We start from the raw sequence: 55,954 nt of genomic DNA, 5'->3' as shown, positions 1-55,954 counted from the left end.
GGGCTTGCCCAGGCGGCTGGTGTCGCGGCTGTCGGTCTGCGGGCCGGACTTGCCGATCTGCAGGACGAACTTGCCGTCGGGCGTGAATTTCAGGAGCTGCCCGTCTTGGTCGCCGTTGCCGGCGATCCAGACGAAACCCTGGCCGTCGATCTGGATCCCGTGCTCGTTGGTCGGCCAGTCGTAGCCCGCGCTCGGGCCGCCCCAGCTCCGCAGAAGGTTGCCGGCCTGGTCAAATTCCAGCACCGACGGAGCCGGCTTGCAGCACTTGGTGCGCGGCGGATCGAGGCTCGCGGCCTTCTCGTCATCGGTGAGCGTCCGGGGCCGCTGGACCACCCAGACATGGTCCTGCGCGTCCACGGCGACGCCGGCCGCCTGACCCATGATCCAGTCATTCGGCAGCGGCTTCGGCCAGGATGGGTCGACCTGAAAGCGCGGTGCGTCCGCAGCAGGCGCCGGGCCGGCGAGGGCGAGCAGGCAGGCGAATGCCGGCAGCGCGGCGAAAATCCTCATGGCGTATCCTCAACCGCGCCTGTTTCGGCGCTCGCGGCCAGCATGGCGCCCGGCGCAGGCGGGATCCAGCCACACGGGGGGCGCTCCGATGACAAAGGGCGCCGGATCAGGGGCCTAAAAAGAAAAAAGGCCACTCCCGAAGGAGCGGCCCGAAGTCTAGGGAGGAAACGCCCAAGAAGGGCTGCGGAAGGGCGACGCCATCGCTCTCCCGCGCTGCACAATCTGCGCTGATGGGCGAAAATTACAAGGGGATCAGGACAGCAGGGCTGTCCTTTTGTGCGTCTGCACACGCGTGCGCGGACGGCTGTGTTGAAAATGTCGCATGCGGTGCATCGCGGCCGAAGTCTGAATTTTCGCGGACCAGGGCGACGGAAGATCCCATAAGGTCCTGATCAGGCGCGGTTTTGTCGGATCACGCGGCGCGCCGCCCCACGGTTCGACTGCGTCTTCTCATCTCGGAGCCGCCGAGAGACGAATTCGCCCTGCGCTCTAGCTCTCCGGCCAAGTCTTCCGTGGGACGGCTGAAGCAAGGGTCAGGGTGCGCATGGCGATTCAGGGTGAACGGATCCGGGTCCTCAACGATGTCGAGCCGCGCGGAGACGGGGATTACGTCCTGTACCTCCTGCAGCAGGCCAATCGGGCCCAGTTCAACCCGGCCCTGGAATTTGCCATCAAGGAGGCGAACCGGCTGAACCTGCCGGTTGTCGCCTGCTTCGGTCTGCTCGATGGCGCTAGCGGCTTCCCCGAAGCCAATGCCCGGCACTACGCGTTTCTGCTTCAGGGGCTCGCGGACGCGAAGGCGGGTCTTGAGACGCGCGGGATCGGCTTCGTGATGCGCAAGGCCTCACCCGCAAAGGTGGCGATTGACCTGTCCGCGGACGCGGCGCTGCTCGTTCTCGACCGCGGCTATCTCGCCATCCAGAAGGGCTGGTACCGGGAGATCGCCGCGGCCGTCACGACGCGGATCGTTCAGGTCGAGGGCGACGTGGTCGTGCCCGTCGAGACGGCCTCGAAGAAGCATGAATATGCCGCGCGGACGCTGCGGCCGAAGCTCAACCGGCTCTGGGACCCATTCATCGCGGAGCTGACGCCGCGCAAGCTGAAGCGCAAGGCGGAGGGCCTCAAGCTCGAGACCGAGATCGACGTCTCCGATCCGGAAGCGGTGCTCGCCGGCATGAGCCTCGACCGGGTGGTCGGGCCGGTGAAGCGCTTCACCGGCGGCGAGACGCAGGCCCGCAAGCGGCTCAAGGCGTTCCTGAAGGACGGGTTCGCGGGCTACGGGGCCGGGCGCAACATGCCGGAGGCCGCCGCCGCCTCGCACATGAGTCCGTACCTGCATTTCGGCCAGATCTCGCCGGTGGAGATCGCCCTGGCGGTGCGGGAGGCCAAAATCGGCGATGACGACGACCACAGCGCCTATCTGGAGGAGCTGATCGTCCGGCGCGAGCTCGCCATGAACCACGTCTTCTACACGGAGGGGTACGACGATTACGACAGGGCAGTGCCGGATTGGGCGCGCAAGACCCTAGCGGAACACGCCGAGGATGCCCGCCCGCACACCTATTCGGAGGACCAGCTCGCGGCCGGCGAGACCCATGATCTGTACTGGAACGCGGCGATGCGCGAGATGCGCGAGACCGGCTACATGCACAACCAGTTGCGGATGTACTGGGGCAAGAAGATCCTCGACTGGTCGCCTTCGCCCAAGGAGGCCTTCGCGCGCACGCTCCGGCTCAACAACCGCTACTTCCTCGACGGACGCGATCCGAACTCCTTCACCAACGTCGCCTGGGTGTTCGGCCTCCACGATCGCCCGTGGCAGACGCGCAAGGTCTTCGGCACCGTCCGCTATCAGAGCGAGAACTCGCTCAAGAAGTTCGACGCCAAGGCCTATGTGAAGGCCGTCGAGGCGCTCTGTGCGGCGGAGGCGGACGGGTAGGGCGGGCCTGGCGCCGATCGGGCCCGAGGCTCCGACTTTCGGCGCGCCGGGTCAGGCTGCAGCGGTCGGCGCCACAGCCGATCTGAACATGCGCGCAGCCCGGATCGGTGCGGTGTCGCGCGGCCTATGCGCCGTCGCGCGCCCGTCCGTGCCGGACCTCGCGGATCCGGACGGGGCCAATCCTTGCCGATTGCGGTATAGCGTTCGCTCCGGCAGTGCGGGTGCAGAGCTCAGACAGGATCGAGATGCGGGACGAGGCGCAGGAGACGATGGACGCCCCGCTCCCGAAGCGTTCGCGCTACCGCCGCTCGATCATGCGGCTGCGCTCAGCCTCGATGGAGGCCTATCCGCTCTGGCGCGGCCGGCTGCTGTTCCTGGCCGGCGGCATCGGCGTCGGCCTCGCCGCCGTGCTGATGGCCAAGGGCGCGGATCTCGCGCAGGACGGATCCCGGCGTCTGATTGCGATCTCGCCGCTGATCGCCCTGGTGCTCACGCCGGCGGGGTTCGCGCTCGCGGCGCTGCTCGCCCGTACGGTCTTCCCAAACTCGCAGGGCTCAGGCATCCCGCAGGTGATCGCCGCCCGCCACGCTCGCGATGCGGGCTTCCGCTACGCCCTGATCTCGCCGCGGGTCGCCTTCGGCAAGGTGATGGTCCTATTCCTGGGACTGCTCTGCGGCGCCTCGGCCGGCCGCGAGGGGCCGACCGTGCAGGTCGGCGCCGCGATCATGGCCGCCTTCGGGCGCCTGACGCCGGAGCGGCTGCCGGGGCTGCTGCTCGCCGGCGGCGCGGCGGGCGTGGCGGCGGCCTTCAACACGCCGCTCGCCGGAATCGTGTTCGGGATCGAGGAACTGGGCCGGGCCTACGAGGCGCGCTCGTCCGGGCTGATCGTCGCCGGGATCGTGGCCGCGGGCCTGACCTCCCTCTGGCTCCTGGGGAACTACACCTATTTCGGAACGACCCAGGCGGAGCTGCCGCTGGCCGCGGGCTGGATCGTGCCTCTGATCGCCGCCTTGGGGGGCCTCGCGGGCGGCGTGTTCAGCCGCCTCGTGATCCTGTTCGCCCGCGGGCTGCCCGGCGCCGCCGGGCGGCTGGTCCGGGGCCGGCCGGTCCTGTTCGCGGCGGCCTGCGGCCTGTGCGTCGCCCTGTGCGGGCTCGCCTCGGGCGGTACCGCCTACGGCACCGGCTACGAGGAGGCCCGGGCGATCCTCCACGGCGACGCCGCGGCCGGCTGGAGCTACGCGCCGCTGAAATTCGCCGCCACCGTGCTCAGCTCGATCAGCGGCATCCCAGGCGGCCTGTTCGCGCCGTCCCTGGCGGTCGGGGCCGGGATCGGCGGCACGGTCCACGGCCTGCTGCCGGACATGCCGGTGGGGGCGCTCGTGCTGATCGGGATGGTGGCTTACCTCACCGGGGTGCTCCAGGCGCCGATCACGAGCTTCGTCATCGTCACCGAGATGACCCAGAACCACTCGATGATGATCCCCCTGATGGTGGCGGCGCTGATCGCCGACGCCGCCTCCAAGGCGGTCTGCCGCGGCGGGCTCTATCACACCCTGGCGGAGATCATGCTGGAGCGCGCCGACGTCCCAGCGCAGCCGGTGACCAAGACCGCCTGACCGATCTTGAGAATAAAAGCGGACCGGGCCAGATTCGGCGGAACGGTCTCGCTTGGCGCCGGTTGAGGCAGGAATTGTCAGCCCGCCCTGCGGGCCAAGCCGGAGTGACGCCATGACCCTTCTGAAGTGGGCCCTCATCTGCTTCGTGATCTCGCTGATCGCGGGCGGTCTCGGATTCACCGGCATCGCCTCGGGCGCGGGCTCGCTGGCGCGGATCCTGTTCGGGCTGTTCCTGCTGATCGCCATCGTGATCGTCGTGATCGCCTTCGCGGTCGGCCAGGCGGTGTTCTGAGGCCGGCGCGATGCGCGACCAGGTCTGCCTCGTCACCGGGGCGACCAACGGCATCGGCTACGAGACCGCCCTCGGGCTCGCGCGCCACGGCGCGCGGGTCGCGATCGTCGGCCGGGATGCGGAGAAGGCGCAGGCCTGCGCCGCGCGGATCCGCGCCGTCGCGCCCGGCGCGGCGGTCGACGCGCATGTCGCGGACCTGTCCGCCCAGGCCGAGATCCGGCGCCTCGCCGGCGTGCTACGGGGCGCCTATCCGCGCCTCGACGTGCTGGTGAACAATGCCGGTGCGATCTTCGACCGGCGCACGCTCACCGTCGACGGCATCGAGCGCACCTGGGCCCTGGATCACCTGGGCTACGTGCTGCTGACCCTCGAACTGCTCGACACCCTCAAGGCCTCGGTGGCGGCCGGCGGGAAGCCGCGGATCGTCAACGTCGCCTCGGCGGCCCATTACCGGGGCCATATCGACTTCGACGACATCGAGGGCGCCCGGCGCTACGGGGCGATGCGGGCCTACGCCCAGGCGAAGCTCGGCAACGTCCTGTTCACCTACGCCCTGGCCCGGCGCCTCGGCGGCAGCGGCATCACCGTCAACGCCCTGCATCCGGGCGTGATCAACACCGGCTTCGCCCGGAACACCGGCGGCCTGTTCGGTACCGCGTGGTCGCTGATGCGCCCGTTCCTGTCGAGCCCCGACAAGGGCGCCGAAACCTCGCTCCACGTCGCGACTGCCCCCGAACTCGACGGCGTCACCGGCCGCTACTTCTCGCATCGGCGGCCGAAGCCATCCTCGGCCGAGAGCCGCGACGAGGCCGTGCAGGAGCGGGTCTGGGCACTTAGCCTCCGACAGGTCGGCCGCAGCGCCTGATCTGACGAACGCGGTTCAGAGATCGGCCGCTTTCAGATCCGTCTCGGAGAAATCGCGCCCCTTGAAGAGCATCGGCGCACCGCTTGCTACAGCGCAGGCATAGGACAGGCAGTCGCCGAAGTTGAGTTGGGCCGGATGGCCGCGGCCCTTTCCGTACGTGGCAAAGGCTTCGACGGCCCGGCGGGCGACGGCATCGGTGATCGGGATGACGGCGATCTCGGCCGCCGCGAGAAAGCCGTCGTACAGGTCGTGCGCCTCAGTGACCTCAAGGCCGAGGATGCGCGCGAGATTGATCGTCGCCTCCAGGCGGACATGCGCCCCGGTCTCACGGGTTCTGGCGTTCTCAAGCTGCGCGAGGAGGGTGCCGGCCTCGGGCTCATCCGCCAGGATTGCCACGATGGCGGATGTCTCGACGAACATCACGCACCCCAGAGGTCGTCGCGTTCGGCCTTGGTCAGCGGAGCTTGCGGCGTCTTCGTCGCCCCCGACAGGGCCTTCGCGCGAAGCGCGCGGACGCGCTCGGCCAAGGGGACAACCGCGTCCGCGCGCCGGATCTCGTTCTGCAATGCGAGCCGGATGGCGGCCGTGAGGTTGGGCGCGCCGCTCCTCCGCATGACCATCTCGGCGAGGGTGCGAACCTCCTCATCCCGGATGCTCAGCATGAGGGCGCCTCCACCATTAGTACGCCTGTATGGACGCCTCTGTATCATCTGTCCATACAGCGTCCGGTAGTAGGACCAAGCCTACCGAGCGCGCGGCGTCTGTTAAGCCGCCGCCCGGACCCCGTGCTCGCCCTGCTGCTGGATCTCGATGAACACTCGGGTGACGTCCGGGCTGCGCTGCTTCAGCGCCCGGTCGAGGCGGGTCACGAGGCTCTCGACCTCGCCGGCGCTCAGGTCGTCGGCCATGTCGATGCTGAGATTGACCAGGATGTCGGATGGACCAAGGTGTTGGGTCAGCACCTCGTTGACGTGGAGCACGCCCGGCTCGGCCCGCGCCAGATCGCCGATCGCCGCCACGATCTCGGGATCGGCCGCCTCGCCGATCAGCAGGCCGTGGGTCTCGATCATCAGGAATCCGGCCATGCCGACGAGCACGAGCCCGATTCCCACCGAGGCCCAGCCGTCGAGGCTCGGCATCTCCAGGATGTGGGACAGGCCGACGCCGGCCAGCGCGATCAGGAGGCCGATCAGCGCGGCGGCGTCCTCGGCCAGCACCGTGAACAGGGTCGGATCCTTGCTGCGCCGGATCGCCCGCACCGCCGAGTGCTTGCCCTTCTCGGCCCAGAACTGGCGCATCGCCACGAAGAACGACGTCCCCTCGGCTGCGATGGAGAAGCCCAGGATCGCGACGTTCACCCAGATCCCCGGCAGCCGGTATCCGAGGATCTCGGCATCCACGTCGGGCTCCGGATGGCGGATCCGCGCGATGCCCTCGTAGATCGCGAACAGGCCGCCGCCGAGGAAGATCATCAGGGCGACCACGAAGGCGTAGAAGTAGATCTCACGCCCGTAGCCGAATGGGTGGCGTTCGTCGGCGGGCCGCTCGGCCCGCTTCATGCCGACGAGCAGCAGCACCTGATTGGCCGTGTCGACCACCGAATGCACACCCTCGGCGATCATCGCGGTCGAGCCGGTCAGCGCCCCGCCGACGAACTTCGCCGCCGCGATGGCGAGGTTGGCGCCGGCCGCCGCGTAGATCGCCCCCGTGCTCTCATGCGCCATCCGGTACCCTCCTGCACTCCATCACGCGCGGCAGCAGCCGCGGCGGTGCAAGCGTTCCCGCGCGCGACCGGTTCCCGTGTGGACGCGGACCGACACCCCGTGCAACCTGCGCCCGTTCAAGAATGCCCGGAGGCAGCATGGCCGACGCCCGCTACGATCCCGACAACATCTTCGCCAAGATCCTGCGGGGCGAGATCCCGTGCCATCGCGTCTATGAGGACGCGCACACGCTGGCCTTCATGGACGTGATGCCCCAGGGCGAGGGCCACACCCTGGTGATCCCGAAGGCCCCGGCCCGGGGCCTGCTCGACGCCGAGCCCGAGTCGCTGAGCGCCCTGATGACGAGCGTCCAGACGGTCGCCCGCGCCGTGAAGGCAGCCTTCCAGGCCGAGGGCCTGACGCTGTTCCAGTTCAACGAGCCGGCCGGCGGCCAGACCGTGTTCCACCTGCACGTCCACATCATCCCGCGGCGCGAGGGTGTGACGTTGAAGCGGCACGAGGGCGGGATGGCCGACAACGCAATCCTGGCCGAGCACGCCGCGCGGATCCGCGCGGCGCTCGAAGGGCAGGGCTGACGCTCAGGCGGCGCTCACCGAGTCACCGGATTGGGCCATGCTGGCGAGCAGCCGACGCAGGGCGGCGTTCTCAGTCTCCAACTCGCTGACGCGCTTCAGCAGCATCGCCAGAGCGGCCTCGGTCGACGCCGGATCGGGCGCGGGCGCCGAACCGGCGGTCCGGGCCGGCTCCTCGAACGTGACGCCGATGCCGTCCTCCCGGCGCCAGCGCAGGGTCGCCCGGTATGTGCGGTCCTTCTGCGGGATGTAGAGGTCGAACGCCTCCGGGAGCGTCGTCGCGTCGCTCATGACGAGGCGCGCGCCGGAGGAGGACATGTCCCGCACGAGGCAGTCGAAGCTCGACGACCCGTTGTTGAAGACGATGCGGCCCTTGAGGAAGACCCTCTGCCGCGTCTCTTTGCGATGCTCGGACATGCGGCCGGCTCCGAAGTGCTGACGATGCTCCGGATCCTGCCTGCCAGCCCTTAAGGAATCTTGGTCAGGATACTGGAGTCGCGGCCCGTTTGAGCGGCCGGATGTTGATGGATCGACCGAGGCCGGGGGTGCATCCCGGCTACGCCCGCAGGCCGTCCGGCTCGATCGCGCGGGTCTGGACGGCGCGCAGCAGCGCGATCACGAGACCGAAAATCGTCAGCACGTCGCAGGTCAGGCCGAAGACCGAGCCGACCAGCAGGTTGTGGCCGCCCCAGCACAGCGAGGCACCGAGGAAAAGGAGGCGCATGGGCTGCGGCGCCGCGTTCAGCCGCGCGGCCGTCGCGAGCAGCGTGCCGACGGCCGCGCAGGCCGACGGCCAGCCGTTCCACGTGGCCACCGTCAGGCAGGCCGCCACGAGGGTGCTCGCCGCGAAGAGCGGCGGGACCCAGCCGCTCCGGCCCGGCATGCCCAAGCACCGCAGGGAGACGAGGCTCTGCATCACCGAGATGGCGCACATCGCCGTGCCCGTCAGCGCGCCGAGCGTCAGGTAATGGGCGCCGAAGCAGGCGGCACAGGCCGCCGACGCCAGGAGGATCCGATCCCGGCGCGGCATGACGCCAGCGATGAAGCCGAGAGATAGACCGAGTGATCCGAACAGATCGAGGTGCGCCGCGGCCGAAGCGTACCAGGAATACAAAACATCGACGGCGTTCATTGTCAGCGCCCAAGCGGCGCGGGGGCGCCGTTTCTGTCGGATGCGCTAGGTTCGCATGGTAATCAGCTGGTTAACGCCAGCCCGCCCCCGCCCGCATGGTCACGCGAGCGTGTCCGCCGCGCCGCAATCGTGAGCGAAGCCGGCTTCACGCCCGGTCTTCCCGGGGCGCCGGAGGCGAGCCCGGGAGCGAGCTCCGCAGATCAAATCATACGTCAAGCTGACAAGTATTAGCCGTGTAATCGGGCTATAAGGTCGGACTTAACATAAATCAATCTGGGAATGCGGTTCGTCGCCTGGGGAACAATGCCTGCCAAGTCCGGTTTTCCGGGCATTGAACTCGGGACGACATCTCGGCCGATCGGGCCGCGATGGGTGCGACCGTGCGCGATACCGGTGGTCTGACCCAGCTCTCACATGCAGCTTCCGACGAATGACGACCATCATCCGGTTGCCGAGCGCTTCCGGGACTTCATCCAGCATGTGCCGTTCCCCTGCGTGGGCGCCAAATCCGCCCTCTCGCGGGGCCAGATGAAGATCGTGGTCGCCCGCGACATCACCTCCGGCTGGGACGACACCCGCATCTATCCGGCGCTCCTGGCCTTCATCTGCCGCTACCGCGCGCAGCCGAACCTGTTCCAGAGCTTCGTGGTGCTGTTCGAGGGCCCCCGCACCCTCTCGGAGGAGGCGTTCGAGGCGGCGCTCTGGCAGCGGGTGCAGTCGCTCTCCGACAAGGACCAGTGCCTCGGCCAGGGCTACGACCCGCGGGTCGCCTCGGACCCGGAGGATCCGCACTTCTCGCTGAGCCTGGGCGGCGAGGGCTTCTTCCTGGTCGGGCTGCATCCGGGGGCGAGCCGCCGCGCCCGGCGCTTCGAGACGCCGGCCCTCGTGTTCAACCTCCACGACCAGTTCGAGCGCCTGCGCGCGGAGGGGCGCTACGAGCGCCTGCGCGCCTCGATCGTCGACCGCGACGCCGCCTGGACCGGTTCGGTCAACCCCATGCTCGCCCAGCATGGCGAGCGCTCGGCGGCCCGGCAGTTCAGCGGGCGCGCGGTCCCCGACGACTGGGCCTGCCCGTTCCGGCGCGGGGCCGCCGCGGCGCCCTGGGACGCGCAGCAGGTGGCCGAGGATCTCTCGAACGGCGCCTTCGTGGCGCGCCAGATGGACAGCTGAAGGGCCGCCCGATGACGCAATCCGAACCGTTTCCCCAGAACGAGGAAGCTGTGCTGGCTCTGGCGCGCGCCGTGCGCGACACCGGCTACACCTTCACGACGGTGACCCCCGCGACCCACGCCCACGTCAACGCCCGGCCGCGCAATGCCGAGGCGAAGAGCCTGCGCGACGTGTTCGGCTGGAGCCGTCCGTTCCGCGCCGACCTGCTGCCCGAGCCGATCCTGCGGCTGATGCGGGAGGCCGGCGCCGTGGTCGAGGACGGCCCGCTTCTGCGGCCCACGATCCGGTTCTCCAGCCTCGACGACGAGCTGTTCGCCCATTCCTCGTACCCGCCCAGCGCCGCCGACGCGGTTTTCTTCGGGCCCGACACGATGCGCTTCGCCGGCGCGGTGATTGCGCATCTCGAAGGTCGTTCGGGGCCGGTGCGCCGCGCGGTCGATCTCGGCTGCGGCTCGGGCGCCGCCGGAATCTGCGTCGCCAAGCGCGCGCCGGGCGCCGAGGTCGTCCTGATCGACATCAACCCGGCCGCCATGCGGGCGGCGCGCGTCAACGCCCGGCTTGCCGGCACGGACGGCGTCGACGTCCGCCGCAGCGACATGCTCCGCGACGTCAAGGGCCAGTTCGACCTGATCGTGTCGAACCCGCCCTTCATGATCGACACCGCGGCACGCGCCTACCGGCACGGCGGCGGTCCGCTCGGCGCTGGGCTGTCGCTCGCTGTGGCCGAGCAGGCGGTCGAGCGGCTGGCGCCCGGCGGCAGCCTCGTCCTGTTCACCGGTGCGGCGATCGTCGAGGGCGAGGATCCGTTCCGCGACGCCGTGACGACGCTGTGCGACCGCGCCGGCCTCGACCGGAGCTATCGCGAGTTCGACCCCGACGAGTATGGTGAGGAACTGGCGAATGCCGTCTACGACGAGGTCGAGCGGCTCGCGCTGGTCATCCTTACGGTCACGCGCCGGTGATGCCGCGATGAACGACGAGTTTCTCCGGGATGCCCTCGTGGGCCTGACGGCCGGGCCGAAGACGCTGCCGGGGAAGTTCCTCTGGGACGAGACCGGTTCCGACCTGTTCGACCGGATCTGCCACAAGGCCGACTACTACCCGACCGCGCAGGAGACGGCGCTCCTGCCCCAGGTCGCGGCCGACGTGGCGCGCGCGGTGGCGCCGGGCGTGACGGTGGTCGAGTTCGGCAGCGGCGCGAGCCGCAAGATCCGCACGCTCCTCGACGCCCTGGACAGCCCGTCCGGCTACGTGGCCATCGACATCTCGGGCGCGTATCTCGAAGCGGCGATCCGGCGGCTGGCGCCGGATTACCCGGGCATCGCCATGGTGCCGGTCTGCGCCGACTACTCGAAGCCGGTGCAGCTCCCGGTCTCGGCAGGGCCGGGCGGGATCCTCGGCTTCTACCCGGGCACCAGCATCGGCAACTTCGACCCGCGCGACGCCGGCCTGTTCCTGGAACGGGCGCGCGCGACACTGGGCCCGAGCCTGTTCCTGGTCGGTGCCGACGGCACGACCGATCCCGCGCGCCTCGAGCGCGCCTATGGCGGCGCCGACGGGCTGATGGCCGCCTTCCACCGCAACATCCTCACCCGTCTCAATCGCGAGTGCGGCGCTGATTTCGACATCGACAATTTCCGGCACGAGGTCCGGCTCCTGCCCGAGCCGTTCCGCGTGGAGGCGCATCTGGTGGCGATCCGGCCAGCCATCTACCGGCTGGGCGACCGGAGCATCGCGTTCGCCGCCTCCGAGAGCATCCGGACGGATACGTCGCACAAATACACGGCGGACGCGTTCCAGGCCGTGGCGAGAGCGAGCGGGTGGCAGCCCCGCGCGCTCTGGCAGGCGGACGGGGGCAGCTTCAACCTGCACCTGCTGCAGGCGGAGGCCTGATCCGGGTTCCGATCAAGGTCCCCGAGTGACGGATCCCTTTGTCATTGCGAGCGCAGCGAAGCGAACCAGGGCAGCGCGACACGCAGCGTCGTCGCGCCGACTCGATTGCGTCGCGTCCCTCGCAAAGACGCCGGCACCGCGATCCGTGGATCAGATCGAGGCGATGGGCTGGTGCTTGCCGTCATGGGCGGCGCCCGAGGCCATGCTCTGGGTCTCGCCGGCCTGCTGCTGGTCGCGCCGCGGAGGCGGATAATCCGTCAGCGGACGCCAAGGCGCCGCCGGGGCGCCGAGGCGAATGCTGCCCGGCTTGAGATACAGCCAGACGGCGAAGGCCATCCACGGAACGACGAAGAGGACGAAGGCGGCGAGCCCCACGGCATTCCTCCGGGCAGTGATGCGGTTCGGTGAGAACGCGGCACCGGCCGATCGGGATCCCGGGCTCCTCCGGCTATGGAGACGGGCGCTGTCCGGCCGCCTGCTCGGGCGCTGCACGGCCGGCCGGGAGGACGAGGTCGCCCAGAGCCATCTGCACCGCAGCCAGGCCTTCCAGCCCGTGCATTAGGGCGATCTCGCCGCGCTGCTCGTGGCGGATGCCCTGCGCCATGATCCGCAGGCGGAGGTCATTCGCCTGGCGCATCGCGTCGTCGGCCATGGCGATCGCGCCGGCATGGTGGAACGTCATGAGCGCCACGAACCGCGCGTCGAAGGCCGGGCCGTCCAGGCCGCGGAGCGCCTCGATCTGGCCGGGATCCAGCATGCCCGGCATGGAATCCCGCTCGGCCGGCGCGCAGATCTGCGACGCGTCGCCGAACCAGCTGCGCCACCATTGGTCGAAGACCGTGTTCTCGCCGGTCTGCGCGGCCGCGATCAGGCGGGCGAGCGACCGGAGATGACTGTCCTGGGCGCGCTCGGCCCCGAGCTTCGCGAGCGCGATCCCCTGCGCGTGGTGGGCCATCATGCGCCGCATGTAGCCCTGGTCGTAAGCCGGATCGTGCCCGGTCCAGGGGATCTCGCGGCCCTGCCAGCCGAGGAGCGCCAGCGTACCGAGGGCGAACACGCCGAGGATGGCCCCGCCGCTCCAGACGGCCGCGAACCGGCCGTGCGCCGAGGGGCGCCGCCCCGCCACCGCGTCCCGCAGATACGGGAACAGCGGATAGAGCGAGGCCGAGGTGAGGTGGACCAGGAAGCCGATCCAGTAGGGCTGCTCCAGCGGGAAGATCGGCTGCCAGAACGGCAGGAGCGGCACCAGGAAGAGCCATTCCGACGCGGAGGTGAAGAGGGCCCAGACCGGCGCGATCAGCAGGATCGTCCAGGGCCGCAGGCCGGCGGTCCAGCGCCCGAACAGGCCGAAGAACACCAAGGCCCAGGAGAAGTCCGCCCATTGGTGGAACAGGATGCCGGTGAGGATCACCGGCCAGGACGGCTCGACCTGGAGGGCCGCGTCGCGCATCGGGATCGCCGCGACCACCATCCAGTCGACCACGGCGTCGCGCCCGATGCGGGTGGCGGTAAACTGGCTGACCAGGGTCGAGAACGTGCTGCTGAACAGGCCGAGCAGGGCCGCGGCGCGCCAGTTGATCCCGGCCTCGCTCGACCAGAGACGCCTCACGATGCCGCTCACGCTTGGGCCCCCGTCCCCGACCGGGTCTGCCATAGGGGGCCGGCTCGGCGCGGGCGACAGCCTATGTTGGAGATTGCCGCGACGTGCGCCTGGAGCCGGGCCCCGGCGGGACCTACACTGCCGCCGCTCGGCCCGATGCCGGCACGCAGCACGCAGCACGCAGCCTGCAGGGAGCACGCGATGGCAGATCTTTCCGGAAAGACCGTCCTGGTCACGGCCGCGGCGCAGGGGATCGGGCGCGCCAGCGCGCTCGCCTTCGCGCGGGCCGGCGCGCGGGTCCACGCCACCGACATCAACGCGGACGCGCTCGCCGCCCTGCAGGCCGACGGCCTTCAGACCGCGATCCTCGACGTGCTCGACGCAGGCGCCGTCACCGCCCTGGTCGAGCGGATCGGCGCGGTCGATGTCCTGTTCAACTGCGCCGGAATCGTCCATGCCGGCAGCATCCTGGAGATGCCCGACGCCGACCTCGACTTCGCCATCGACCTCAACGTCAAGGCGATGATCCGCACGATTTGCGCCGTGCTGCCGGGCATGCTGGAGCGCCGCGACGGCGCCATCGTCAACATGGCCTCGGTCGCGTCCTCGGTGAAGGGCGTCCCGAACCGCTTCGCCTACGGGCTGACCAAGGCGGCGGTGGTCGGCCTGACCAAGTCCGTCGCCGCCGATTACGTCGGCCACAACATCCGCTGCAACGCGATCTGCCCCGGCACGGTGGAGAGCCCGTCGCTGCAGGAGCGGATCCGCCAGCAGGGCGATTACGAGCAGACCCGCGCGGCCTTCGTCGCCCGCCAGCCGATCGGGCGGCTCGGCACGCCGGAGGAGATCGCCGATCTCGCCGTCTATCTCGCGGGCGCGACCTACACGACCGGGCAGGCGGTCGTCATCGACGGCGGCTGGACGATCTGATCCGACGGCAAGCGTCTCAGAACAAGCGTCTCAGAACAAGCGTCTCAGAACAAGCGTCTCAGAACCGGGCCACCAGCGCGACGCCGCCGATCATCAGGGCGCCGCCCAGGATCCGCCAGAGGCCCGCTTCGTGGACCTTGAAGCCGACCAGTCCGAAATGGTCGAGCAGGATCGAGGTGACCACCCCTGCGGTGACGATCAGCCCGAGGAAGGTGGCGGCGCCGATCCGTTTGGAGATGTAGAGCTGCGCCATCGTCAGGCCCGCGCTCATCAGGCCGCCGAGCCACGCCCACCAGGGCACCTGCGCGAGGCGGTCCATCCCCGGCACGCCGTACTGCCCCGTCACCAGCATGGCTGCCCCGATGGTGAGGATGCTGACGACGAGGCTGACCACGCCGGCCAGGAGCGGCCGCGCCAGGGACTTGGCGAGGCCCGCGTTCTGGCCCGGTTCGATCGCGGTGGCGATGCCCGCCAGCAGGGCGAAGCCGTAGAGGAAGATCATGCTGGGATCCTGAAGGAAGCGGAGCGTCGGAGGGTCGGGCGGCGGGTCAGAACACCGCCACGAGGGCGACGCCCGCGACCATCAGGACGCCGCCCAGAATGCGCCAGCGGCTGGCGCAATGGCGCTCGAAGCCGATGAGGCCGTAATGGTCCAAGGCGATCGAGCCGATCACACCCGCCGTGATGACGCAGCCCAGGAACGGCGCGGCGCCGACCTGCTCCGAGATGTAGAGTTGCGCGAGCACGACCGCGGCCCCGAGGATGCCGCCGGGCCAGGCCCACCACGGAACGCGCGTGGCCGCGTCGGTCGGGCTCTGGCCGCGGAGCCGGACGACGATGATGACGCCGAGGAAGCAGACGATCGCCAGGGCGAAGCAGAAGACCCCCGCCAGCATCGGCTGCCCCGTGACCTTCGCCAGCGTGGCGTTCTGGCCGGGCTCGATGGCGTTGGCGACGCCCGCCAGAAGGGCGAAGCCGTAGAGATACCACATGGGCTGTCCGGGATGTCTCGAGGGAGGGCGCCCGGCGCGCCGGGCGGGCAAGCGGGCGTTGGCCTGCTGGGAAACCCTGGAGCGCGCCGGGCGACTCCATCCCCTCGCCGGCATGACCCAGAGACAGATCGCCTCAGGCGACGGGTTGCTGGAATGCGGGCCGCTCATGACGGCGGACCCGGGGAAAGTTTCCGCCTCTCGGGTGGTTTGCGTACGATAGCCCGAGTGGATGATGGACGCCCGCAGCCCGACGACCACGCCGAAATCGCAGGATCGTCAGGCCGAACTGACCTTGCGTGGCATCGCGCTCGGCGCGGGCATCACGGTCATCTTCATGGCCGCCAACCTCTATATGGGCCTGAAGACCGGGATGACGTTCTCGTCCTCCATCCCGGCCGCGATGATCTCGATGGGTGCGTTCCGGCTGATGGGCGGCGCCGGCATCCTCGAGAACAACATCGTGCAGACGCAGGCCTCGGCCGCCGGCACCTTGTGCAACGTCATCCTCGCCCTGCCCGGGCTCGTGCTGATCGGACACTGGCACGGCTTCCCGTTCTGGCAGACCACGGCCGTGTGCATGCTGGGCGGCCTCCTCGGCGTCGCCTTCTCGATCCCGCTCCGCCGGGCCCTCGTCTCGGGCAGCGACCTTCCCTATCCCGAGGGCATCGCCGCCGCGGAGGTGCTGCGCACCGGTCAGGAGGAGGAGGGCGGCCACGGCCTGCGCGACCTGCTCGGGGCCGCCGCGGCCGCCGGGACGATCGGGCTCGCCACCACCGGGCTGAAAATCCTGGGCGACGGGTGGAACGGCGCGATCAGCCTCGGGGGGGCGGTGTTCCGCACCGGAACCGGCTTTTCGCTGGCGCTGGTCGGGGTCGGCTACCTCGTGGGCATCGGCGCCTGCCTGGCGCTGCTGACCGGCGTCGTGATCGCCTGGGGCATCGCGGTGCCGGTGCTGACCGCCCTGTCGGCCGATCCCGCCAAGTCCGCCGGGGAGGCCGCCGAGGCGGTCTGGTCTGGCCAGGTGCGCCTGATGGGCGCCGGCATCATTGCGGTGGGTGGGCTGTGGACCGTGGGGTCGCTGGCGCGCCCGATCCTGGCGAGCATCCGCTCGGCCCTGTCGGGCAGCGGCGGCCTCGGCAAGGATCATCCGCGCGAGGAGCGCGACCTGCCGATCACCTGGGTCGCCGCCGCGACGCTGGGCCTGTGCGTGCCGCTCGCGATCCTGTTCGGCTCTTTCGCCGCGCCCGCCGATCTCGGCAGCCTGATGATCGTGCTGGCGGTCGCCGCGACCCTGTTCACCGTCCTGTTCGGCTTCCTGATGGCGGCGGCCTGCGGCTACCTCGCGGGGCTGCTCGGCTCCTCGTCGAGCCCGATCTCGGGGATCGGCATCCTGACCACGATGGCCACCGCGCTGCTCCTGCCCTTCATCCTCGGGCATTCCGGCGGGCCGGAGGGCGACCGCTTCGTCACCGGAATGGCGCTGCTGCTGACGTCGGTCATCATCACCACCTCCTCGATCGCCAACGACAACCTGCAGGACCTGAAGACCGGGCAGGTGCTGGGCGCCACGCCCTGGCACCAGCAGGTCGCGCTGATCATCGGCGTCGGCGTCGGCGCCGTGGTGATCGCGCCGCTGCTGTCGCTGCTCTACGAGGCCTACGGCTTTGTTGGCGCCCCCGCGCATGACGGACAGGATGCGGGCAGTGCCATGGCGGCGCCTCAGGCCGCCCTGATGACCCAGATCGCGAACGGCATCACGCACAGCGAGCTGCCCTGGCGCATGGTGCTGATCGGCGCCGGGCTCGGCGTGGTCCTGGTCGCCGCGGAGACGTGGCTGAAGCGGCGAAACCTCACCTTTCCGGCCCTGACGGTCGGGATCGGCATGTACCTGCCGCTCTCGGTGGAGATGACGATCGCCATCGGCGGCATCCTCGGCTGGGTCGCCGAGCGTCGGCTGCGTGCCCGGGTCGGCGGCAAAGGCGACAAGAAGGCCGACAAGAAGGCCGACAAGGCGGTAGGAGCCGCCCGCCGCCGCGGCGTGCTCCTCGCCTCCGGGTTCCTCGTCGGGGAGAGCTGCGTCGGCGTGCTGCTCGCCGGCACGGATCTCTTGGCGGGGCACAGCTCGGCGATCGCGATCGCCGGCAAGGGCTTCGCGCCCTACGCCACCGGGCTCGGCCTCGCGGTCTTCCTGGCGGGTCTGGCCGTCTACCTACGGATGGTATCCGCCGCCGAGCCGTCAACCGGTGAGCGGAGGGCCTCCTGATGCCGACCGCCGTCGTCCAGGCCTGAACTGGTCGCGGGGCCTCGACCCCGAAACGGGAGTTGGAGATGGCAGCGGCTGAACCCCGGGAGCGCGTCTTCCCGCTGAGCGCCGGGATCCTGTTCGGGCTCGGTCTCGGCGGCTTCTTCGACGGGATCGTGCTGCACCAAGTCCTGCAATGGCACCACATGCTGAGCAGCTGGTACCCGATCGACACGATCCCGAATCTCGAGCTGAACACCCGCTGGGACGGCATCTTCCACAGCGCAACCTACGTCTTCGTGGTCCTCGGACTGTTCATCCTCTGGCGCGCCGCGCACCGCACGCACCTCTACTGGTCCAGCAAGCTGCTCGCCGGGTCGCTCCTGATCGGCTGGGGCCTGTTCAATCTCGTCGAGGGCGTGATCGACCACGAGATCCTCGGCGTGCATCACGTCAACGAGCTGACGCCGCGGGAGCAGTGGCTCTACTGGGATCTCGGATTCCTGCTCTGGGGCGGCGCCATGCTGGCCGCGGGCCTCGGCCTCGTGCAGGTCGGCCGGGCGGAGGAGGCCTCGGCGGCGCGGGCCGCCGCATGAGGGCCGCTGGTTCGGGCCTCCGGCCGGTCCTTCCCTGGCTCGTCCTGACGGCCGGCCTGATCCTCGCCACCCTGCCGGCGTGGCGGCCCCTGATCTTCGGGACCGTGCTGACCCTCGACGACCTGCTCAGCCTGCGCTGCCTGCCCCGCTGAACGACGGGGAGCCGCGGATCAGGGCTGGTCCGCCGCCTCGCTGAGCAAGGTCCGGATGAAGCGGCGGGTGCGCGGATCGCCCGGGCGTCCGAACAGGTCGGCGGCCGGTCCCTGCTCGACGATCGTGCCGCCTTCGAGGAACACCACCCGGTCGGCGACCCGCCGCGCGAGGCGCAGGTCATGGGTCGCCATCAGCATGGTCATGCCTTCGCCCGCGAGGCTGGCCAGCACGTCGACCACCTCGGCGGCGAGTTCCGGATCCAGCGCCGAGGTCGGCTCGTCGCAGAGCAGCAGGCGCGGGGAGGGGGCCAGCGCCCGGGCAATCGCCACCCGCTGCTGCTGGCCGCCCGACAGGCTGGCGGGCCAGTCCGAGGCCTTTTGGGCGAGGCCGACACGCTCCAGCAGTTCCAGAGCGCGCGCCCGCGCCCTGGCCTGCGGCCACCGGGCGACGGTGACGAGCCCCTCCGTGACGTTCTCCAGCACGGTGCGGTGGGGGAAGAGCTGGAAGTTCTGGAACACCATGCCGGTCTGCCGGCGCACGGCGAGCACCGCGCGCCGCGCCGGCGGGCTGTCCGGCCGGAAGGTGAGGCGGAGATCGCCGAGGGTGAGCGTCCCCGCCTGCGGGATTTCCAGCAGGTTGACGCAGCGCAGGAGCGTCGACTTGCCCGAGCCCGACGGGCCGATCAGCGCCGTGACCCGCCCCTCGGGGATGGCGAGGTCGACGTCGTGCAGGACCGTGGTGGCGCCGAAGCGTTTCTCGATGGCCGACAGGGCGATCACGCGCGCGCCTCCAGGTAGCCGCCGTAGCGGCCGAGGCGCCGCTCCAGGAGCGTCTGGAGCCACGACAGCAGCGAGGACAGGACCAGGTAGATCAGGGCGGCCTCGCTATAGAGGATCAGCGGCTCGTAGGTGACGGCGACGATGCGCTGCGCCGCCTGGAACAGCTCCGGCACCGTGATGGCGGCGGCAAGCGAGGTGTCTTTCACGAGGGCGATGAAGGAATTGCCGAGCGGCGGCACCGCCACCCGCGCGGCTTGCGGCAGGATCGTGCGGCGCAGGGTCTGGCTCGGCGTCATGCCGATCGCGTAGGACGCCTCCCACTGGCCGCGCGGGAGGGACGCGATCGCGGCCCGAATGATCTCCGACGTGTAGGCGCCGACATTGAGCGTGAAGCCGATCACCGCGGCCGGGAAGGCGTCGATCAGGATCCCGGCGCTCGGCAGGCCGTAGAAGATCACGAAGAGCTGCACGAGGAGCGGGGTGCCCCGGAAGATCCACACGTAGAGCCATGCCAGCGCCGCAAGCGGTCGGGGCGCGAACAGGCGCACGAGGGCGGTCCCGAGGCCGAGCCCCAGGCCCAGGACGAAGGCGATGAGCGTCAGCGGAACGGTGAAGCGCAGGCCGGCCGCGAGCAGCGGCCCGAGCGACTGGAGCATGAGGTCGAGCCAGTGCGGCACGGGGTAGCGTTTCCTTCCGGGCGGAAAGTTACGGGCTATACAGGTTTGGCACCGAGACGCGCGCTTCTTCGCGCAGGATGCGGTGCGAAACGCGTCTCCCGTGCGGGAGAGGGCCAGCTTTCGGGTGATGGACCCGCTCCGTCATCACGAGCGAAGCGACGTGACCCAGGGCAGCGCGACCGCGATGAAGGTGGCGCCGACTGGATCGCTTCGCTCCGCTCGCAAGGACGGTGAGGACGCGGCGGCCCATCACGGTAAGTATGGCGGTACGGGTCTCTCCGCAGCGAACCCGGCCTGACCGACCGCCGGGAGCGCATCGCGCTCCGGTATCGGCGGCTTGCTCGGATCTGGGGGCTCTCAGGCAAGCAGGTCCCGCTGCGGCCCCGGCCTATTTCGAGACGTCCGCGTTGAAATACTTCTGCGCGATCGCCGCGTAGCTGCCGTCGGCCTTGATCGCCTCCAGCGCCTTGTCGATCGCGGCCTTCAGCGCGGGATTGTTCTTGCGCAGGATGATCCCGGACGCGTCCGCGTCCTGCTGCTCGGCGGCGATCTTCACCGGCGCGTTCGGCTTCTGCTTGTGGAAGTCGAGGAACGACAGGCTGTCGTTGACGGTCGCGTCGGCGCGCCCGGTGATGACCAGCTGGACCGACTGGTCGAACCCGTCCGTGCCCACGAGCTCGGCCCCGGACTGCTCGGCGAGGCGCGCGAAGTTGCTGGTCAGACTCTGCGCGGCCTTCTTGCCCTTCAGGTCGGCGAAAGACTTGATGTCCGCCCGGTCGGCGCGGGTGATCAGCACGGCGCGCGCCCGGATATAGGGCTCGGAGAAGTCGAACTTCGCCTGCCGCTCCTTGGTGATGCCGACCTGATTGATCACCACGTCGTAGCGCTTGCCGTCGAGCCCGGCGATCAGGCCGTCCCACTTGCCCTCGAGGAATTGCGGCGTGACGCCGAGCTGCTCGGCGACCTTGCGGCCGATCTCCACGTCGAAGCCGACGAGGGCCCCGGAGGCGTCGTGGAACGTGAAGGGCGCGTAGGTCCCCTCGGTACCGATCCGCAGGGTCTTGGCGGCGCGGATCGCGTCGAGATCGTCGGCCCGAGCGGGTGTGCCCAGGAGAACCGCCGAGACCGCCAGCATCGCGGCCACGCCCGTCGAGAAAAGTCGCATTCCTAATTGCTCCTGCTCGATAACAATGTTCTCTCGCCGTCGCTGAAGTCGATCCCGGCTCCGCACGTGCATCGCAGCAATGAATTGAGTCGGGTGGCGCTGGCAAGAGACCGGATCGACGGAGGTGGATTTCTGTCCCGTCGTGACGCTCTACTCCGCGCCCCGCGTTCTTTATCAACCGCTACCCGGAACCCGTCAGACGACCGGCCTCCGACGGGCGAGCTGCACTGTCCCCGCCGATCGGGCCGCGGCACGACTGCGCGCGGCGGGTTCGTGGTAGACGGGACGGATCCCGATCCCCGACCGAGTCCGGCGCCGGGGCGCGGCCCGACCGACGGAAGGATCGCCCATGACCTCGCCCACCCAGACCTACCGGGGCGTCTTCCCGGTCGCCCCCACGGTGTTCGACGCCTCCGGCGCCCTCGATCTCGACGGTCAGCGCCGGGCGATCGACTTCATGATCGCGGCCGGCAGCGAAGGTCTGTGCATCCTCGCCAACTTCTCGGAGCAGTTCGTCCTCACCGACGACGAGCGCGAGACCGTGATGCACGCCGTGCTGGAGCACGTCGCCGGGCGCGTGCCGGTGATCGTGACGACGACCCACTTCGCCACGCAGGTCTGCGCCGAGCGCGCGCGCCGGGCGCAGGCCGCCGGAGCCGCGATGGTGATGATCATGCCGCCCTATCACGGCGCCACGATCCGGGTGCCGGAACTCGGCGTCTACGAGTTCTTCCGCGCGGTGTCGGACGCGATCTCCATCCCGATCATGATCCAGGACGCGCCGGTGGCGGGCACGCCGCTCTCGGCGGCGTTCCTCGCGCGTATGGCCCGGGAGATCGAAAACGTCGCGTATTTCAAGATCGAGACCGCGGGCGCCGCGGCCAAGCTCCGCGAGCTGATCGCGCTGGGCGGCGACGCGGTGGTCGGCCCCTGGGACGGCGAGGAGGCGATCACCCTGATGGCCGACCTCGATGCCGGCGCCACGGGGGCGATGACCGGCGGCGGCTATCCGGACGGGATCCGGCAGATCACCGACGCCTACGCGGCCGGCCGGCGGGAGGCGGCCATGGACGCCTACGCACGCTGGCTGCCGCTGATCAATTACGAGAACCGGCAATGTGGCCTTCTGGCCTGCAAGGCGCTGATGAAGGAGGGCGGCGTGATCGCCCACGAGACCGCGCGGCTGCCGATCCAGCCGCTGCACCCCGACACACGCGCCGGCCTGATCGAGCTCGCCCGCCGGAACGACGCGCTGGTGCTGCGCTGGGGGCGCTGAGGCGGGTGCTGCCTCAGCCCACCCGTCCGAGCACCGACGACAGGCGCGCCACCGCCTCCCGCGCCAGGGCCGGGCTGATGGCGAAGCAGATCCGCACCAGGCCTTCGCCCTCCGGCCCGAAGGCGGTGCCGGGCGCGACCCCGACCTTCGCTTCGCGCAGCAGGCGGAGCGCCAGGTCGAGGCTCGGCTCGTCGCCGCCCATCCGGGCCATCAGGTAGAACGCCCCGTCCGGCGGCGCGACGGTGACGCCCGGCAGCCGGGACAGCCCATCCACCAAGATCGACCGCGCCTCGGCGCAGCGATCGACCATGGTGCGGATGAAGCCGTCGCCCTCCTCGAGGGCCGCGATGCAGGCGTGCTGCACGAAGGTCGAGATCGAGGTCGTGCTGTACTGCCCGAGCTTCGCGAAGGTGGGCGCCAGACCGCGGGGGTAGATCACCCAGCCGGCACGCCAGCCGGTCATCGCCCAGTTCTTGGAGAAGGTGTTGGTCACGATCAGCCGGTCGTCCTCCGTGCAGATCTGCAGGAAGGACGGCGCGATGCGGTTGCCGTAGGTGAAGTGCGCGTAGACCTCGTCCGAGAGGATCCACAGGCCGCGGTCGCGGGCGAGGTCGCGCAACGCCGTCATCTCCGAGAGCGGCATGGTCCAGCCGGTCGGGTTCGAGGGCGAGTTGATCATGATCACGCGGGTGCGGGGCGTCAGCGCCGCCTCGATATCGGCGAGCGGCAGGGCGAAGCGCCCGTCGGGCAGCCTCCGATACGGGACCGTCACGGGCACGCCCCCGGCGATGCGCACCGCCTCGCGCAGGTTCGGCCACGCCGGAGACGGGATGATGATCTCGTCTCCGGGCTCCAGCAGCACCTGGGCGGCCTGCATGATCGCGTTCATGCCGCCGGCCGTCACAGCGAACCGGTCGGGCGGGATCTCCACGCCCCAGTGGCGCGCGTGATAGGCGCCGAGCGCCGCCCGCAGGGCCGGCAGGCCGAGGGACGTGGTGTAGCGAGTATGACCCGCCAGCATGGCCCGATGTGCCGCCTCGACGATGAACGGCGGGGTCGGCAGGTCGCCCTCGCCGATCCAGAGCTTCACGACCTCCGGATCGTCGCGCCCGCGATCCGCCACGAGGCCGATCTGGCTCGTACCGATCCCCTGAACGCGCGCCGACAGGGCGTCCGCCAGATCAGCGGGCGCGGCGGGCGCGGCGGGAGCGAGGGATGCGGCCATGATTCGCGACGGCTCTCCGTGCGCCGGGATGCGCGGCGTCCGCGCACCACAGCAGACCGATGGCGGCCATCGCGCCTGCAAGGATCCCGGCAGAGGGGTGATCGGCCGGACCCTGACGCGTTCGGGCCCATCCGTCCAGGCCCGCGAAGGCGGGACCCGGGGCAATCGCTTCGGAGACTATGTCTCCAAGACCGAGGGCGGCATCATAGGCTGATGCTGGTAGAGATCCGGCCACCAGGCTGGTCGACCACTTCGTCATTCCGAGGCGCCGGAGGCGAGCCCAGAATCTAGAACCGCCGTCGATGCAGAACGAGAACCACCCGAGTGTCTGGATCCCGAGCTCTGCTGCGCGCCCCCGGGATTGTCTGTTGCACGGGTGCTAGTGTGGGGCTGTTCCGCGCGAGCGGGATGCCTGGTCCGGGTGGCCGCCCGGACCAGGCGCGCGGCGCCGGCCGTCCCGGAATAGGGCTGATACGCCCGTCGTCATCCTGGTCGACGCTGCGCTTCCCTTGCCACGCTTGATGAGTTGCCTGGGCCCCTCTGCCAGCCGGCATGACGCCCGCAGACAATCGCAAGCCGCACCAGGATAGCCCCCATGGCCGAGCCCGTCACCCCGCCCACCCCGACCCGCTTCATCGGCTGCGATGTCGGCAAAACCCTCATCGTCGTCTGCGATAGCCGCGACGGCAGCACCCGCACCCTGGCCAACACACCCGAAGCCCTCGCCGGCTTCGCCGCCCGCCTGGACACCACCTGCCTCGTCGTCTGCGAGGCCACCGGTGGCTTCGAGGACGCGCTCCTGGCCGCCCTGCTGGCCGCCGGATGCCCCGCTCACCGCGCCGACGCGCGCAAGGTCAAAGCCTTCATCCGCTCGTTCGGGACCCTGGGCAAAAGCGACAGCCTCGATGCCCGGGCGCTGGCCCGCTACGCACAGGAGCGCCACGCCCGCCTCGCCCGCTGGCAGGCCCCCGACCCGCGACGCGAGCGCCTGCAGACCCTGGTGCTCACCCGCGCCGATCTCATCGCCCAGCGGACCGCCTGCACCAACCGGCTGGCCGCCCCCGGCGCCGAGCCGGTCCGCGCCTGCCTGGACGCCCTGCGCGCCTGTCTGGTCGCCCAGATCCAGGCGCTCGAGGCCGCCATCGCCGAACTCGTGGCCGGCACCACTGATCTGAGGCGCGCCGAGCGCGTCCTGCGCGCCATCCCGGGCATCGGCGCCACAACCGCGGCCGCTCTCATCGCCCTCATGCCCGAACTCGGCCGCATCGACCGCCGCCAAGCCGCAGCCCTGGCCGGCGTCGCCCCCCATCCCAACCAGAGCGGCGCCGCCGACGCCTACCGACGCACCCGCGGCGGACGACCCGAGGTCAAGCGGACCCTGTTCCTGGCCGCCCTCACCGCAAGCCGCTACAATCCCGCCCTCAAGGACGCCTACCAGCGCCTGCGCGCCGCCGGAAAGAAGCCCCTCGTCGCCATCACAGCCCTCATGCGACGCCTCATCGTCATCGCAAACGCACGCCTGCGCGACGCCTACGCACACCCACAAAACTCAGCCGCCAACTGAGTTGATGACGGGGCGGACGCTTCAGCGTCAACGCCCCGTGCCCGGTCAGGCGACCGCGAGAGCGCCGCGGTAGATCGCGATCAGCGAGACCCCGACATGCTCGATATGAGCGCGCAGGAGTTCGGCCGCGGCGTCGACCTTGCGCGCCTCGCACAGGTCCAGGATCTGCGTGTGCTCCAGCTCGGCACCGGCGATGTCTGACGGCGTCGAGAGTTGGATGCGAGTCGGGCGATCGCAATCCTGCAGCAGGCCGGACACGATGGTCAGCGCACGCGGGCGGCCTGCGTGCCGCAGGAGATCGAGGTGGAACCGGCTGTTTAGCTCGCCCCACCTTTGGACCTCGCCGGCTTCGAGCGCGCGGCTGTACTCGCGCGAGAGTGCGTGCAGGTCCTGGATGTCGGCCTTCGTAAGATGAGGCGCGGAGAGTGCCAGGAGTTGCGGCTCAAGCTGGCAGCGCAGTTGGAAGATGTCTTCCAACTCCTCGAGGGACAGCCCCGAGACCACGGCACCACGGTGCGGCATGATCTTGACCAGGTTGCTGGCTTCGAGCTGCAGGAGCGCTTCCCGCACCGGGATGCGGCTGATCCCGAACTCCTCAGCCAGCGCATCCTGACGAAGCTGGACGCCGGGCGGCAGTTCCCCGTTCAGGATCCGCTGCCGGATCGAATCGGCCACGGCGGCCGACACGGTCTTGTGCCGCAATCGGTCGGATGCGGGTCGGGCCGGAACCGCTGGGGACATCAACGCCTCGGAATATGTGTACGCATTTATACAGAATGGTCCGCTGCAATCAAACCCTGTCGGTGACAGAAGGGTCGCTGATCATGACGTCAGGTTGCCGAAAAAGCGGGCTGAGGCGCAGGTGGCACTCTCTAGAGTGCGCGCGGTTGTGCATCCGGACCACGCGTACAGCTGAGGTCGAGGAGCCTGTGCCGGCACCGGGCGGTCGCACACCATTCATCCCCATCGCAAGGCGCATTCCACCGGAAGCGCCCGCCCTGTGCCGAGCGGGCGCGGAAGGGGACGGGAACATATTCCAAGGCCTGCCGCGCGGCCCTCAAGTACATTAGCTTTTCAACAGGCGCGGTTCGGCCGGCGGCTCGGGGCGGCCATGTGGATCCGCCCAGGGGGCCTGGGCGAGCCTCCGCACGAGGTAGCCGATCAGGGCGGTCACCCGGGCCGGGCGCGGGTCGCCCGGTGGCGTGACGAGGTGAAGGGCGATCGGCGGCGGCGACCAGCCGGGTAGGACCCGTTCCAGGCGGCCCGCCTGCAGGTCGTCCCAGATCATGAAATCCGGCTGCAGCGCGAGACCGAGGCCGGCCCGGAGCGCCGGCGCAAGCGCCTCGGCGTTGTTCGCCCGCAGCTGGCCGCCAGGCACGATGACGGCCTCGGCCCCGGCCCCGTCCACGAAGCGCCAGCGATCGGGCGTCGGCAGGTAGGCGTAGCCGAGACAGGCGTGCCGAGCGAGGTCGTCCGGATGCGCGGGGCGGCCCTCCCGGTCGAGATAGGCGGGGGTGGCCACGAGCGACCGCCGGATCGCGCAGAGGCGACGCGCCCGCAGGGACGAGTCCGGCAGGGCCGCGATGCGCAGGCCAATATCGAAGCCGCCGCCCACGAGGTCGACCACCGCGTCGGAGAGGTGCAGGTCCACCGACACGGCCGGATGCTCACCGAGGAAGGCGGGCAGGAGCGGCGCCACGTGCATCACCCCGAAGGTCATAGGCGCGGCGAGGCGCACCAAGCCCCGCGGTTCCGCGGCCCCGGCGGTGGCGAGGGCCTCGGCCGCCTCGCCCTCGGCGAGGATGCGCGCGGCGCTCGCCTTAGCGGCCTGTCCCGCCTCGGTAAGCGCGAGCTTGCGCGAGGTGCGGTTGAACAGCCGCGCCCCAATCCGGGTCTCCAGCCGGCCGACGGCCTTCGAGACGGTGCCCTTCGACAGCCCGAGATCGGCCGCGGCCCGGCCGAAGGAGCCGGTCTCCACCACCTTGGCGAACACCGCCCAGGCCTCGAAATCGGGCAGTCGCATGGTTCAAATCCGGAAACGATAGGTTTCCATCGTTTCTATTTTCGGGCGACCTGGCAAGGGGCACATTGCGGTCATCGGAACAGGCGCCGCGTCCTTCGCGGCGATCCTCAGGGAGACATCGCCATGGTTCAGACCGGCCTCCACCACGTCACGGCCTTCTCCGGCCCGGCCCTGCGCAACCTCGACTTCCACACCCGGATCCTCGGGCTGCGGCTGGTGAAGAAGACTGTCAACTTCGACGATCCGGGCACCTACCACCTGTATTACGGCGACGCGGCCGGCCAGCCCGGCACGATCCTGACCTTCTTCCCGATCGAGCACGCGGCGCCGGGCCGCGTCGGGATCGGCGAGACCCAGGAGACCGCGTTCCGGGTGCCCCGCGCGTCCATCGGCTGGTGGACTCACCGGCTGATCGAGAAGGGCGTCGCCCACGAGCCGCTGGTCCAGGTCTTCGGCGAGCCGACGCTGCGCTTCCGCGATCCCGACGGCATGATGCTGGCCCTGGTCGGCGTCGATGCCGGGGACGAGGCGGCCTGGGCCTCGGCCGAAGTGCCGGCCGAGCACGCGATCCGCGGCTTCCACGGCGTGACGCTCCTCCTCGACAAGGCGGAGCCCACGGCGGCGATCCTCACGGAGGTGCTGGGCCTGCACGAGGTCGGCCGCGAGGGCAACCTGGTCCGCTTCGCGGGCAGCGCCGCGATCGGCAGCCTCGTGACCCTGCGGGCGGTGGGCGGCTTCCTTCCGGGGCGGCCGGGCGCCGGGTCGGTCCACCACATCGCGTTCCGGGCCGCGGACGATGCCGCCCAGGCCGCGATGGGCGAGCAGCTCGCCGCACGGGGGCTCCACGTCACCGAGCAGCGCGACCGCCAGTACTTCCGCTCGATCTACTTCCGCGAGCCCGGCGGCGTGCTGTTCGAGATTGCCACCGACGCGCCCGGCTTCGCAGTCGACGAGCCGGTGGAGGCCCTCGGCCAAGCCCTGAAGCTGCCCGCCGGCCTCGAGCCGCACCGGGCCCAGATCGAGGCCGTGCTGCCCAAGGTCGCCTGACCCCACAGTCCCGCCCCGCAACCCGCGGGGCGGGCGCCCACACTCACCACTAGCGAGGTCGCCATGACCCAGGACACCCTCGGCTTCATCCACCATTTCGAGCCCGGCGCCGATGCCGCGCGGCCGCTCCTTCTCCTCCACGGGACCGGCGGCAACGAGCTGGATCTCCTGCCGCTGGGCCGGATCGTCGCTCCGGGCGCCGCCCTCCTGTCGCCGCGCGGCGCGGTGTCGGAGAACGGCATGCCGCGCTTCTTCCGGCGCCTGGCGGAGGGCGTGTTCGACGAGGCGGATCTACGCCGCCGCACCGCGGATCTCGCGGGCTTCGTGGCGGCGGCGCGGGAGCGCTACGGGATCGGAGCGCCCTTGGCGCTCGGCTTCTCCAACGGCGCCAACATCGCCGCGTCGCTGCTGATGCTGCGGCCGGAGGCGCTGGCCGGCGCCGTGCTCATCCGCCCGATGGTGCCCTTCGCCGAGGCGCCTGCCGCCGACCTCGCCGGCAAGCCGGTCCTGATCCTCTCCGGGGCGATGGACCCAATCGTGCCGGTGGAGAACGCAAGCCGCCTCGCCGACCAGCTCGCCGCCGCGGGCGCGGCGGTCGAGCACCGGATCCTGCCCAGCGGCCACGGACTGTCGCAGGCCGACATCAACCTCGCCATCGACTGGACCCGCGGCCGCGCACTTCCGAGCGCCGCCTGATCTTCGCGTCCCACGCACACAGGACGACATCCGCTATGGACTCCTCGATCTCTCCCCTCCCGCTCGTCGCCGGCGCCTTGCCGGCGACCCTCCTGCCGGTCACCGGCCGCGTCCTGATGAGCGCGCTCTTCCTGGTGAGCGGCGTCGGCAAGCTCGCCGCGCCCGCCGCGACCCTCGCCACCATCCGCGCCGCCGGCCTGCCGCTGCCGGAGGTCTCCTTCGCGGCCGCCGCCCTCGTCGAGGTCGGAGGCGGCCTGCTGCTGATCGCAGGCTACCGCGCCCGGATCGTCGCCCTCGTCCTGGCGGCCTTCGCGGTCGCCACGGCGCTGACCTTCCACAGCGCCCTCGCGGATCAGAACCAGATGTTCCACTTTCTGAAGAACCTCGCGGTGGCGGGGGGCTTGCTGCAGGTCGCGGTGTTCGGGGCCGGCCCGCTCAGCCTCGACGCGCGCCAGGGCCGGGCCTGACCGGTCGCCTTCTCGGAACCGGCCGCCGGTTTTCATCCAGAGTTGAGCGGGGCAGCGGCCTTTCCCGCGCCGGTCGGTGCCCCTAAAGCCTGTCGGAGCCTCGGACCGGGGCCTGACAGCTGACGGAACCGCGGATGCCGACCACCGACGCTCCTCTCGCCCTCGGGATCATCGGCGCGGGGATTATGGGCGAGCGCCTGCTCAATGCCATCCACGGGGCGCCGGACTCGCCCGTCCGGGTCTCGGCGATCTGGGATCCCGCCCCGGACGCCCTCGACCGCATCGCCGCGGCCTTTCCGGCGGTGCCCCGCGTCGCCGATGCCGCTGCGGTCGTCGCGGCGAGCGGCTGCGTCTACGTCGCCTCGCCGCCGGCCTCGCATCTCGGCTACGCCCGTGCGGCCCTCACCGCCGGGCGCAGCGTGTTCTGCGAGAAGCCGCTCGCCATCGATCTCACCGAGGCGCGGGCCTTCGTGGCGGAGGCCGGGACGGCCGGCGGGGTGAACTTCCCGTTCGCCTCGTCGCCGGGCGTGGCGGCGATCGCGCGCTGGATCGAAGCGGGCGCGATCGGGACGCCGCGGCGGCTCGCCATCGCGGTCGAATTCGCCCGCTGGCCGCGGCCCTGGCAGGAGGACGCGGCGCGCTGGCTCGACGCGCGGGACGAGGGCGGCTTCACCCGCGAGGTGGTCTCGCACTTCCTGTTCCTGGCCCGTCGCCTGCTCGGCCCCCTGCAGGACATCCGCGGGCGGGTCGATTTCCCCGAGGCCGGCCGGTCCGAGCGGGCGATCGACGTCACGCTGACGGCGGGCGGCCTTCCGGTCACCCTGACCGGTCGGGTCGGCGCCACCGCCGCGGACGATCACAACACCTGGACCCTGGATGGTGACACGGGCGCCGTGCGGCTGCGCGACTGGGCCATCGCCGAGCGCCGCGGTCCGGACGGGCGCTTCGAGCCGGAATCCGACGCGATCCCCAACGAGCGGCTGCGCCCGATCACCCTCCGACGCCAGATCGAGGGCGTGGTGCGGATGGCGCGCGGTGAGCCCCACCAGCTCGCCACCTTCGCGGAGGCGCTGGCCGTGCAGGAGGCGGTCGAGGCTATCCTGGCGCAGTGAGGGCAGAGGCCCTCGGACCCTGTCCCGGTGATCGCTTCGGCCTCACCGTCCTTGCGAGAGCAGCGAAGCAATCCAGGGGCGCAACTCGTGGATGGCGCGCCGTCCTAGGGTCCGTCCGCCATCCGTGCAATCTCAGTCTGGGCACGAGCACAACGATCACGATGCCAGGGGCAGTGTTTATGCGCCCGGGTGCTCGGAGTGTGGGGCAGACCCCGCAAACTCCGTGCAAGGATCCCAGGCGCGGCTGATCGAGAATTGCGATCGCATGGCCCGATGATTGCGGTTCGCTGCATCTCACAGAGCTGACCTTACAAAGTCGAAGATCGCTCCCGACAAGCTTCGGCGCGGAATGATTGAGAGCTTCTGCGCGCCAACAGTGATGATCTGCGCTGTCGTGCAGCAGGGTGCTTGACGAACTGAGACGATTGTCCTATTGCCATCTCCGGCAACGTTGCTGTGGTTGCAGCTGAAGCACCAGCGACAGTCTATCGAGCATGACAGCCCGGCGGCTCCATGCAGGCCCGGAAGCTGACATCGGTCCGGATCGATCATCGGCGGGCGGATGCAATCGTAAGATTGTAACACGCGGCTCGGCTGCGGCGAACATAGCTGTTGTCAAAAGAAACATCAGTCATTTTACGTCTTTGTAGAAGCCGTTGAATGAGTGCTGCCATTTCCCCTTTCGGGATATCTCGCTTTCGGACAGGGCCCCTGCTGACTGATCGTTTAGCAACGCCTTCTCTGGACGATGTCAAAACAACACAGCTGAAGCAGTCGGCCGATCCGCGATCGACTCTGACGCTATCTCCAGCAAGCAGAGAAGCAATATTCCAAACTGCAAACATACCGCAAAATCCGGGTGACGACCTTCCTCCCAATAATCCAGTCGACAACCCGCCGGAAATCATTCCGAACCCTCCGGACTACCCGAAACCAACTCCAACGCCTCCCTATGATCCCCCGCCGTATGGTCCGGGGTATCCTGGCGAGGAATATTGAATTCAAGTATTGTAAAACTTGGCAGGTACTCTTCGGGGCCCCTGCCCCAATTGGACTAAATCATATGAAATATTGTTGTACAATATTGCCCGTAATTACCTGCAGCATAGGTCTATTGTGCTCAGTTGCGACATCGTATGCGAGCAAAGTGTTTGAATATTCGCACATAAGCATATATAAAAACGATCGATTTGTTTGTCGAGGGCTGAAAATCGGCAACGATATCATAACGGCGGCCCATTGTTTCCGAGGAAGAAAGGGGCTTGGAATCAGATATTTTATTGGCGGACAGGTCAGATTTGCCGAGGTTTCACGAATAGAAGCTTTGTATTCGCACTCGCCCATCATTGACATAGCCATATTCCAGGCGAGCGTTCCTCTCGCGGCCGAAGTCGATGGCGTTATCGCCATCGGGGACGCTGAGTCGATCGAAAAGTTCAACGGAAAGCAGAATTTCTCAATCGAATTAAAGTCATTCGACGCCAACGGAAATGAGGCGCGTTCTCAAGCCGTTGAAATTGTGCCTATGAATTACTTAAAGGGATACGACGATATCGTTCTTCTGTCTCTGGATAAGCAAAGCCGTATCAGTCTTCCTGATCCGAAAAGCGCCGGATCGATGGCGTTTTCGATCAACATGCACGAGAACATGATCGTCGATCCCTCGAATTTGATATGCCAGGGCCAGTCAGGGTCACCGGTCTTTGCACGCAAGAATAATGTAAAGTATCTTATAGGTATTCTAATTCGGGGGAAGCCAAACGGATACTATAATAATGTTCTATGCGGGAAAAGTGCTTATGCTCTCCGGCTTGATGGTGCGGCCGGAGCTTGGATAAGAAGGAATTTGAATCCGACGGATTAGGATTTGGACTCGTTCTGCACCAGAAGGCGACTATCGCAGCCGGGGCGACGGCTGAGGCGCAGTTGCGGGCGAGCGTGTCGTATCCGGTGGCTATGCGGCGGAAGTCCTTGAGATGGTTGAAGGTTGCCTCGATGCGCCAGCGTTCCCGGTAGCGCTGCTTGTCGTGGCGGAGCCTTCTCTTGCGTCCGCGCTTGCATCGGTCAGTGCGCAGCCAGTCGGCGTCGTAGCCCGAGTTGGCGCTCGGGCGGCGGATCCGGCCGGGCGCCTCGGCCAGGACGGCCGGAGCGGCGGTGACATCGCTGGCGTTGCCAGGCGTCAGCAGGAGGACGCCGAGCCGGCCGAGGACTTCGGTGATCGCTTCCGTCCCGCCGTCCTTGCGAGCGGAGCGAAGCAATCCAGTCGGCGCGACGCCGGCTGATGTGGCGCTGCCCTGGGTTGCTTCGCTGCGCTCGCGATGACGGAGCGGGTCCGTCACCCGAGGGCTTCAGCCGGATACCGTCTCAGACCTCGAGGAGGTCGACCAGGAACGGGATCAGCGGCGCGTCGGCGGGCGGCATGGCGAGATCGCGCAGCGCCTTCGGCCGGATCCATTTGAGCGCCTGTCCCTCCATCGGGCGCGGCGTGCCGGTCCAGCGCCGGCAGACGTAGAGCGGCATCAGAAGGTGGAAGTCCGGATAGGCGTGGCTGGCGAAGGTCAGCGGCGCGAGACACGGCTCCTCGACCCGGATGCCGAGTTCCTCGGCGAGCTCCCGGATCAGCGTCTGCTCGGGGCGCTCGCCGGGCTCGACCTTGCCGCCGGGGAACTCCCACAGGCCGGCGAGCTGCTTGCCCGCCGGACGCTCGCTGACGAGCACGCGCCCGTCGACATCGACGAGCGCCACCGCGACGACCAGCAGGAGGCGGAGCGCGGGCTGTCCGGACGCGCTCACGGGGCCACCGCGAAGCTGGCCGAGACCTCGGAGGACATCTGGATCGTGCCGGCCTCGATCGGGACGCGCCGGCCCTTGGCGGGCATGGGCGCCGGGAGGGCGCGACTGGCCATTGGGAACGGCGCTCCGCCCTGGGTCGAGAGGGTGCAGAGCGGGCCGAGCTTGGTGCCGAGCGCCTCGGCGAGCGCCTCGGCCCGGGTCCGGGCGTCGCGCGCCGCCGCGACCTGGAGGGCCGATTCGGCCGTGTCGGGATCGCGCAGCCCGAAGCTCACGGAATCGATCCGGTTCGCACCCGAATCGAGGGCTTGGCGCAGCAGATCCCCGAGGTGGTCCATGTCGGCAAGCCGGACGGTCACGAGATTGCTCGCGCGATACCCGTCGGGCTCCTCGGTGCTGCCGCCGCCCGGGCGGACCACCGCGCGGGTTGCGGCCTGAAGTGTCACCGCGGCCGTCCCGATATCCGCCGGCGGCACGCCGAGCGTGCGGGCCTGCGCGGAGATCCCCGCCACCGCCTTCGAGGCCGCGTCGAGGGCCGCCGCCGCGGTGGCGCCGCGCGCCTCGACCCCGATTGTGATCTCGGCGAAGTCGGGCGCCCGCGTCTCGACGGCGCGTCCGACCACGCTGATGTGGCGCTTGCAGGCCGAATCGTCGGCGTGGACCGGCGCGACCAGCATTGCCGCGAGGAGGGTGCCGGCAAGGGCCGCCCTCACGAGCGGTAATCCCCGTTGATCTCGACATAGGCCTTGGTCAGGTCGCAGGTCCAGACGCGGGCCGCACCTGCGCCGAGGCCGAGATCGACCCGGATACCGATCTCCGGCGCGCGCATCACGGCACTCGCCGCCGCCTCGCTGTACGCGGGATCGCGGGCGCCCTCGACGGCCACGCGCACGTCGCCGAACCAGATCGCCAGCCGGTCCCGGTCGGCGGGCTCGCCGGCCTTGCCGACCGCCATCACCACCCGGCCCCAATTGGCGTCCTCGCCCGCCACCGCGGTCTTCACCAGCGGTGAGTTGGCGATCGCCATCGCGATCCGGTGCGCGGAGGCGTCGCTCTCGGCACCGGTGACCCGCACGGTGACGAACTTGCGCGCGCCCTCGCCATCCTTTGCGACCAGCTGGGCCAGTTCGACCAGCAGGCTCTCCAGCGCCGCGCGGAAGGCTGTGAGGCGCGGGTCTGCGGGATCGGACACGGCCGCGTTTCCGGCCCTGCCGGTGGCGAACAGCATCAGCGTGTCGGAGGTGGAGGTGTCGCCGTCCACCGTCACGCAGTTGAAGCTGGTCTTCGTCCCTGCGGACAGGAGGGCCTGCAGCACGTCCTGCGGCAGGGCGGCGTCGGTGAAGACAAAGGACAGCATCGTCGCCATGTCGGGGGCGATCATGCCGGCGCCCTTGGCGATGCCGTTGATCGTCACGCTGACGCCGTCGATCTCGGCCGTGCGGGTGGCGAGCTTCGGGAATGTGTCGGTGGTCATGATCGCGCGGGCGGCCGCGTCCCAGGCGGCGGGCCCGTCCTCGGCCCGGGCCGCGCACTCCGCCAGCACGCCCTCGAAGCGCTCCGCCGGGAGCGGCTCGCCGATCACGCCGGTGGAGGCGACATAGACTTCGCGCGCGTCGCAGCCCGCCGCCTGCGCGGCGATCGCGACGGTGCGCGCCACCGCCTCGCGGCCGAGCCGGCCGGTGAAGGCGTTGGCGTTGCCGGAATTGACCACCAGCGCCCGCGCCGCGCCGTCGGCGAGCGCCTCCCTGCACCAATCCACAGGGGCCGAGGGGCATTTCGAGCGGGTGAACACGCCGGCTGCCCGGGTCCCGGGCTCGAGGGCGACGTAGAGCACGTCGGTGCGGCCGCTATAACGGATCCCGGCCTGAGCGGTGGCGATTCGCACCCCGGGCACGGGCGGCAGATCGGGGCTCGCGGCGGGCGCCAGCGGGGAGACGGGCGGTGATTTCGCGGACGACATCGGCTCGGGCTCCGGCAGCGCGCGGCGTGAGGGGCCGCGGCCGGCCGGTGTTGCCCACGGGACCGCCGCGCCGTCAACTGCGTGCCCAGTGTCTGGTCACGCTTCGGGCTGCATCGCCTTTGTGCAGCGGCGGCGCCGAATGCGGCGCCTTCACGGCGGCGGGCTTGCGTGTGGATTGCTTCCCAGCTTAGCATGCTGCATCGCAAAGCCAGCGCGAAGTCGAGTGCGGAATGCCCCCAGCCGACGTCGAGACTGCCTCCGACAGCCTTCCCCAGGGCAGCTGCTACCGTATTCAGGTGCTGGTTGTCGGCCGCCACAAGCGCTGGCGCGACGAGGTCTCGGCGCAAGTCCGGATGCTGGGTTACCAAGTCACCGCCTGCGACCGCGGCGTCGATGCCATGACGGTGCTGGCTCTCGGCCTGCCGGTCGACGTGATGGTGGTGGATACCGCGCTCCATGGCGGATTGTGCTGCGCGCAGCTCGCCGTCGAGGCGCGGACCCTGCGGCCGGGCCTGCGCATCATCCTCGCCCGCGATCCGGTCGACGCCATGGGCCCGGAGGTCTCGGCCCGGGTGCCCGACGCGCTGCTCGTCCCGCGCGACCAGCTCCAGAACGGGATGGTCGCCACGACGATGCGTGAGGCGCTGGCAAGCCGCGCCGCCTGAGGCGCCGCTTCAACTTCTCCCCGGCTCGGCCGGCGGGCGGCCGCGACGCTGAGAGCATCCCGCCGAACTTGGAGCGCATCCCGGCCGAGCGGGCGCGCAAACCCGAGCCGACGCATCAGCGAATCGAGGGTCGCCCCGCGGCAGGGACGCTGCGTCAACGGCGTCTGCGGAGCGTCGAGCCATGGGAATTGATGGTTCCGCTTTGATCCCGAATCGCGCGATGTAAACGGCGGGACTGTTCAAATGCAGTCACCGACATGATCGAGCGGACAGCGCGGGCGCGCGGGGTTTCGCGCCGATCCGGCAGCGGACACGTACAAGGTGACGCTGTCATGCGACGCGAGCGAATGCCCAGCACTGGTACATCGTAGCGAGAATGCGGCAAATTTGGTTTGCCGATGCGTCAGAAACTCGGGGATGGTGTCGGGGCCGCGAAATCAGATATTCGGTCGAAGTCTGTCCGAGCAAGTTCTGTAGTACAAGTTGAACTTGATCTGGCGACATGATGTTGTCATGATAGTATCATCTATCATGCGGCCGAATGATGGGCCTGTTTCTTGGAAGAATGATCCGTGAGATTTGGGATCCGTACGCGCCTTTACGCGGGATTTGCGATGCTCGTCATGTTGACGGGCCTTATCGGTGCGTATGCGATTTATCAGCAGGGTGTGATGGACCAAGAACACGCGCTGCAGGAGCGCGTGGAACGGGGAAGGCAATCGGTCCTCACAATCGACGGTTATGCCGCGCGTCTGATCGGACATGCCGAGCGGTACCGGCTGCATCCGGATACCGCGCTGATCAGCGCGATGGAGCAGGCTCGGCAGGCGATCGAGCAGACCTGCGACAAGCACGTCTCGCTGGCCATGACGGATGGGGGGCGGAAACTGTACGACGACATGCGCGCCAGCGCCCGCACGATGAAACCGGAGCTGGACCGGCTCGCGGCGACAGGCGCAAGCTTGCGTGATGCCAAAGCGAAGTTGTTCGAGGTCGGCAATACGCTCACTGCTTTGCTGAACACCCTGCTCGTGGAGGCGCGTGCACGCGCCGGCGAGTCGATGCTCGCGCGCGCCGAGCATATCGAGACTGCCGTGCTGCGCTCCCGCCTCGCCTCCGCGCGCTTCGTGATCAGCCTGGATCCACAGGACCGCAAAGCCTTCGAGGAGCGGGTGGAACAAGCTCTGGCGGTCATCGAGGGGTTCAAGGAGCCGCAGGGGACCGCCTTCGCGCAGCAGGTCAGGGCCGTCCGCGACGCGCTGACGGCGAGCGCGATGGGCCTGCGCGCCTACGACCAGGCCACAGACGCCGCGCAGGCGACGTTCGAGACCGGGATCAAGCCCCACGTCGAGGCAATCGACCGAATCGGCCAAGCGCTGCGCGACCGGATCCTGGCGGCCGGCGAGAAGATTGCCCGGGACACCGCGGAGACTGCGGCACGGGCTCGGTCCATCCTGATCGGCCTGGTCGGGTCGGTGCTGATTCTCGGGGGTATCCTGGCCTTCGTGCTCGCCCGCAGCATCATCCGGCCGATCGACGGCATGACGGAGGCGATGACGAAGCTGGCTGGCGGCGATCTGGCGGTCTTGGTGCCCTATCGCGATGCGACCGATGAGATGGGGGCGATGGCCCGCGCCGTCGACATTTTCCGCCAGAATGCCGTCGCCCGCGCCGAGCTGGAGGCCGCGCAGGCGGCCGAGCAGGCCGCCCGCCTGCGCCGGTCCGAGCGGGTCGATGACCTCGTGCAGGCGTTCGAGCGGAAGATCGCCGCCTCGCTCGACATCGTCACGACGGCGACCACTGAGCTCGACGCCACCGCACGGGCGATGACCCGGGTGGCCGACGATACCAACAGCCAGGCCGTGACCTCGAGTACGGCGGCCGAGCAGACCTCGTCCAACGTCCAGACCGTGGCGGCGGCGGCCGAGGAGATGGTCTCCTCGCTCCAGGAGATCGAGCGGCAGGTCGTCCGCTCCAACGAGGTCGCCGGTCATGCCGCCCACGAGGCCGAGGCGACCAACGCCGCCATGGCGAGCCTGCGCGCGGCGGCCGAGCAGATCGGTGCGGCCGTGACCCTGATCTCGGGCATTGCCAGCCAGACCAATCTGCTGGCTCTGAATGCCACGATCGAGGCGGCCCGCGCCGGAGAGGCGGGGCGGGGCTTCGCGGTGGTCGCCGCCGAGGTGAAGGAGCTCGCAGCGCAGACGGCGCGGGCCACCGAGGAGGTCGGCGCTCAGATCGCCGCGATTCAGGCGGCCTCAGGCCAGGCCGCGGAGGCGATGCAGCAGATCGGTTGCACGATTGCCGCCGTGAACGAGATCAGCGGCGCCATCGCCGCGACTGTTGTGGAGCAGACGGCGGCGACGAGCGAGATCTCGCGCAATGCCGGCGAGGCGGCGCGGGGCACGGAGGACGTCTCGGCCAACGTGGCGCGGGTTCTGGCTGCCGCCCGCCAGACCGGCAGCGCGGCCGCGCAGGTGCAGAGCGCGGCCGCCGAGCTGGCGGCGCAGTCGCTCACCGTCAAACGCGACGTCGACCGTTTCCTCAGCGACATCCAGGCCGCTTAAGGCAGAAGCGCCGGTCGGTCCGGGATCCCCACGTCCGCTGGATCCGTCGCCCAGCGCGGCTCCCGATAGCGTCGAGTCAAAGGAGACGACCGCGTCCTGGGCTGCCGTGACCCATCCCGCCCGCTCCTCCTGAGGTGCCGGAGCGCAGCGAAAGCCTCGAAGAAGGGCTCCAGGGATCGCGCGTCTGGCTGGAGCCCTCCTTTGAGGCGGCTCACGCCGCACTTCAGGAGGAGGGGCATGGTTTGGACAACCGTTCTCCGAAACGGCCTGCTGCCTGGCGCGACCGGATCGGAAGCGCCGCTAGATCGCGGCGGCGGGATCCGACTCGTCGCCGTCCTGTCCGCGGCGCTCGCGCGGGCGGCGCTCCAGGAACGAGCGGCCAAGGGCACGCAGCGGCGCCGTCAGCCGGCGGACATCCGCGGCCCGCTCCATGAAGCGCTCGCCGTTGCGGATCTCCTTGTCGAGCCGCGCCATGGTCCGGGCGAGCGCCGGATCGTCGTCGTCGAGCCAGACCTGGGTCACGCGAGCGAAAGCGATCACCACGCCCTGCAGCTTGAGCTGGCCCAGCGGCCCCTCGGTGTCGATCCCGGCCGCCGCCAGCATGTAGCGGTGCGAGTTCAGCATGACGCCGTTCAGCGCCAGCATCGACAGCGGCTCGCCGCGGAGCGCGTAGGCGATCCGGCGCAGCGCTGGCTTGTACGGCTCCATGGCGTCGAGGCGGCGCATCAGCACGTCGAACAGGCGTTCGCGGGTCGGCTCCTCCTCGAGGCCCGCGAGGTCGCCCTCCAGGACCTTGCGGTCGATGATCCGGGTGAGGCCGCCGAGCACCGCGCCTTTCGACGGGAACAGGTCGCGCAACTCGGCCAAGGTCAGGCCCGCCTCCCGGGCGATGTCGCTGACCTCGATGTCGTTCCAGGGCTGCTCGGCGGCGAGGCGCATCAGGGCCTCGACGGCGGCCTCACGGGGCGGCAGCTTCGGCGGGCTGTCGCTCGGCGCCGCGCCCGCCTGCCCAGAGGCCTCGGCCGCACCGCCCACCTGCGTGACGTTCTCGTCGGTGCCGCTCGCCTTGGCGGGGCTCACGGTCTTGCGGGGGCGCTTCGGGGAGGCTTTGCTGTCGGTCATGGGTCGGTCGCCCGCATCTGTCGGTCGTGTCGCCTCATGTAGGTGGCCCGGCGGTGAAGGGCAGGGCCGTCGCGCGGCCATGCCGCACAGAGGCCGGCCCGCTGTCAGCCGGAGAGTTCCCCGGCCCGCCGACGGGCCGCCGCCACAGCCTCCCGCATCAAGGCGTGGAGGCCGTCCGGGCGCATCAGAACGTCGAGCGCCGCCGCGGTGGTACCGCCGGGCGAGGTGACGTTGCGGCGCAGTTCCGCCGCGTCGGCGGGGCTCGCATCGAGGAGCGCGCCGGCGCCCGCCACCGTCGCCCGGGCGAGATCGCGGGCCACGTCGGGGTCCAGGCCGGCCGCGACGCCGGCCTCGGCCAGGGTCTCGGCGAGCAGGAAGACGTAGGCCGGGCCGGAGCCCGAGACCGCCGTCACCGCGTCGATCTGCGCCTCGTCGGCGAGCCACGCCACCGTGCCGCTCGCCGCGAGCAGCGCCTCGGCGGCCGCGCGCTGCTCGGGCGAGACCTCGTGATTTGCGCAGGCGCCGGTGGCGCCCCGGCCGATGCTCGCCGGCAGGTTGGGCATCGCCCGGACGACGGCGCGCGCCCGCGGCAGCCGGGCGCGCAGGTCGGCGATGGTCTTGCCCGCCAGGATCGAGACGAGGAGCGTGTCGCGGCCGATCAGCCGGTCCAGCCCAGGGGCGGCCGTCTCCAGGCCCTGCGGCTTGATCCCGAGAACCAGCACGGCGCCGGGTTCGGGATCGGGCGGGTTCAGGGCGATGCCCCGCGCGGCGCAGAGATCCACGATCGCGCGGGCGGGCACCGGATCGATGATCGTCGTGCGGCGCGGGTCGAGGCCGGCGTCGAGCCAGCCCGTCAGCATCGCGCCGCCCATCTTGCCGGCCCCGGCCAGGACCAGGGAGGCCGGCATCCGCGCCGCGGCGGCGCCCGCTGCCGTCACGCCTCGCCTTCGGTCTCGAACAGGACGGCGTCCAGCGCCTCGCGGGCGCTCTTGCCGGCCCAGATCACGAACTGGAACGCCTGGAAGTAACGCTCACACGCGTCGACCGCGGTCTTCATCATGGTGGCGCATTGCGGATGGGTCGGGACCGCCCCACCCGTCAGCAGGAGGGCGTGCCGGAACATGACCACGCTGTCGCTCGACCACAGGTCGAAATGTCCGACCCAGAGCTGCTCGTTGATCAGCGCCACGAGGCGCATCACCTCGGTCCGCTGCCGCTCCGGCACCTTCAGGTCGAACGCGCAGGCGACGTGCAGCGCCTCCACGTCCTCGATCCACGTGAAGGCGACGTTGTAGTCGGTCCATCGGCCGGGGCTCGTGACCGACATCTCGTCGGTCTCGGCCCGGTCGAAGATCCAGTCGCGCAGGGACGCCAGCCGCTCGACGACGTCGAGCGGATGCTCGTTCCGGTCCGGGTCGTGGAAGTCGACGTTGAGAAGCGGCATGACGATCCAAAAGGACGACCCAGACGAGTCCAGGCCTGACGTGACGGTGACGCGAAACCGGAGCGCGAGAACACTCCGAGAACTGGAACGACCGGCAGATCTAGGCCGGCGGCGAAACGATCGACTGTCGAAGCTCCGCGGACATCGCCCCGCAGCCCCCGAATCACCCTATGCCCGACTATAGACCGGCCGTGACTCGCGACACAAAGTGCAGGCCACGTTCAGTGAACAGGAAACCGGATCGTCGCTGCCGCTTCCTGTGTAAAAGCCCCCGCCGTTGCCTCGGAGACTCAGACCACCTCGCTGAGGCCCGCCGCGCCCGCTGCGGCGCCCCCGGATTTCGCCTCCAGGGCCGCGACGCGGGCCGTGAGCGCCGCGTTTTGCGCCTGCAGGTTGGTGACGAGATCGCGCAACACGTCGAGCTCCTCACGCGAGGCGACGTCGAGGTCGCGGATCACGCGTTCGAGCTGCGCCTTGACCACGGTCTCGGCCTCGCGGCGCACGCCCTGCGCGGCGCCGGCCGCATCGGTCATCAGGCGGGCGAGATCGTCGAACAGTCGGTTGGAGGGTGGCATCCTGGTCTCCCGGATCGGCCGGCTGCCGCGACGGCCGCCTGACTGCGCGATTCGAGGTGACGAGATAGGAATCTTCGCGATGGGGGGCAACGCCCGATCGGGGCGAGCCCCCGCGGGGCAGAGCGGGGCCGGTGGGCCCCCGCTCCGCCTGCGCGATCACATGTGGCGCATCATCCGGCGGTGCATGCGACGATGCATCATGCGCCGCTCCATCCGGCGGTGCATCATCCGGCGCTCCATGGGAGTCATGCGGACATGGGTCACCGCATCGCGGGCTGCGACGGCGCCGGGCATGGCGGGGGCCGCGGAGGCGGGCTGGACGAGGGCAGCGCCGCCGAGCGAGGCCAGCACGGCAAAGGCGAAGGTGAATTTCCTCACGAGGAGACTCCAGTTCTCTGATGGCCGGGTATGGTGCCCGGTTCATCCTCCCGGATGGGAGGTACGGAGAGTCGTCTCGTGCCGCGGGACGGCACGGCGGGTCTGCGAGGACCCGCCGCCATCAACTTCCGGGTTACAGATTCGTTTCCTCGAACGCCTTCACCCATTCGGCGCAGATGCCCGAGCGGACGATGTCGTTGCGGGTGAACTCCACCACCGGAATCGGCATCATCCGGCTCTTGATCAGATGCATCACGGTGCGCAGGCCCGAGGTCTCGCGCAGATCGGTCTGCGAGACGTCGCCGTTGATGATGACCTGGCAATCGTCGCCGATGCGGGTCAGGAACATCTTGATCTCGTTGACCGTCGTGTTCTGCGCCTCGTCGAGGATCACGAGGCAGTTCTTGAAGGTCCGCCCGCGCATCACCTCAAAGGGGACGATCTCGATGTCACCGGTCTTGAGGGCGATGTCGAAGGCGGCGGCGCCCATGCGCTCCTTCATGGCCTCGGTCAGCGGGGCGACCCAGGGGGCGATCTTCTCCTCGAGGGTGCCGGGGAAGTAGCCGAGCGAGCGGCCGGAGGGCACGTTCGGGCGGGTGATCACCACCTTGGCGATGCGGCGCTGGCGGAGCTGATCCGCGGCGCGGGTGCCGGCGATGAAGGTCTTGCCGGTGCCAGCCGGCCCCAGGACGATGACCTGCGGGGAGCGGGCGAGGGCGTCGAGATACTCGGCTTGCCGCTCGGTGAGCGGTTGGATCGGAGCGAGGTTGCGTTCTTCGTCGAAGCGTGTGCGATGAATGCGGGACGTGCGGTCTTCAACCAGTTCAAGTCGTGCGCGGCGTCTCTTCATGGATGTACACTCCAACGGGACTTGCCAACCTGGATCTGTTTCTGAACTGCCGTTTACCTGCTTGCTCCCGGTTCTACTCGTTTGCGGACTTAATACCGGCCCTAGACCGAAGGTTCCGCCCCGCGTTCGTCAGCCTGTGGAGAGCGTCACGACATGCCGTACGCGGCCGAATACGCGATGCAACTGCCGCACCAGCGCGCTTCGCGCCCGACGATTGCGCGCCGGGTGTGACCAAGGGGTGACGGTGTGGGGCGGGGCTTCGAAAATGCCGCGCGGCTGGCGCGGATGCATCAGGGTGGGCCGGATCGATGCCGCCTCCGCGCGTCGACCGCAGGAGCAGAGCGGAGAAAGCCAGCGGTGCCACGCTGGTGCATCTCCCGCCGCCCTGGGTCGCCGCGCAGCGCGCGCGATGCCGGGATGGATTGCGGGAACGGAAAGCCTCGACCGGATGCCGTACGGGACGGAGTGGCGTGGCATCCGGCACGATCGCGGATCCTCCCCGCCCGCAGGGGCGAAGCCGGCCGACCCTGCCGCCCTGAAACGTCCGGGCTTGGTCGGCGGGACTAGCTCGATCCAGCCTGGATAAAGCTGTCGAGGACCATCTTCCGGCCGGCCTTGTCGAAGTCAACGGTCAGCTTATTGCCATCCACGCCGGCGATCGTTCCGGGGCCGAACTTGGTGTGGAACACGCGCTGGCCCATCTCGAACGCCGACGGCGCGCCCGTCGATTTGGCGATGAGCTCGCCCTCGATCTGGCGCGGACCGCCCGAAAAGCCGCCGGACCGGCCGCCCGGCGCGGAGCCGAAGCCGCGGCCGCCCTGCGGCGCCGTGTTGGCCTGCGCCCGCTGCCAGCCGGGTGTGCCGTAGCTCGACCCGAACGGCGTCGGGTTGCGGTCGAACCGCGAGGCTCCGGCCGAGAAATGGGCGGGCGCCTCGACCACGTCGACCGCCGTCTCGGGCAATTCGTCGATGAACCGGGACGGGATGGTCGAGGACCACAGCCCGTGGATGCGCCGGTTCACCGCGAAGGACAGCTTCGCCCGCTTGCGCGCCCGGGTGAGACCGACATGGGCGAGGCGCCGCTCCTCCTCGAGGCCGGCCCGGCCGCTCTCGTCGAGCGCCCGCTGGCTGGGGAACAGGCCGTCCTCCCAACCGGGCAGGAACACGGTGTCGAATTCGAGCCCCTTGGCGGCATGGAGCGTCATTAGGGAGACGCGCTCAGCGCCCTCGGTCTCGGAGGCTTCCATCACCAGGGAGACGTGCTCGAGGAAGGCCGCCATGTCGGGGAACTCCTCCATCGAGCGGACGAATTCCTTCAGGTTCTCCAGGCGCCCGGCGGCATCCGCCGAGCGGTCCTTCTGCCACATCTCGGTGTAGCCGGATTCCTCCAGGATCATTTGCGCCACCTCGCTGTGCGGCTGCGACTCCACCAGCCGCGCCCAGCGGGAGAAGCTCTCGGTCAGCGCCCGCAGGGTCGAGCGGACCCGGGGCTTCAACTCGTCGGTCTCGCACAGGCGCTCCGCGGCGATCCGCAGCGGCAGCCGGTTGGCCCGGCCATAGGTGTGGAGCTGCTGCAGGGTCGCGTCGCCGAGGCCACGCTTGGGCGTGTTGACGATGCGCTCGAAGGCGAGGTCATCGCTGACATTCATGGTGGCGCGCAGATAGGCCAGGGCGTCGCGGATCTCGGCGCGCTCGTAGAAGCGGGGGCCGCCGATCACCCGGTAGGGCAGGCCGAGCTGGACGAAGCGGTCCTCGATCTCGCGCATCTGCGCGGAGATCCGCACCAGGACGGCGATCTCCGACAGGGGGTGCTGCTTCGCCTGGAGGGATTCGATCGACTCGGCGAGCATCCGCGCCTCCTCCTCGGAATCCCAGGCGCCGGTCACGGTGACGCGCTCGCCCGGCTCGTCGTCGGTACGCAGGGTCTTGCCGAGGCGGCTCTCGTTCTTGGCGATCAGCCCCGAGGCGGCCGCCAAAATGTGGCCGGTGGAGCGGTAATTGCGTTCCAGCCGCACCACCACGGCGCCGGGGAAGTCGTGCTCGAAGCGCAGGATGTTGTCGACCTCGGCGCCGCGCCAGCCGTAGATCGACTGGTCGTCGTCGCCCACGCAGGCGATGTTCTTGCGGCTCTGCGCGAGCAGGCGCAGCCACAGGTACTGGGCGACGTTGGTGTCCTGGTACTCGTCCACCAGGATGTAGCGGAAGCGGTCCTGATAGTTGGCGAGCACGTCGGGATTTTCCCGCCAGAGCTTGAGGCACAGGAGCAGAAGATCGCCGAAATCGACAGCGTTCAGCGTCGCGAGCCGGGCCTGGTAGGCGGTGTAGAGCGTGCCGCCCTTGCCGAACGCGAAAGAGGCGGCTTCGCCCGGGGGCACCTGCTCCGGCCCGAGGCCGCGGTTCTTCCAGCCGTCGATGGCGTGGGACAGGGCGCGGGCCGGCCAGCGCTTCTCGTCGACGTTCTGGTCGGCGATCACCTGCTTCATCAGTCGGAGCTGGTCGTCGGTGCCGAGGATGGTGAAGTCGGATTTGAGCCCGACCAGCTCGGCGTGGCGGCGCAGGATCTTGGTGCCGATCGCGTGGAAGGTGCCGAGCCAGGGCATGCCCTCACCGGCGGGGCCGATCAGCGCACCGATCCGGTGCTTCATCTCCCGGGCGGCCTTGTTGGTGAAGGTCACCGCCAGGATATCGAAGGGTCGGGCACGGTTGGTGGCGATCAGGTGGGCGATGCGGGTGGTCAGCACCCGGGTCTTGCCGGTGCCGGCCCCGGCCAGCACGAGGACCGGGCCCTCCGTGGTCTCGACGGCGCGGCGCTGCTCGGGGTTGAGGCCTTCGAGGTAGGCGGCGGCGTCGCGGCGGAGCGCGCCCATGGCGCGGGCGGCGATGGAGGAGGCGGGAGCGCCGTCCCCGGCGGGCTGCGCGTGCGGGCGGTTCTGCATCCCGCATCCCTGGACCAAATCGCGAACGGCGTCGAGGTGGTTCGCGCGCGATGGAGATAGCCAAGGCCGGCGTGCGCAAGGCGAACACCCAGGTAAACGCACCTTGGATCGTCGTCTCGCCACCGCCCCACGACAGCGCGCCGTCATTCCGGGGCCGCGAAGCGGAGCCCGGAATCCAGATCCGCCGACGCCACGGGAACCACGCGCGACGCTGCGCGGACAGCGGCTGCGAATTGCCCGCCTGCTGTGTTCCCGTGCGAGTCCAGGCACCCCGGAGCGACGGCGGTTCTGACGGCGCGGCAGCCGGGCCGGCATCGCCGCTGGCGCCCGCGGGGACTTATCGTGCTATGGCCGTGGCGACTGACTCGCGGGGGCAGGCGGGGCGCGGCGGCACGATGAGGCCGCGGCCTCGCGCAGAGATGGTGCGGAACGGGACCATTGCGTGATCTTCTGACCGCGCTGGCGGGCGCCGTCATCCTGGTTCTCGTGGCGGCGCTTGCCGTCCCACCCTTCGTCGATTGGCAGGCCCATCGTGCGCTGGTCGAGCGGGCGATCACCCGGTCCATCGGTGTCCCGGCCCGGACCGACGGCCGGATCGAGGTCCGCCTGCTGCCGTCGCCCCGGCTGCGTGTCGACCGGCTGCATCTGGGAGCCGACGCGGACCGGCCCACGCTCGACGCCCGGTTCGTCAAGGCCGAGATCGCCCTGGCGCCCCTCCTGAAGGGCGAGTTCCGCTTCACCGAGACCCGGATCGGCCGGGCGGAGATCAAGCTCCCGCTCGCCGGACCCGACGCCCTGAAGCTGCCGACCGATTTCGGCGAGGCCCTGCGCGCACGCGACTTCGCGATCGAGGCCCTGCACGTCCAGCAGTTCCTCGTCACCACGCAGGTGCCGGCCACCGGCCGGACCGACCAGCTCTACGTCCAGGACCTGACCCTCCAGGCGCCGGCCCTGGTCGGGCCCTGGCGCGTGGAGGGAACGAGCGGCGGCATCCCGTTCCGCGCCGTCAGCGGCACACCGGGGCCCGACAGGCGGCTCGCCGTGAAGATCTCGGGCGGCGGCGACGCGCATCCGCGGTTCGAGGCGGATGCACGCTTCGGCCTCGTCCCGGCGGAATCCGGCCGCGCCGTCTCGGTCGAGGCCGAGGGCTCCGCCCGCCTCGTGGTCGGACCGCCGACCCAGGCCGCCGGCGCCTACCTGCCGTTTTCCATCGGTGGGGCCTTCAAGGCCCGCGGCACCCAGGTGCGGTTCGAGAACGTCGATCTCGCGATCGATCCGGGCGGCCGCGCCCTGCGGCTCAACGGAACCGGCCGTCTCGACCTGCGCCAGTGGCGCGCCGGCCTGAACCTGGAGAGCCGCCGCCTCGACGTCGACGCGTTCCTGGCCACGCCCGAGGGCCAGAGCCTGATCGCCCGCGGCCTGCCGAGCTGGGCCGGGGGCCTGCCGGCCATGCTCGACCTCGATCTCGCGGTCGGCAGCGCCGTGGTGGGCGGCGAGGAATGGTCGAACCTCGCGCTCACCGGCACCCTGGAGCGTGCGGGCGGCCTGCTGCTGCGCCGCCTCGCGGTGACCGGACCGGCGGACTCGAGCGTCAGCGTGAGCGGGCAGGTCGAGACCGCGCCGTTCCGCCTGACCGGCCCGGTGGTGCTGAGCGCGCCGGATTCCGAGGCGCTCGGCCGCTACCTGCGCCGCCTCGGCCTGGACGGTCCCCTGACCGTGCTCCTCGACGGACGCCGGATCGAGGCTGCCGCCGACGTGTCCGCCGACGCGGCGAGCCTGTCCCTGCGCAACCTCCGGCTCGGCCTCGGGCCGGCACGGATCACCGGCAATGCCCGCTATACCGCCGCGGAGACCGGAACGCGCGGGCGGTTCGAGGCGCAGATCCGCGCGAGCGGCATCGACATCGCCGGCCTCCCGCCCGTCGGGACGGCGCTGGGGAGCCTGCGCGATCTCGACTTGGCTCTGACCCTGGAGGCGCGGGACGTCCGCTTCGGGGCGGCGGGCTCTGGAAACGGCACCATCGCGGCGCGCATCCAGTCGGACGGCGCGGGCCTCGCGGTCGACAGTCTCGACGTGACCGACCTCGCGGGCGCGAGCGCCGCGCTCTCCGGCCGGATCAGCGCGGACGGGACCGGCCGCGTCTCGGGGCGCCTGAAGGCCCCGGTGGCGGCGCCGCTGCTCGGCCTGCTCGAACGGGTCTGGGTCGGCGAGATCCGCCTGCTGCCCGCCTTCCTGCGGGACGCGCCCCTCGATCTCGCCGTCGCCCTCGACCGAGAGGGCGGCGCTTCCGAGGCCCTGCGCACCCAGGCGAAGGGCAATGCCGGCGGCGGCACCCTCGACCTGATCCTGGCGAGCCGCGGGACGCGGATCGAGGGCGGCACCGCCACCCTGACGACCCCGCGCGCCGGCCTGTGGTTCGGGCGGACCGACATCGCCGGCCTCCAGCGTCCCGCCGAACTGCACCTCAAGGCCGAGCGACCGGGCGCCGACACCCTCGCCCTCACCATCGACGGAACCGTGGCGGGCCTCCGGATCGCGACCGGCCGGCCGCTCCAGATCGGGGCCGACGCCGTACCCGTCGGCGGCGAGGTCCGGGCCGACACGGCCGATCTCGCCCCGTTCCTGACGCTCGCCGGGGCCGCGCGCCTCCCGCCGGGCGCCTGGCCGGCGGACCTGGCCGTCACCCTGTCGCGGGACGGGAGCGACAGCGTCGCCGCCCTCACGGGCAAGGTCGCGGGCTCGGGCGTGACCGGTACGCTGATGCGGGCGCCCGGCGGGGCCCTGCGCGGCCGTCTCGGCCTGGACCGCCTGTCGCTGCCGCAGCTCGCCGCCGCGCTGCTGCTTCCGACGGAGGCGAGCGGCCGGTTCGCGCCGCCGCCGCCGCACCCGTCCGCCGCCCTCGACGCGCGCATCGCCAGCCTGGAGCTCGGGCGCGGCCTCGTGGCGACCGAGGTTTCCGTCGCTCTCGGGCTGACCGACACGAGCCTGACCCTGCAGGACCTCACGGCCAAGCTCGCCGGGGGACGGATCGCGGGCTCGGCCACGATCGCCCGGCTCGGGGCGGCCGCCGCGATCACCGGCGAGGGCAAGATTGACGCGGCCGCGATCCCGGCGCTCGCCGGGGGCAGCCCGCTCGGCGGCCGCCTGAGCGCCGACCTGCGCGTCTCCACCACGGCGGAGACGCTGACGGGTCTCGGCGAGGGTCTCTCGGGCAGCGGCACGCTCACCCTTCGGGACCTGAGCGTGCCCGAGGCCGATCCCGCCGGGCTCGGACGGGCCCTGGCGCGGGCGGCCGAGATCGACGACCCGCTGCGCGAGGGACGGCTCCAGGCCCTGGTCTCCGAGGAACTCGCGAAAGGCGGCGCGCAGGCACGCGGCCCCGCCCGCGCCGCGGCCACCATCGTCGGCGGCGTGCTGCGGGCCGGTCCCCTCGACATCGATTTCGGCCCCACGCGCTGGACCGGCACGGTCGGCTACGACCTGCGTGCCGGCCGCCTCGACGCCCGCGGCACGCTCGCCGGCGGCCCGGTGCCCCGGGGCTGGAATGCCGGCCCGCCGGCCGTCCAGCTCGGGCTGACGGGGACGCTAAGCGCGCCCGAACGGAGTCTCGATGTCGGCGCCCTGTCGAACGGGCTTGCCGCCTTCGTGCTGCAGCGCGAACTGGAGACGATCGAGCTGTCCGAGGCCGACCAGGTGGAGCGGCAGCGGCGCCGCGCCCGGATCGAGATGGACCGGGCCCGCGCCGCGGCTCTGAAGGCTGCGGCCGACAAAGCCGCGGCCGAGAAGGCGGCCGCCGAGCGCGCCGCCGCCGAGGAGGCTGCCCAGCGGGCCCGAGCGCAGGGCGAAGGGCAGGGGGCCGCACCCGCCGAGGCGCAGCATCCGTAATCGCTCAGGGGATTCGCCCACTGGGCCGACGACACCCGCGCAGCTGCTGTGTGAACTCAGAGACCGGTGCGGGAGAGGCAGCCCGCATAGCGTCCTGTCTGGCCGGCCGATGGCTGCCGTCGTGCCCAGGATTCGCACGGACAGTTGATCCGACGTCGGGGTATGCCGCAGGCGCACCCGACAGGGACGGCGCCGGAACGCACGCCGGACTGGTTCTCCATCCCCTCAGGCGATGAAGCGCCGGTCGACGGTCTGGAACAGGTAGAAGCCGTTGAAGCGCACCGCCGTGTCGGCGGCCCGATCGTCGAAGTCGAGCGGTTGCCGGCTGCCGTCGCAGAGCTTGCCGCCGAAGGTCCAGCGGCCCGCACCGATGAAGGGCGGGACGCTGCTCGCCTCCGGCACCGCGCAGCAGAGGCCCTCCACGCTCTTGAGCTGGAACAGGTTGTAGCTTCGCATCCGAAGTCCTCCGCCTGGCCGCCCTCGCGCCAAATTTTCCCAATACAAGATCTTGCATTGCGAAAAATCGGCTTGACCGTGCTCATAATGGCACAATCAGTCGAGTTTGTGACGGTCAAGTTTCAGGGACGTTTCGGTTCAACTCCTCGATCCAGATGCGCGCGGACCCGTCCGAGGGCGCCCGCCAGTCGCCCCGCGGCGACAGCGAGCCGCCGGCCGAGACCTTCGGCCCGTTCGGGAGCGCCGAGCGCTTGAACTGGCTGAAGCCGAAGTAGCGGGTCAGGAAAACGGCGAGCCAGCGGCGGATCTCGGGCAGGTCGTAGGCGACACGCTTGGTCTCGGGAAAGTCCGGCGCCCAGAATCCGCGCTCCCGGTCGCCCCAGGCGTGGAGCGCCAGGAAGGCGATTTTCGAGGGCCGGAACCCGTGGCGCAGCGTGTAGAACAGGTTGAAATCCTGCAGCGCGTAGGGGCCGATCGTGCCCTCCGTGCTCTGCGGGCTGTCGTCTTGGTCCACCGGCACCAGCTCGGGGGAGATCTCGGTGTCGAGCACCGCCTGGAGGGTGCGTGCCTCGTCCGGCCCGACCTCGCCGTTGCCGATCACCCAGCGGATCAGGTGCTGGATCAGCGTCTTGGGCACGCCGGCATTGACCGCGTAGTGGCTCATCTGGTCGCCGACCCCGTAGGTGCACCAGCCGAGCGCCAGCTCCGAGAGGTCGCCGGTGCCGACCACGATGCCGCCGGCGTGGTTGGCCAGCCGGAACAGGTAGTCGGTGCGCAGGCCCGCCTGCACGTTCTCGAAGGTCACGTCGTAGACCGCCTCGCCCTTGGCGAAGGGGTGGTTCATGTCGGCGAGCATCTGCTTGGCGGCCGGGCGGATGTCGATCTCGGCCGCCGTGCAGCCGAGCGCCTTCATCAGGGCGTGGGCGTTGGTCTTGGTGGCGTTCGAGGTCGCGAAGCCCGGCAGCGTGTAGGCCAGGATGTCCGAGCGCGGGTAGCCCAGGCGGTCGAAGGCCTTGGCGATCACGATCAGCGCGTGGGTCGAATCGAGGCCGCCCGAGACGCCGATGACGGCCTTGCGGGTGCCGGTGGCCTCCAGGCGCTTGGCGAGGCCGGCGACCTGGATGTTGTAGGCCTCGTAGCAATCCTGCGCGAGGCGCGTCGGATCGGCCGGCACGAACGGGAAGCGCTCGATCCGCCGGATCAAGCCGAGATCGGCTTCCGGAGCGCTGAGCCGGAACGGCACGCGGCGATAGGGGAGGGCGTGGCGCCGCGCATCGTCGTCGAAGCTGCCGGCCTGCAGCCGCTCCTGGGCGATCAGGTCGAGGTCGATATCGGCCGTCGTCGTCACCGGGCCTTCGGGGAAGCGCTCACCCTCGGCGAGACGCACACCCAACTCGTCGATGCTGGTCTGGCCGTCCCAGGACAGGTCGGTGGTCGATTCGCCCTGGCCGGCGGCGGCGTAGACATACGCGCAGGCGCCGCGCATCGAGGCCGCCCGGGACAGCAGCGCCCGCGACTCGGCCCGGCCGACGGTGATCGGGCTTCCGGAGAGGTTCGCCAGCACCGTGGCGCCCGCCAGCGCCGCGCGCATGCCGGGGGGCTCGGGCACCCACAGGTCCTCGCAGATCTCGACCCCGACCACGAGGCCCGGCAGATCCTCGGCCGGGAACAGCAGGTCGGCGCCGAAGGGCGCCTCGTGACCGGCGACCCGGATGATCTCGCCCAGGATCCCGGCGCCGGAGGCGAAGTGGCGCTTCTCGTAGAACTCCCGGTAATTCGGCAGGAAGGTTTTCGGCACGACGCCGAGCAGGCGGCCGCCCTGGATCGCCAAGGCGCAGTTGTAGATCCGGTGGCGCCAGCGCAGCGGCGCGCCGACGAGCAGCAGCGGCCGGAGGCTGGCCGTTTCGGCGATCACGCGGGCTGCGGCGGCCTCGACCGCGTCCAGCAGGGTCTGCTGCAGCAGCAGGTCCTCGATCGCGTAGGCCGAGAGGCCGAGTTCGGTGAACACCGCCAGCGCCGCCCCCGAATCGTGGCAGGTCCGGGCGAGGTCGAGGATTACGTCGGCGTTGCGCTCGGGTTCGGCCGGGTGGCTGCGGCCGGTGCAGGCGGCGACACGGGCGAAGCCGTGGCGGTAGAGGGAGCGGAAGCGCGCCGGCGATTCGGAGGTGGCTTGCGACACGGGCACCTGTCCGGATGAGGGGTGGCTGCGAATATTATATGGGACGCGGCAGGGTGGTGGCAGCACCGCGTCACGCCGGTCAACGCGTCGGGACGGAGTTTGGCCTCCGTCTGCCCTCCACAGCCGCCTTGGCATCGGGGGTCCACCTGCGACGCGCCGGAATGACCAGGCGGCGGTCGGGCGAAGGACCCCGCATGGTTTCCGCACCGCAATCGGTGGCAAGCCTCCATTAACGACGAATGGCCTAACTCAGGGACAGCCGCCGCGCGTCGGCGGATCCCTGTTTCGAGTATCGTTCGAGAACCCATGCGCGCATCGGGACGGCCTCCGTACTCCCACCGTGACCCCGCCCGCCCTGTGCGCGGCGGCGACCGCTCGGGCCTCTCCCTGGGAGCCCTTGCGCACCGGCTGATGGCGCTCCGCGCCAGCCTCACCCGCCGCCTGTCCGGCTCCCCGGCCGGCCTGCCCGCGCGCCCGTCCTACGGCGCCCCCGGACGCCGGGCGGAGCCGAGCTGGCTCACCGCGCCGGCCGCGATGGTCGGCCGCGACTCCGCAGAGCGCGCCCCGCGCGCCGCTCCGTCGGAGCCCCAGTGGCCGGCCCAGATCTTCGACGACCGGGCGAGCCTCGACGCGCTGGACGCGCCCGTCCTCGAGAGCCGGATCGACCGCAGCGCCTCCTCGCCGGGCGTGCTGGTGCGCCAGCCGCGCCGTCCCTCCGCCATCGCGCCGGAGCAGGCGCCGGCCACCGCACCCGTGCCGGCTCCGGCCGCGCCCTCGGCCGTGCGCTGGACCCGGACGCCCGATTCGGTGCTGCAGGAGCGCCGCCAGCGTGCCCTCGAGGCCGAGCGCGTCGCCCTGGAGCGCGCCCGCGCCGACGCGCAGGCGGCAGCCCTCGCTCAGGAGACCGAGCGGGCCGCGCGCGACGAGGCGGAGCGCGAGCACATCGAGCGCGCACGACTTGCCGCCGAGGAGGCCGAGCGCCTGTCCGCCGCACCGGCCCTGCCCGAAGCCGCCGCGCTGGACGCGGAGGCGGTGCCCCTGTGGCGCCAGCCTTTCGTCGCGCCGCCGGGCGTCCGCTTCTTCCGCACGCCGGACCGCCGCCCGGTCCGGCCCGCTGTCGAGCTCGCCGCGTCGACGGCGGTGATCGCCCCCGTGACGGCCGCGCCGGTCGTCGCGGCGGCGATCGAGGAGGTCGTCCCGGCCCGCGACTGGTCCGACCTTCCGGACTGGTCCGAAGTTCAGCCCTGGTTCGAGGGCGGCGACTGGTCGTCCGTGGACGCCTGGTCGGCCCTGGAGGCGCCGCCCGCCGCAACCGTGCCGGCGTCCGAGGGCGTCGTCGCGCCGGCGGCGTCCGACGAGCGCTTCGTGTCGATGCCCCTCGACGTCTCGCACCTGCGTTCCCTGCCGCCGCGGCCGGTCTACGTGCTCGACCGGCTCGTGCGGTTCGACCAGCCGCCGCGGCCCGCCGACGGGCAGGATAACGGCGTCGAATCCGGCCAGCGGACCGACGAGGCCGCGGCGATCCGGAGCGCCTTCCTGCCGTCCGCCGCCCCGGCGGCGTCCGGTCTGTCGCTGGTCTTCGGCCCCGGCATCGCGGCCGAGCCGGAGGCCCCGCGCCGCGCCCCGGTCCTGAGCGCCATGGCGGCTCGGGCGGCGATCCGCGCGGCCGGCCAGCCGAGCCCGCTCCCGCCGGCGCCCCCGGCCCAGCCCGAAGCCGTCCCGGCGCCGACGGCGGCCGCCTCGGTCACCGAGCGTGCCGAAGCCGAGCGCGTGGTGATCCCGATGACTCCGCGCCCGGTCCTGCTCCGGGGCAAGCTGGCGCCGCAGCCCGAGCCGGTTCCGGCCGAGGCTGAGGTCGAGGCCGAGCCCGTCGCGGTCGAGCCCGTCGCGGTCGAGCCGGTCGCTGCCCTGCCGGTCCCAGCGCCGGTCGCGGTGCCGATGGTGGCGCCTCGGGCACACCTGATCCCGGCCGGCCGCCATCTCGAGATCGCCCCGATCGAGAACGCCGACTACGAGCTGCCGTCCCTCGACCTGCTCGCCCTGCCAGCGCCGGGCGGCAGCGAGGAGGTCGATGCCGACGTGCTGGAGCAGAACGCCCTCAACCTGCAGCAGACGGTCCAGGATTTCGGCGTGCGCGGCGACATCCTGGCGGTGCGGCCCGGTCCGGTCGTCACCCTCTACGAGCTCGAGCCCGCGCCGGGCACCAAGTCCAGCCGCGTGATCGGCCTGTCGGATGACATCGCCCGCTCCATGTCGGCGGTCTCGGCCCGCGTCGCGGTCGTCCCCGGCCGCAACGTCATCGGCATCGAATTGCCGAACGAGACCCGCGAGACGGTGTACCTGCGCGAGCTGCTTTCGTCGGCCGATTTCGCCGAGAGCAAGCACAAGCTGGCTCTGTGTCTGGGCAAGAACATCGGCGGCGAGCCGATCATCGCCGACCTCGCGCGCATGCCGCACCTCTTGGTCGCCGGCACCACCGGCTCGGGCAAGTCGGTGGCGATCAACACGATGATCCTCAGCCTGCTCTACCGGCTCAAGCCGGAAGAGTGCCGCCTGATCATGGTCGATCCCAAGATGCTGGAGCTGTCGGTCTACGACGGCATCCCGCACCTGCTCTCCCCCGTCGTCATCGACCCGAAGAAGGCTGTGATCGCCCTCAAATGGGCCGTGCGCGAGATGGAGGAGCGCTACAAGAAGATGTCGAAGATCGCGGTCCGCAACATCGACGGCTACAACGCCCGCATGAAGGAGGCCCGCGAGAAGGGCGAGACCATCACGCGCACGATCCAGACCGGCTTCGACCGCCACACCGGCGAGGCGGTCTACGAGGACGAGGCGATGGACCTGGCGCCTCTGCCGTACATCGTGATCGTGGTGGACGAGATGGCCGACCTGATGATGGTGGCCGGCAAGGACATCGAGGGCGCGATCCAGCGGCTGGCGCAGATGGCGCGCGCGGCCGGCATCCACCTGATCATGGCCACCCAGCGCCCGTCGGTGGACGTGATCACCGGCACGATCAAGGCGAACTTCCCGACCCGGATCAGCTTCCAGGTGACCAGCAAGATCGATAGCCGCACGATCCTGGGCGAGATGGGCGCCGAGCAGCTTCTGGGCCAGGGCGACATGCTGTTCATGGCCGGCGGCGGGCGCACGACGCGCGTGCACGGGCCGTTCTGCTCGGACAGCGAGGTCGAGAGCGTGGTCGCCCACCTCAAGCGCCAGGGCCGGCCCAGCTACCTCGACGCCGTCACCGCCGACGATTCGCCCGAGGAGCCCGCCAAGGAGGGCGGCCGGGGCCGGGGCAAGGCGGCCGCGGCCGACAAGGCCGAACGCTCCGACGAGCCCGAGGAGGAGGCGCCCGTCTTCGACATCGGCGCCTTCGCGGCGGCGGCCGGCGGCGACTCGGACGATCTCTACAAGCAGGCGATCGAGGTAGTTCTGCGCGACCAGAAGGCCTCGACCAGCTACATCCAGCGCCGGCTGCAGATCGGCTACAACCGCGCCGCCTCGATCATGGAGCGGATGGAGATCGAGGGGATCGTCGGCCCGGCCAACCATGCCGGCAAGCGCGAAATCCTGGTCGCCGGCGCGCCGCACATGTCGAGCGGGATGTACGACGACGAGTGAGACGCTGTCCGGGCCGCCTCCCACGGGGGGGCGGCCCGGACGTCGCATCTTCGCCACAGGGCGGGTTTCTAAGTCCTGTGTCCCGCCCCTTGTTCGCCGCCGGAGCCCGCCTTTGGGCCCCCAGGAGACTCTGCCGATGATCGGCCGCCGCATCCGCACAGCCGGCACCCTGATCGCCGCCGCGCTGTGGCTCGCGACCGCCAGCCCGGCCGACGCGCAGGTCGGCGCCTTCATCGACAGCCTGTTCGGCCACAAGGAGG

At 70.3% G+C, this 55,954-nt stretch carries 51 protein-coding genes and 1 pseudogene (2 of these 52 only partly in view); 23 read left to right on the top strand and 29 right to left on the bottom strand.

Translation table 11 applies throughout. The features are described 5' to 3' along the window. A protein-coding gene (locus AC3WSN_RS19765) for an NHL repeat-containing protein (protein WP_238199854.1) crosses the window boundary here: on the bottom strand, positions 1-510 show its start. Its footprint begins 606 nt before the window's first position; the window shows 510 of its 1,116 coding nt (coding positions 1-510); it begins with the start codon at positions 508-510; the stop codon falls past the left edge of the window. 544 nt (positions 511-1,054) lie between these two features. On the opposite strand from AC3WSN_RS19765, the gene AC3WSN_RS19760 reads away from it, so the two are divergent. The 4 genes from AC3WSN_RS19760 (at position 1,055) to AC3WSN_RS19745 (ending at position 5,222) form a co-directional block, all read left to right on the top strand. Further along, positions 1,055-2,449, top strand: a complete 1,395-nt coding sequence (locus AC3WSN_RS19760) for a deoxyribodipyrimidine photo-lyase (protein ID WP_492540218.1) — start codon at positions 1,055-1,057, stop codon at positions 2,447-2,449. Between the two features lie 245 nt (positions 2,450-2,694). Further along, positions 2,695-4,065, top strand: a complete 1,371-nt coding sequence (locus AC3WSN_RS19755) for a chloride channel protein (protein WP_492540216.1) — start codon at positions 2,695-2,697, stop codon at positions 4,063-4,065. A gap of 112 nt (positions 4,066-4,177) precedes the next feature. Continuing rightward, positions 4,178-4,357, top strand: a complete 180-nt coding sequence (locus tag AC3WSN_RS19750; RefSeq protein WP_010685332.1) for a DUF1328 domain-containing protein — start codon at positions 4,178-4,180, stop codon at positions 4,355-4,357. 10 nt (positions 4,358-4,367) lie between these two features. Next, entirely contained in the window at positions 4,368-5,222 is an 855-nt protein-coding gene (locus tag AC3WSN_RS19745) for an SDR family oxidoreductase (RefSeq protein ID WP_492540213.1), read from the top strand. A gap of 15 nt (positions 5,223-5,237) precedes the next feature. Here the strand turns inward: AC3WSN_RS19745 and AC3WSN_RS19740 are convergent, their stop codons facing one another. The 3 genes from AC3WSN_RS19740 to AC3WSN_RS19730 all read right to left on the bottom strand — a co-directional run bounded on the left by AC3WSN_RS19740 (position 5,238) and on the right by AC3WSN_RS19730 (position 6,946). Continuing rightward, positions 5,238-5,642, bottom strand: coding sequence for a type II toxin-antitoxin system VapC family toxin (locus AC3WSN_RS19740; RefSeq protein WP_492543181.1), 405 nt, complete (start codon positions 5,640-5,642; stop codon positions 5,238-5,240). Further along, the gene (locus tag AC3WSN_RS19735; RefSeq protein WP_492540211.1) at positions 5,642-5,884 is read right to left on the bottom strand and encodes a type II toxin-antitoxin system VapB family antitoxin; all 243 of its coding nucleotides are present in this window, start codon (positions 5,882-5,884) and stop codon (positions 5,642-5,644) included. The genes AC3WSN_RS19740 and AC3WSN_RS19735 overlap by 1 nt, the downstream gene beginning before the upstream one ends. 102 nt (positions 5,885-5,986) lie before the next feature. Next, the gene (locus tag AC3WSN_RS19730; protein WP_192709798.1) at positions 5,987-6,946 is read right to left on the bottom strand and encodes a cation diffusion facilitator family transporter; all 960 of its coding nucleotides are present in this window, start codon (positions 6,944-6,946) and stop codon (positions 5,987-5,989) included. Between the two features lie 137 nt (positions 6,947-7,083). Here AC3WSN_RS19730 and AC3WSN_RS19725 point away from each other — a divergent pair, with 137 nt between their 5' ends. Further along, complete coding sequence (locus tag AC3WSN_RS19725; RefSeq protein WP_192709799.1) at positions 7,084-7,521, top strand: HIT family protein; 438 nt, start codon at positions 7,084-7,086, stop codon at positions 7,519-7,521. A gap of 3 nt (positions 7,522-7,524) precedes the next feature. Here AC3WSN_RS19725 and AC3WSN_RS19720 read toward each other — a convergent pair whose 3' ends face one another. Further along, complete coding sequence (locus AC3WSN_RS19720) at positions 7,525-7,935, bottom strand: PilZ domain-containing protein (RefSeq protein WP_192709800.1); 411 nt, start codon at positions 7,933-7,935, stop codon at positions 7,525-7,527. A 139-nt stretch (positions 7,936-8,074) separates the two neighbouring features. Continuing rightward, the gene (locus AC3WSN_RS19715; protein ID WP_192709801.1) at positions 8,075-8,650 is read right to left on the bottom strand and encodes a YgjV family protein; all 576 of its coding nucleotides are present in this window, start codon (positions 8,648-8,650) and stop codon (positions 8,075-8,077) included. A 414-nt stretch (positions 8,651-9,064) separates the two neighbouring features. Between AC3WSN_RS19715 and gntA the strand changes: the two genes are divergently transcribed. From gntA to egtD, 3 genes are read left to right on the top strand one after another with little or no spacing between them, the layout of a single operon-like run. Continuing rightward, positions 9,065-9,820 (top strand): guanitoxin biosynthesis heme-dependent pre-guanitoxin N-hydroxylase GntA, encoded by a 756-nt coding sequence (gene gntA, locus AC3WSN_RS19710; protein ID WP_492540208.1) that lies wholly within the window; start codon positions 9,065-9,067, stop codon positions 9,818-9,820. Positions 9,821-9,831: 11 nt separating this feature from the next. Then, complete coding sequence (locus AC3WSN_RS19705; protein WP_492540206.1) at positions 9,832-10,782, top strand: methyltransferase; 951 nt, start codon at positions 9,832-9,834, stop codon at positions 10,780-10,782. A 7-nt stretch (positions 10,783-10,789) separates the two neighbouring features. Continuing rightward, positions 10,790-11,713, top strand: coding sequence for an L-histidine N(alpha)-methyltransferase (gene egtD / locus AC3WSN_RS19700; RefSeq protein WP_492540204.1), 924 nt, complete (start codon positions 10,790-10,792; stop codon positions 11,711-11,713). A gap of 150 nt (positions 11,714-11,863) precedes the next feature. On the opposite strand, the gene AC3WSN_RS19695 is transcribed toward egtD, so the two are convergent. Together AC3WSN_RS19695 and AC3WSN_RS19690 are read right to left on the bottom strand one after the other, a co-directional pair. Beyond that, positions 11,864-12,088 (bottom strand): hypothetical protein, encoded by a 225-nt coding sequence (locus AC3WSN_RS19695; RefSeq protein ID WP_492540202.1) that lies wholly within the window; start codon positions 12,086-12,088, stop codon positions 11,864-11,866. A gap of 73 nt (positions 12,089-12,161) precedes the next feature. Continuing rightward, positions 12,162-13,322: a DUF305 domain-containing protein gene (locus AC3WSN_RS19690; RefSeq protein ID WP_492540200.1), complete on the bottom strand. Its 1,161-nt coding sequence runs from the start codon at positions 13,320-13,322 to the stop codon at positions 12,162-12,164. Between the two features lie 192 nt (positions 13,323-13,514). Between AC3WSN_RS19690 and AC3WSN_RS19685 the strand changes: the two genes are divergently transcribed. Then, positions 13,515-14,243: an SDR family oxidoreductase gene (locus AC3WSN_RS19685; RefSeq protein ID WP_492540198.1), complete on the top strand. Its 729-nt coding sequence runs from the start codon at positions 13,515-13,517 to the stop codon at positions 14,241-14,243. 58 nt (positions 14,244-14,301) lie between these two features. Here the strand turns inward: AC3WSN_RS19685 and AC3WSN_RS19680 are convergent, their stop codons facing one another. Together AC3WSN_RS19680 and AC3WSN_RS19675 are read right to left on the bottom strand one after the other, a co-directional pair. Then, positions 14,302-14,745, bottom strand: coding sequence for a DMT family transporter (locus AC3WSN_RS19680; RefSeq protein ID WP_238199867.1), 444 nt, complete (start codon positions 14,743-14,745; stop codon positions 14,302-14,304). A gap of 46 nt (positions 14,746-14,791) precedes the next feature. Further along, positions 14,792-15,235 carry a DMT family transporter gene (locus AC3WSN_RS19675; RefSeq protein WP_192709809.1) on the bottom strand — a complete coding sequence of 148 codons (444 nt, stop codon included), beginning with the start codon at positions 15,233-15,235 and terminating at the stop codon, positions 14,792-14,794. Between the two features lie 232 nt (positions 15,236-15,467). Here AC3WSN_RS19675 and AC3WSN_RS19670 point away from each other — a divergent pair, with 232 nt between their 5' ends. From AC3WSN_RS19670 to AC3WSN_RS19660, 3 genes are all read left to right on the top strand, one after another. Next, the gene (locus AC3WSN_RS19670) at positions 15,468-17,498 is read left to right on the top strand and encodes an OPT family oligopeptide transporter (protein ID WP_492543179.1); all 2,031 of its coding nucleotides are present in this window, start codon (positions 15,468-15,470) and stop codon (positions 17,496-17,498) included. Positions 17,499-17,563: 65 nt separating this feature from the next. Beyond that, positions 17,564-18,073 (top strand): DUF2243 domain-containing protein, encoded by a 510-nt coding sequence (locus AC3WSN_RS19665; protein ID WP_492540196.1) that lies wholly within the window; start codon positions 17,564-17,566, stop codon positions 18,071-18,073. Then, positions 18,070-18,225: a hypothetical protein gene (locus tag AC3WSN_RS19660; RefSeq protein ID WP_492540194.1), complete on the top strand. Its 156-nt coding sequence runs from the start codon at positions 18,070-18,072 to the stop codon at positions 18,223-18,225. Before AC3WSN_RS19665 ends, AC3WSN_RS19660 begins: the two co-directional genes overlap by 4 nt. Before the next feature lie 18 nt (positions 18,226-18,243). On the opposite strand, the gene AC3WSN_RS19655 is transcribed toward AC3WSN_RS19660, so the two are convergent. From AC3WSN_RS19655 to AC3WSN_RS19645, 3 genes are all read right to left on the bottom strand, one after another. Continuing rightward, positions 18,244-19,005, bottom strand: coding sequence for an amino acid ABC transporter ATP-binding protein (locus AC3WSN_RS19655; protein ID WP_492540192.1), 762 nt, complete (start codon positions 19,003-19,005; stop codon positions 18,244-18,246). Then, positions 19,002-19,682, bottom strand: a complete 681-nt coding sequence (locus AC3WSN_RS19650) for an amino acid ABC transporter permease (RefSeq protein ID WP_192709813.1) — start codon at positions 19,680-19,682, stop codon at positions 19,002-19,004. The genes AC3WSN_RS19655 and AC3WSN_RS19650 overlap by 4 nt, the downstream gene beginning before the upstream one ends. 388 nt (positions 19,683-20,070) lie before the next feature. Continuing rightward, positions 20,071-20,847: an amino acid ABC transporter substrate-binding protein gene (locus AC3WSN_RS19645; RefSeq protein WP_492540190.1), complete on the bottom strand. Its 777-nt coding sequence runs from the start codon at positions 20,845-20,847 to the stop codon at positions 20,071-20,073. A gap of 349 nt (positions 20,848-21,196) precedes the next feature. Here AC3WSN_RS19645 and AC3WSN_RS19640 point away from each other — a divergent pair, with 349 nt between their 5' ends. Beyond that, positions 21,197-22,123 carry a dihydrodipicolinate synthase family protein gene (locus AC3WSN_RS19640; RefSeq protein WP_492540189.1) on the top strand — a complete coding sequence of 309 codons (927 nt, stop codon included), beginning with the start codon at positions 21,197-21,199 and terminating at the stop codon, positions 22,121-22,123. Positions 22,124-22,136: 13 nt separating this feature from the next. Here the strand turns inward: AC3WSN_RS19640 and AC3WSN_RS19635 are convergent, their stop codons facing one another. Then, positions 22,137-23,348, bottom strand: a complete 1,212-nt coding sequence (locus AC3WSN_RS19635) for a pyridoxal phosphate-dependent aminotransferase (protein WP_492540187.1) — start codon at positions 23,346-23,348, stop codon at positions 22,137-22,139. 595 nt (positions 23,349-23,943) lie between these two features. Between AC3WSN_RS19635 and AC3WSN_RS19630 the strand changes: the two genes are divergently transcribed. After that, the gene (locus AC3WSN_RS19630; RefSeq protein ID WP_492536452.1) at positions 23,944-24,912 is read left to right on the top strand and encodes an IS110 family RNA-guided transposase; all 969 of its coding nucleotides are present in this window, start codon (positions 23,944-23,946) and stop codon (positions 24,910-24,912) included. Between the two features lie 45 nt (positions 24,913-24,957). Here the strand turns inward: AC3WSN_RS19630 and AC3WSN_RS19625 are convergent, their stop codons facing one another. Together AC3WSN_RS19625 and AC3WSN_RS19620 are read right to left on the bottom strand one after the other, a co-directional pair. Beyond that, a complete protein-coding gene (locus AC3WSN_RS19625; RefSeq protein WP_492540185.1) occupies positions 24,958-25,653 on the bottom strand; it encodes a GntR family transcriptional regulator in 696 nt (231 codons plus the stop codon). Positions 25,654-25,978: 325 nt separating this feature from the next. Then, complete coding sequence (locus tag AC3WSN_RS19620; RefSeq protein ID WP_492540183.1) at positions 25,979-26,935, bottom strand: LysR family transcriptional regulator; 957 nt, start codon at positions 26,933-26,935, stop codon at positions 25,979-25,981. Between the two features lie 123 nt (positions 26,936-27,058). Between AC3WSN_RS19620 and AC3WSN_RS19615 the strand changes: the two genes are divergently transcribed. The 4 genes from AC3WSN_RS19615 (at position 27,059) to AC3WSN_RS19600 (ending at position 30,257) form a co-directional block, all read left to right on the top strand. Next, on the top strand, positions 27,059-27,982 hold the full coding sequence (locus AC3WSN_RS19615) for a ring-cleaving dioxygenase (protein ID WP_192709819.1): 924 nt from the start codon (positions 27,059-27,061) through the stop codon (positions 27,980-27,982). A 63-nt stretch (positions 27,983-28,045) separates the two neighbouring features. Continuing rightward, positions 28,046-28,678, top strand: a complete 633-nt coding sequence (locus AC3WSN_RS19610) for an alpha/beta hydrolase (RefSeq protein ID WP_492540181.1) — start codon at positions 28,046-28,048, stop codon at positions 28,676-28,678. A gap of 35 nt (positions 28,679-28,713) precedes the next feature. Further along, entirely contained in the window at positions 28,714-29,145 is a 432-nt protein-coding gene (locus AC3WSN_RS19605; protein ID WP_492540179.1) for a DoxX family protein, read from the top strand. 134 nt (positions 29,146-29,279) lie between these two features. Then, positions 29,280-30,257 (top strand): Gfo/Idh/MocA family protein, encoded by a 978-nt coding sequence (locus AC3WSN_RS19600; protein ID WP_492540177.1) that lies wholly within the window; start codon positions 29,280-29,282, stop codon positions 30,255-30,257. A 1,880-nt stretch (positions 30,258-32,137) separates the two neighbouring features. Here the strand turns inward: AC3WSN_RS19600 and AC3WSN_RS19595 are convergent. From AC3WSN_RS19595 to argJ, 4 genes and pseudogenes are all read right to left on the bottom strand, one after another. Then, a pseudogene (locus AC3WSN_RS19595) lies at positions 32,138-32,479 on the bottom strand (transposase); the annotation flags it as partial. A gap of 142 nt (positions 32,480-32,621) precedes the next feature. Then, positions 32,622-33,050: a (deoxy)nucleoside triphosphate pyrophosphohydrolase gene (locus AC3WSN_RS19590; RefSeq protein ID WP_492540175.1), complete on the bottom strand. Its 429-nt coding sequence runs from the start codon at positions 33,048-33,050 to the stop codon at positions 32,622-32,624. Then, complete coding sequence (locus tag AC3WSN_RS19585; protein WP_492540174.1) at positions 33,047-33,760, bottom strand: SIMPL domain-containing protein; 714 nt, start codon at positions 33,758-33,760, stop codon at positions 33,047-33,049. The genes AC3WSN_RS19590 and AC3WSN_RS19585 overlap by 4 nt, the downstream gene beginning before the upstream one ends. After that, positions 33,757-35,007: a bifunctional glutamate N-acetyltransferase/amino-acid acetyltransferase ArgJ gene (gene argJ / locus AC3WSN_RS19580; protein ID WP_492540172.1), complete on the bottom strand. Its 1,251-nt coding sequence runs from the start codon at positions 35,005-35,007 to the stop codon at positions 33,757-33,759. The genes AC3WSN_RS19585 and argJ overlap by 4 nt, the downstream gene beginning before the upstream one ends. A 230-nt stretch (positions 35,008-35,237) precedes the next feature. Here argJ and AC3WSN_RS19575 point away from each other — a divergent pair, with 230 nt between their 5' ends. Together AC3WSN_RS19575 and AC3WSN_RS19570 are read left to right on the top strand one after the other, a co-directional pair. Beyond that, positions 35,238-35,672, top strand: a complete 435-nt coding sequence (locus AC3WSN_RS19575) for a response regulator (RefSeq protein ID WP_192709826.1) — start codon at positions 35,238-35,240, stop codon at positions 35,670-35,672. 671 nt (positions 35,673-36,343) lie between these two features. Next, positions 36,344-38,239 carry a methyl-accepting chemotaxis protein gene (locus AC3WSN_RS19570; protein WP_492540169.1) on the top strand — a complete coding sequence of 632 codons (1,896 nt, stop codon included), beginning with the start codon at positions 36,344-36,346 and terminating at the stop codon, positions 38,237-38,239. Positions 38,240-38,539: 300 nt separating this feature from the next. Here the strand turns inward: AC3WSN_RS19570 and AC3WSN_RS19565 are convergent, their stop codons facing one another. From AC3WSN_RS19565 to AC3WSN_RS19535, 7 genes are all read right to left on the bottom strand, one after another. Beyond that, positions 38,540-39,361 carry a TetR/AcrR family transcriptional regulator gene (locus AC3WSN_RS19565; RefSeq protein WP_492540167.1) on the bottom strand — a complete coding sequence of 274 codons (822 nt, stop codon included), beginning with the start codon at positions 39,359-39,361 and terminating at the stop codon, positions 38,540-38,542. 104 nt (positions 39,362-39,465) lie between these two features. Further along, entirely contained in the window at positions 39,466-40,269 is an 804-nt protein-coding gene (proC, locus tag AC3WSN_RS19560; protein WP_492543177.1) for a pyrroline-5-carboxylate reductase, read from the bottom strand. A 26-nt stretch (positions 40,270-40,295) separates the two neighbouring features. Further along, the gene (locus AC3WSN_RS19555; RefSeq protein WP_492540165.1) at positions 40,296-40,805 is read right to left on the bottom strand and encodes a type III secretion system chaperone family protein; all 510 of its coding nucleotides are present in this window, start codon (positions 40,803-40,805) and stop codon (positions 40,296-40,298) included. Positions 40,806-41,095: 290 nt separating this feature from the next. Beyond that, a complete protein-coding gene (locus AC3WSN_RS19550) occupies positions 41,096-41,380 on the bottom strand; it encodes an accessory factor UbiK family protein (protein WP_492540163.1) in 285 nt (94 codons plus the stop codon). 156 nt (positions 41,381-41,536) lie between these two features. Continuing rightward, positions 41,537-41,758, bottom strand: coding sequence for a hypothetical protein (locus AC3WSN_RS19545; protein WP_492540162.1), 222 nt, complete (start codon positions 41,756-41,758; stop codon positions 41,537-41,539). Between the two features lie 133 nt (positions 41,759-41,891). Beyond that, the gene (locus AC3WSN_RS19540) at positions 41,892-42,608 is read right to left on the bottom strand and encodes a PhoH family protein (RefSeq protein WP_192709832.1); all 717 of its coding nucleotides are present in this window, start codon (positions 42,606-42,608) and stop codon (positions 41,892-41,894) included. 563 nt (positions 42,609-43,171) lie between these two features. Continuing rightward, positions 43,172-45,544, bottom strand: a complete 2,373-nt coding sequence (locus tag AC3WSN_RS19535) for an ATP-dependent helicase (protein WP_192709833.1) — start codon at positions 45,542-45,544, stop codon at positions 43,172-43,174. A gap of 438 nt (positions 45,545-45,982) precedes the next feature. On the opposite strand from AC3WSN_RS19535, the gene AC3WSN_RS19530 reads away from it, so the two are divergent. Continuing rightward, positions 45,983-49,429 (top strand): AsmA protein, encoded by a 3,447-nt coding sequence (locus AC3WSN_RS19530; protein WP_492540159.1) that lies wholly within the window; start codon positions 45,983-45,985, stop codon positions 49,427-49,429. Positions 49,430-49,654: 225 nt separating this feature from the next. Here the strand turns inward: AC3WSN_RS19530 and AC3WSN_RS19525 are convergent, their stop codons facing one another. Next, positions 49,655-49,885 (bottom strand): hypothetical protein, encoded by a 231-nt coding sequence (locus AC3WSN_RS19525; RefSeq protein WP_238199733.1) that lies wholly within the window; start codon positions 49,883-49,885, stop codon positions 49,655-49,657. Between the two features lie 115 nt (positions 49,886-50,000). Continuing rightward, the gene (locus AC3WSN_RS19520) at positions 50,001-52,064 is read right to left on the bottom strand and encodes an NAD(+) synthase (protein WP_192709836.1); all 2,064 of its coding nucleotides are present in this window, start codon (positions 52,062-52,064) and stop codon (positions 50,001-50,003) included. Between the two features lie 306 nt (positions 52,065-52,370). Here AC3WSN_RS19520 and AC3WSN_RS19515 point away from each other — a divergent pair, with 306 nt between their 5' ends. Together AC3WSN_RS19515 and AC3WSN_RS19510 are read left to right on the top strand one after the other, a co-directional pair. Further along, positions 52,371-55,694, top strand: a complete 3,324-nt coding sequence (locus tag AC3WSN_RS19515; RefSeq protein ID WP_492540156.1) for a DNA translocase FtsK — start codon at positions 52,371-52,373, stop codon at positions 55,692-55,694. A gap of 136 nt (positions 55,695-55,830) precedes the next feature. Further along, on the top strand, positions 55,831-55,954 hold the beginning of the coding sequence (locus AC3WSN_RS19510; protein ID WP_492540154.1) for a LolA family protein. It continues 767 nt past the right edge of the window; only the first 124 of its 891 coding nucleotides appear in the window; its start codon is at positions 55,831-55,833; its stop codon lies off the right edge, out of view.

Source organism: Methylobacterium sp. FW102-HT35C08, assembly GCF_058790235.1.
The sequence above is the reverse complement of the archived record's forward strand: the minus strand, read 5'-3'. Positions and strand labels throughout refer to the sequence as shown.

Bases quoted from the DNA above. Each gene is read 5' to 3' on its own strand.
- AC3WSN_RS19720 (WP_192709800.1), bottom strand. From the start codon at position 7,935: ATGTCCGAGCATCGCAAAGAGACGCGGCAGAGGGTCTTCCTCAAGGGC.
- AC3WSN_RS19535 (WP_192709833.1), bottom strand. From the start codon at position 45,544: ATGCAGAACCGCCCGCACGCGCAGCCCGCCGGGGACGGCGCTCCCGCC.
- AC3WSN_RS19610 (WP_492540181.1), top strand. From the start codon at position 28,046: ATGACCCAGGACACCCTCGGCTTCATCCACCATTTCGAGCCCGGCGCC.
- proC (WP_492543177.1), bottom strand. From the start codon at position 40,269: ATGCCGGCCTCCCTGGTCCTGGCCGGGGCCGGCAAGATGGGCGGCGCG.
- AC3WSN_RS19660 (WP_492540194.1), top strand. From the start codon at position 18,070: ATGAGGGCCGCTGGTTCGGGCCTCCGGCCGGTCCTTCCCTGGCTCGTC.
- AC3WSN_RS19730 (WP_192709798.1), bottom strand. From the start codon at position 6,946: ATGGCGCATGAGAGCACGGGGGCGATCTACGCGGCGGCCGGCGCCAAC.
- AC3WSN_RS19670 (WP_492543179.1), top strand. From the start codon at position 15,468: ATGGACGCCCGCAGCCCGACGACCACGCCGAAATCGCAGGATCGTCAG.
- AC3WSN_RS19575 (WP_192709826.1), top strand. From the start codon at position 35,238: ATGCCCCCAGCCGACGTCGAGACTGCCTCCGACAGCCTTCCCCAGGGC.
- AC3WSN_RS19640 (WP_492540189.1), top strand. From the start codon at position 21,197: ATGACCTCGCCCACCCAGACCTACCGGGGCGTCTTCCCGGTCGCCCCC.
- AC3WSN_RS19555 (WP_492540165.1), bottom strand. From the start codon at position 40,805: ATGCCGCTTCTCAACGTCGACTTCCACGACCCGGACCGGAACGAGCAT.
- AC3WSN_RS19755 (WP_492540216.1), top strand. From the start codon at position 2,695: ATGCGGGACGAGGCGCAGGAGACGATGGACGCCCCGCTCCCGAAGCGT.
- AC3WSN_RS19565 (WP_492540167.1), bottom strand. From the start codon at position 39,361: ATGACCGACAGCAAAGCCTCCCCGAAGCGCCCCCGCAAGACCGTGAGC.
- AC3WSN_RS19675 (WP_192709809.1), bottom strand. From the start codon at position 15,235: ATGTGGTATCTCTACGGCTTCGCCCTTCTGGCGGGCGTCGCCAACGCC.
- gntA (WP_492540208.1), top strand. From the start codon at position 9,065: ATGCAGCTTCCGACGAATGACGACCATCATCCGGTTGCCGAGCGCTTC.
- AC3WSN_RS19665 (WP_492540196.1), top strand. From the start codon at position 17,564: ATGGCAGCGGCTGAACCCCGGGAGCGCGTCTTCCCGCTGAGCGCCGGG.
- AC3WSN_RS19550 (WP_492540163.1), bottom strand. From the start codon at position 41,380: ATGCCACCCTCCAACCGACTGTTCGACGATCTCGCCCGCCTGATGACC.
- AC3WSN_RS19630 (WP_492536452.1), top strand. From the start codon at position 23,944: ATGGCCGAGCCCGTCACCCCGCCCACCCCGACCCGCTTCATCGGCTGC.
- AC3WSN_RS19685 (WP_492540198.1), top strand. From the start codon at position 13,515: ATGGCAGATCTTTCCGGAAAGACCGTCCTGGTCACGGCCGCGGCGCAG.
- AC3WSN_RS19600 (WP_492540177.1), top strand. From the start codon at position 29,280: ATGCCGACCACCGACGCTCCTCTCGCCCTCGGGATCATCGGCGCGGGG.
- AC3WSN_RS19725 (WP_192709799.1), top strand. From the start codon at position 7,084: ATGGCCGACGCCCGCTACGATCCCGACAACATCTTCGCCAAGATCCTG.
- AC3WSN_RS19605 (WP_492540179.1), top strand. From the start codon at position 28,714: ATGGACTCCTCGATCTCTCCCCTCCCGCTCGTCGCCGGCGCCTTGCCG.
- AC3WSN_RS19625 (WP_492540185.1), bottom strand. From the start codon at position 25,653: ATGTCCCCAGCGGTTCCGGCCCGACCCGCATCCGACCGATTGCGGCAC.
- AC3WSN_RS19705 (WP_492540206.1), top strand. From the start codon at position 9,832: ATGACGCAATCCGAACCGTTTCCCCAGAACGAGGAAGCTGTGCTGGCT.
- AC3WSN_RS19745 (WP_492540213.1), top strand. From the start codon at position 4,368: ATGCGCGACCAGGTCTGCCTCGTCACCGGGGCGACCAACGGCATCGGC.
- AC3WSN_RS19760 (WP_492540218.1), top strand. From the start codon at position 1,055: ATGGCGATTCAGGGTGAACGGATCCGGGTCCTCAACGATGTCGAGCCG.
- argJ (WP_492540172.1), bottom strand. From the start codon at position 35,007: ATGTCGTCCGCGAAATCACCGCCCGTCTCCCCGCTGGCGCCCGCCGCG.
- AC3WSN_RS19615 (WP_192709819.1), top strand. From the start codon at position 27,059: ATGGTTCAGACCGGCCTCCACCACGTCACGGCCTTCTCCGGCCCGGCC.
- AC3WSN_RS19540 (WP_192709832.1), bottom strand. From the start codon at position 42,608: ATGAAGAGACGCCGCGCACGACTTGAACTGGTTGAAGACCGCACGTCC.
- AC3WSN_RS19740 (WP_492543181.1), bottom strand. From the start codon at position 5,642: ATGTTCGTCGAGACATCCGCCATCGTGGCAATCCTGGCGGATGAGCCC.
- AC3WSN_RS19715 (WP_192709801.1), bottom strand. From the start codon at position 8,650: ATGAACGCCGTCGATGTTTTGTATTCCTGGTACGCTTCGGCCGCGGCG.
- AC3WSN_RS19750 (WP_010685332.1), top strand. From the start codon at position 4,178: ATGACCCTTCTGAAGTGGGCCCTCATCTGCTTCGTGATCTCGCTGATC.
- AC3WSN_RS19570 (WP_492540169.1), top strand. From the start codon at position 36,344: ATGGACCAAGAACACGCGCTGCAGGAGCGCGTGGAACGGGGAAGGCAA.
- AC3WSN_RS19620 (WP_492540183.1), bottom strand. From the start codon at position 26,935: ATGCGACTGCCCGATTTCGAGGCCTGGGCGGTGTTCGCCAAGGTGGTG.
- AC3WSN_RS19525 (WP_238199733.1), bottom strand. From the start codon at position 49,885: ATGCGAAGCTACAACCTGTTCCAGCTCAAGAGCGTGGAGGGCCTCTGC.
- AC3WSN_RS19635 (WP_492540187.1), bottom strand. From the start codon at position 23,348: ATGGCCGCATCCCTCGCTCCCGCCGCGCCCGCCGCGCCCGCTGATCTG.
- AC3WSN_RS19735 (WP_492540211.1), bottom strand. From the start codon at position 5,884: ATGCTGAGCATCCGGGATGAGGAGGTTCGCACCCTCGCCGAGATGGTC.
- AC3WSN_RS19515 (WP_492540156.1), top strand. From the start codon at position 52,371: ATGCGCGCATCGGGACGGCCTCCGTACTCCCACCGTGACCCCGCCCGC.
- AC3WSN_RS19680 (WP_238199867.1), bottom strand. From the start codon at position 14,745: ATGATCTTCCTCTACGGCTTCGCCCTGCTGGCGGGCATCGCCACCGCG.
- egtD (WP_492540204.1), top strand. From the start codon at position 10,790: ATGAACGACGAGTTTCTCCGGGATGCCCTCGTGGGCCTGACGGCCGGG.
- AC3WSN_RS19645 (WP_492540190.1), bottom strand. From the start codon at position 20,847: ATGCGACTTTTCTCGACGGGCGTGGCCGCGATGCTGGCGGTCTCGGCG.